We start from the raw sequence: 57671 nt of genomic DNA on the forward strand, positions 1-57671 counted from the left end.
TAACGATTGTCCATGCGATAATTGGCTACCCAAAGGATATCTCCATTTCCATTCACCACGATCGGGATATTTTCCTTTTCAAATAAGCTGATCTTCTTATTGATAAAAAAATCACTCAACTTCTTGCGCCCTTCCATACCTAAAGGATAGAAGCTATCGCCAACTTTCCATGATCGAATCGTGAGCGGGAAAACTAATACATCATAATCCAGCTTTGCAACCTCACTCGCTTTGACAATAGCTAGATCCGCAGAAACATTGGCATGAAAACAATAGTGTTTCCACTCCACAGTTGAAGTTTCGGAAGTGATTAAAGCCTCATCGGGTGAAATAAATTCCTTTTCACGAATAAAAAGTTCATTTCTATCCAGGAGCATATGGTAGGCATCGGATTGAAAAATACGTCCAGACTCTCTTGACCAAGCTTGTTGAAGATCACTTAGTACCGGCTTTGAGAAATTAAAAGCCGAAAACAACTCATAGAGCAAAGGCAGATTATCTATATAGGGTTCCAGATCTTCCTTCCGAACTCCCCATCCTTCGTCAATAGGGTAAAACAGCTTTCTCCGAATGGGCTCCACAAATTGCTGCAACAGCTGGTAAGATTCCTTAAAATGATTGATATTCTGCTCGAAGACCATCTCAAAATCTGGCTGAAGTTTTTTAAAATGTGGGATGATATCAATCCTTATTTTATTACGTGCATATTTTGTTGAAAAGTTGGATTGATCGTCTCGATAAGCAATCCCATACATATTCACGAAATGTTCAATTTCGCTAGCCTTCAGAAAAAGTAGTGGTCGGATGATGCGCTCTCTGATAGGGAAAATACCCTGGAGGCCTTGGAGACCGGTTCCACGTGAAAGGTTCAGGAGTACCGTTTCGATATGATCGTTCAGATGCTGAGCTACTGCAATTCGGTCGAACTGCAGCTCATGTCGCAATTTCTCAAACCAAGCATAACGAAGTTCCCGTGCCGCCATTTGAATCGAAATCTGATGGTCCTTTGCGTAAGCTTGTGTATCAAAGTGCTTCACGTATATTGGCACATTATTTTCCGCTGCAAATTTTCTGACTAGAGCTTCATCCCCTTCAGATTCCGCCCCCCTTAATTGAAAATTGCAATGTGCAATAGCAATTGTATACCCTGCTTTTGCAAATAAATGTGCCATTAACATCGAGTCCTTCCCCCCACTCACCGTAAGCAATATTTTATCATGAGGCATCAACAAATGCTCCTTTTCAATATAGCCCATTAGTCTTTCCAGCACATTCATATAACAAAGTTACGGTATATTTTGTCCGAATGATAAATTCAAGTCTTAAAATTTGTGAAATCCAGTGAAGTAGCAATTAAAATCCATATTTTTGCCCTTGTGAAACAATACATTTATACACTTATTGTATTTATTTTAACTGGCTTGTCGGTCCAAGCACAGAAACAGGATGAACTAAAGCTTCTTTCATCATCCCATATTATTACTGGAAAAGACGGCAATATCCTCTTTTACCGCCCAGTCTATGAACATGTAGGCTCAACGCTATCATCAGATAGTGGCTATTTACACAAAGACAACATTGGTAGACAATTTTTTGAAGCCTTTGGAAATGTAATCATTACTCAACCCGACGGCACGCAGATATTTTCCAATAAATTACACTATGAAGCGGCCATGCAGCTCGCTACACTTACGGGCGCTGTACGAATGGTCAGCACCAGTGGCTCTATACTGACAACCGATCACCTTGTCTATAATATGCGAAGTAAAATCGGTAATTATTACAGTGGTGGGCGTATTCTATCAGGAAGCGATACAATTACAAGCCAGCGAGCTACTTATTTCGAAAATACAGGGGAATCTTATTTCAATCAAAAAGTTGTGGTCCGATCAACCAATGTAAAAGTCTACACGGACTCCATGAAATATAATGGTAATACTCGCATTACTGATTTCTATGGGCCTACCAATATCAAGGGAAATAAAGGGGAAAACCTGTATACTGAAAAAGGCCGATACCATATGGCAACGGGCCAGGCTTATTTCTCTAAAAACAACCTCTACACAGAAGGGACAAAGTTTCTTAAGGGAGACAGCCTATTCTACGATAGACAAGTGGGAATCGGTAAAGCCGTAAAAAATGTGGTCTTTGTTGATACCTTAGACAAATTTTACGCCTATGGTGGATTTGGTTTGTACAACGGGAGAAACGAATCCATTACGATGACAGACAAACCCCTGATCATTTCGGTTGTCAAAAAAGATTCAACACAAAAAGATTCTGTATCTTCTTTGTCTCCTGTCCAACAAAAATCGGAGAAAGAGCTAAAAAATGAAGCGAAAGAATTGAAGAAGATTGAAAAAGAACAACACAAAGATGACCTCAGATCAAATAAAACTACATCGCAAGTTGCTCTAGAAGAAAAGGAACATCCAGGTAAAAATATCAAAAGCGGCAATAATAAACCACTTAAGGCTGATTCACAGGTAGATTCTGTTTTTATGACAGCCGACACGCTCTTCTCACAGATGATATTTCGCCGGGATTATATTGCAAAAGATTTTAAATTGAATCGTGAAGGTGGGGCTATTGAGGATGATAATGAGGTCGATTATGGTGACCAGGATTCCAGCTCAACAACAGTTGATTCCACAGGTACATTAGAAAACATAAAAGATGACCTTCACAAGGGAATCGACAGTTTGCCTAAAAAAGACAGCGGCAAACCGGTTCTTGAAAAGAGCATTAAAAAAGTACAAGATACACTTACAAATAAGAAACCGATTGCAGCAAAGAAAACACCAGCTATTGTCGGTGACCAAAACAAGATAGAAATTGAAAAAAATCTCAAGGCTGATAGTGTATTGCGTAAAAAAGCGATCATCCCGAAAGGCGGTGAATCCGATAAACTGATGGGAGCAGCTTTAAAAAATGCCCAACAGGGTAAACGGGATTCTCTCGCCCAGGATACGGCCAAAACACGGATTATAAAGGCATACTATAATGCCCGATTATTTAAATCGGACTTGCAAGCCGTAGCAGATTCTATGTATTATGGTATGCAAGATTCCATGTTCAGACTGATGGGAAAACCAATGATGTGGGCCGAAAACTCACAAATATCCGGAGATACCATATTCTTACAGGTAAAGAATCAAAAATTGGACAATTCGCTACTCGTCGGTAACGCTTTCATGGTTAACGCAACAAGTGACTCATTGAAATTCAATCAGATTAAAGGTCGGAAGATTACCAGCTTTTTTACCAATAACCGTATGGAACGTCTGTTTGTTGATGGCAACGCTGAAAATATATTCTACAATATTGATGAAAAGACCAATATAACCACTGAGCTTGTCCATGATCGAAGCAGTCGTTTCAAGATCTTGATGGAAGATAATAAGCTGAAGGAATATGTATCTATTCGGAAAGTCGATGGCAAAGTATATCCTATTGCTGAAGTCACGGCCGACAAGGAGTTTCTTCCGAATTTCACCTGGCGCCCCGAAGATCGACCTAAATCAAAAGATGATTTATTAAATCGAAAAAGGGATCTTTCAAAAGCGTCATTTACGGTTCCGGCGGCACCAGAAGGTGAAGAATCTGGAACAATGAAGTCTATTAAAAAAGGCGATAAAACAACTACCCCTCAAAAGGGTGCCGCCAAGAAAGCTGGTGCTAACGAAACGCTCGAGAAAGAAAAAGAGGTGGACGCTACAAACAATAAATCAAGCGCTGTCACCAAAACAGCTAAGCCATCTGAAATAACGGATAAAGCTAACGTTACAAAAACAAGTGTTAAGACCGCAACTGACAAAGTAGCTGCAAAGTCCGACTCAACAACTAGTAAATCGGCGATAATACCTGCACAAGATAGTACACAGACAAAAGTAAAAGCTAAATAACCGGCCAATACTGAGTCGCACAAAAAAGCAGCGCAAAACAAATTGTTTTGCGCTGCTTTTTTGTATTTAAGTTATCTGCTGATCCTATCAGATGTGCTCATTCCCTACCTCAGATAAATGGAAATTTCTATTTTACAACTCAAATGAGTTCCTTAATATAACCTATTTTGTTTTTAGGTATTCAGCAAGTTTACCGACAGCAATCGCGCGATGGCTTATGCTGTTTTTTTCCAGGGCAGTCATCTCCGCAAAAGTTTTATCATAGCCATTCGGAATAAAAATGGGATCATAACCAAAACCATCAATACCCTTGCGTTCTTCAGTAATTTTCCCCTCGATACTTCCTTCAAAAAAGTGCTGCTGCTCATTCAAATATAATGAAATAACTGTTTTGAATCTCGCTGTACGATTGGGGTTATCGCCTAAATTTTTCAGGACAAGATCAATATTCTTTTCCATATCCCTCGATCCGGAATAACGTGCTGAATAAACTCCCGGTTCACCATTTAATGCGTCTATCTCCAATCCCGAATCATCACCAAAGCAATAAAGGCCATATTTATTAACCAAATAGTCTGTTTTCTGCTGTGCATTTTCCTCAAATGTTATACCTGTTTCTGGAATATCATCCTGACAGTCAATATCGTTTAAACTTTTAATGACAAAAGCATCCCCAACGATCGCTTGGACCTCTTCTAGTTTATGGGCATTATTGGTTGCAAACACTAGTTCTAGCATCTTCTTGAAAATAAAGTAAAATCCAAAAGTAAGAAATACTTACGAAACTATGCTATTTATACCTCCCTCCCGAAAAACCCCAATCCTTAATAAAGAATTACAACACGTATTCAGATCCAGCTTCAAATTACTTCGTAATACACATTTGGTAAGAAAAGAATTTTTAATTTATATTTACGCATTATTAACCCACTAACAAAAATGAAAAGTTTAAATGTTGCAATTAAATTAATGCTACTTGTATTGATGGCTATCCCTGCGGTTTCTATCGCACAAAGCTTAAAAGTTCTATCCGGAAATTTTAATTTTTTACAAGATCAGAAAGAGCTAAATGTTCAATTTGATTATACCCCATTAACGTTTTACAATGAGAAAATCTCAGAGGAAGAATATGTCAAAAGAAGGGTAAAGGAGATTTCCGACAGCAAAGGAAAAATGGAAGGAGAAATCTGGAAATCCGATTGGGAACAATCAAAAGCAAATGATTTTCAGAATAAATTCATCTCTTTACTGAACAGAAATGTGAATATCGAAAGCAGCAAAAATCCAAATGCGAAATATACACTTATTGTGCAATCCATATGGATTTACCCAGGATGGTATGCTGGCGTAATGGCACAGGCTGCCAAAGTGAGTACAGTTCTTAAATTTGTTGAAACAGAAAATCCATCGCATGTATTGCTGGAAATAGATAGTGAAAAAGCTCCTGGAAGTGCTTATGGTGGTGTCGCAAACAACAACGATAGAATGGCAGAAGGTTATGCCAAGACAGGTAAATCGCTAGGAAAATTAATCGCAAAGAAGATTAAATAGTACATGTTACATGCGGGCGTGAGCTACGGCTTGCCCCCGTTTGATTTGCTTAGTTTTAAAATAACTTCTGGAGATTAAATATCTTATTTATGAAAAGAGTCTTATTACAATTATTATGTTTATTGCTGTTTGGAATTAGCAAGGCCAACGCCCAATATTATTTGGACGAAACCGGAAATCATACAACAGATATGAACAAAGCCTATTATTCAAGAAAAGTTACTCCCGAATTTAAAGATGGTAAACAGCAATATATTGTTTTGGAAAAATTTGTGAGTAATGATAAAGTCAAAACAAGCGGAATATCGTTGTCCGGTAAGGTACCCTATAATTATATCGGGCATAAAGAGACCTACTACCCAGATGGCATGCCTAAAAGCAAAGAAACATTTAATGCTAAAGGATATTTGATCGATACGGCTTACTATTATTATCCATCTGGAAAAATCCACTTAATAACACTTAATAATGGAACCAATAACATAACTTGGCAATATAATAGTACCACACAATATCTAGCCTATTTTGATTCTTTGGGAATAAGAAAAATTGAAAATGGGAATGGGATTATACATTTTAAAACCGGATTTAAAAATGATTTTGAAGAAGGCCCTTTAGTTAATAACAAGCGTGAAGGTGAATGGCAAGGAAAGAGTACTGATATTATCCCACATACATTCAAAGAATACTATAAAGATGATAATCTGTTATATGGCGAAATGACCAAAAACGATGGAACTATATCACGTTACGATTCTACGAATTATAATATTGACCCGACCTATTCTGAAGGAATAGGGAAGTTAATGCAATTTATCTCAAATAATTATAATTGTCCATCAAAAGCTTTAAAAGCTGGTGCAAGTGGCACAATACTTATTGGCTTTTTTATTGAAAAGGATGGTAGTTTATCTGATTTTAGGATCTTTCAGGACCTCGGATTTGGCACTGGAGATGCAGGAATAGCTGTCATCAAAAAATCGAAGAAATGGATCCCAAGGGTATATAAAGGCGAATCCGTTCGTGTTGCTTACATGTTACCTATTCGGCTTAACCTGCAGAAAGATTGAAGAACCGTCGCAAAAGTTGGAAGTTAATCCCATTTACAAATTATGATACGATAAAAGTTTTAAATTCATTCCAGAACAGCTTCTTTTTATTCACATCAACAAACATCTCTTCAAAACTGAACGTATTAAAAACCGTCGCAATACGGCCTTTCATGTAGGAATTATGTTCAATAAATGGAAGTTTCAAAGACGCGGGTTCCACACCCAACAATATAATCTTAGTCGGTTGGAAAAACTGCATAATACGCTTAAAATCATTCGGGTTATGGGGATTTGCCAAATTGAGTACCGCAACGGTCTCTTTCGTCAATTTCAAAGCACCAATTGTTTTTTCAAAAGCGCCCAATGCGGCTGGAGAAAAATAGGGGTATTGCTCGTAACGCAAAATAAAGAGTATTCCCTGATCCTTATTTCCTTGATATATAAATTCACCACCCAATACCTCCAGATGATTAACAGTATCGCCGTCCCTGCCGGACTCAATAGCTACAGCGGCTTTCTCTGCACCTAAGCCCACCGCCACATACGAGGTATCCTTCATTTCCGATGATGCTTGTACAACAGCTGCTTGCGCATGAGCACTATTCTCCTCCTGTAAAGGATGTGTAGACAGATCGGCTTGAAAATCAAAACCATTACCAAAGATTGTTTCATCCATTAAGGTCTGAAGTGCAACGGGGTTATCTGTTGTAAGATTGCTCATCGGAAAAAGAAATATTAGACAGTAAAGATAAAGAAGAAAAAGGAGCGAAGAATCGCTCCTTTCTGTATGTCAAAAAGATTAATGACCTAAGATATACGAGAAGATTAATGGCGCAACGATCGTCGCATCAGATTCTACGATAAATTTAGGTGTATCAATATCTAATTTCCCCCAAGTGATTTTCTCGTTTGGAACAGCACCAGAGTAAGAACCGTACGAAGTTGTTGAATCTGAAATTTGACAGAAATAAGCCCAGAAAGGTACTTCTTCCCATTCAAGATCTTGATACATCATCGGAACTACACAGATTGGGAAGTCACCAGAAATACCACCTGCGATTTGGAAAAATCCAACACCTTTACCTGCTGAGTTGTTACGGTACCACTCTGTCAAGTAAATCATGTACTCAATACCAGATTTAACAGTACTCGCTTTCAATTTACCTTTGATCACATTGGAAGCGAAGATATTACCTGTCGTTGAATCTTCCCATCCTGGACATACAATTGGTAAATTTTTCTCCGCAGCAGCAACAATCCAAGAATCTTTTGGGTCGATTTCATAATATTGCTCCAACACACCAGAGTTAACAACCTGATAAAGAAACTCATGTGGTAAGTAACGCTCACCTTTAGCCTCAGCAGCATGCCAAACATCTTCAAGATGTTTCTGCAAACGACGGAAAGCTTCCTCTTCCGGAATACAAGTATCTGTAACACGATTATAGTGATTATCCAATAGCTCTCTTTCTTGCTCAGCTGTCAAATCTCTATAATTCGGGATTCTTTTGTAGTGTGAGTGTGCCACAAGGTTCATCACATCCTCTTCCAAATTAGCACCAGTACAAGAAATAAAGTGTACTTTATCTTGACGGATCATTTCTGCCAAAGAAACACCCAATTCAGCGGTAGACATTGCACCTCCCAAAGAGATCAACATTTTTCCACCATCCAATAGATGTTCCTCGTAACCTTTTGCAGCATCTACTAATGCAGCTGCGTTAAAGTGACGGTAATTATGCTCAATAAATTGAGAAATAGGTCCTTTTTGAGTACTCATGATATTTTCTAACTTTTATAAAATAATAAGTATCGCAAAGGTACTGAATATAATCTATTTTCGTCCCAATAGAGATTCAAAACGCGTATAGACCACATTTTTTTAACAAATGTAAAAAAAATGGTATTCCTAGGCTGCGATTATAAACGTGACGCTTCTCCTTCGATCGAAGCTTAGTATTCGAAGCTTTGATCTATCGCATTGGCTAATTTCTGAACAAAATCAGGTTTCACATTTTTATCAATGGCATTGATGTTATCCAGCTCAAGAAGAAGTGCCGGTATTTTAGCACTACGTAAAACAACATGTTTTGTACTGATCTGAGGCCTATTCACCGATAATCCATTTTGGATTAGATTCTGATCTAGGCTAAATGCAAACCTCTGATTATGCTGTTCCAATATATCGTTGGTGACCCCCGATTGGTACAGAATACGAATAGGAAGCTCTTCTCTTGTTTCTACACGATCAAAATGAATGGAAAGCAATAAATCCCCTTCAAAATTGGAACGCTCCTTCAACAATTTAAATTCATCACCTCCACGCGATAATATCACTTTATAGCCTTTATTTTCCAATTCTTGTTTCAAAAGTAAACAGGTTTCCCAGGTCAATGATTTTTCCATCAATCCAGAATATGCCGTTGCACCAGAATCCTTCCCGCCGTGCCCCGGATCCAGGACAATTGTCTTCGTAGTTCTTTCTTTTCCAAAATAAAAGATAGACCAGGAATGCATTGGTGGATTAATAAAAGAGTAAAATAGCAGTAAAAGGCCTAATAAAGGAACGGTCAGCACGTATTGCCATCTTTTCTTTTTAGAGGAAGGTTTTGCCATCATGGCCTGAACCCGTTCAACCAGCTCATGCCTATTGTTAAATAAACTGCTCTGCAATCCAGCAGGACAGGGCTGTTGTGTTAAAGTCAGTAGAAAACGGGCATAGCGGGTGTTACCATATCGATTGGCCAATACCTCGTCAACCTGATATTCATGCACCAAATACAACTGTCTACGCATCCAATAAACAAATGGATTTAGCCAAAAAAGGCAACGAAAAATTTCTATAAACAATTTATCCCGGCGATGTTTAAAAACAATATGCTGGCTCTCATGTTCAAAAATCAATTTTCCATCTGGTGTATCAAGCTGATCTTCTTCCATAACAATTACATGCTGAACTGAACAATTTGCATAATGTCCAAAGGGAGCAACCATCGTAAATCCTTCAAATTTATACTGACTCAGCTGTCCAATACGACGGCCTAAGCGGATATAGCGTAACGCAAATCGGCATAACAAAACAAAAGATACAAGCAGATAACCATAAGCAATGCCATATCCAATCGAAAAGGAATGCCAGAAAGAATCGACCATTTCTGTTTCAGATACGAGATCACCCGAAGCTCCTATCGAATGAGCAACTGTGTTCGATTGTTCAAAAGCGAGCACTGGACTTGTCGGCGAAAGAAATAGTTCGCCCAAACGTACAGTTCCAAATGGCAGAAGCAGACTCAACAAACATAAACCCAGGATAAAATAACGGTTCCATTGAAAAAATGAAAGCTGTCTGAATACCAGAAAATAAAGAACTGCCCCGATTACCAGACTGCAGTTAACTTCAAATAAATAATAAAGTAAGCTATTCATGATCTTCGTGTTTTTTGATGAGTTGTTCTATTTTCTGAATATCCTTCGCCGAAAGCTTCTTTTCTTTTACCATAAAAGACAGTAAGTTTTCAACCGAATCATCAAAATAATGATCGAGCACTCTTGAGAATGATAACTTTCGGTATTGCATCTTCGAAATCAAAGGATAATATTGATAAGTCTTTCCGAAGGCTCTATAACCTACATACTCTTTCTTTTCCAATATTCTTACAATCGAGGAGATTGTATTATAGGGTATGGAACCACTTGGATCCAGATACTCAATAATATCTTTGACAAAGACCTCTTTGAGCTTCCAGATCACCTGCATGACTTCCTCTTCTTTTTTTGTTAATTCTTCCATAATTTGATACGTTGTTTATGCTAACATAAAGCTATAACTTATTTTTCAGTTTTACAACTGAAAAATAAGTTATAAAACTTAAAAATAAGTTTACAGAAGATATTCAATCAAAAAAAAGAAATTAAAACCTACTTTTTCAATAACTTAGAGAAAAACAAATAGGCCGCTACCAAAAAGATAATGATAATAATCAGGACAATAATCTCTTGTGTCCCTATTCCCCAGTTCATACTATTCATAATTTTTTTTCCAATTTAAATGATCCATTTCTCGCATTGATCTAAAAAAGTTTGGTCTATATCTGCCCCGATTCCAATTTGGTCTGAGATATGTATTTTGTATCCGTCATATTGAATACCACCGATAACAGGATCCTCCAGATGGCCAACCATACATGTGTCCAGATCAAAAAACTTGACATTTGGGGCAGCATACGCGAAATGTACCTTAGCAGCCAAAGCCAAGCGAGATTCCAGCATTCCTCCGATCATACAAGTAATGCCGTATTCCGCAGCAATATGATTAATTTTTAAGGCCTCTTGAATACCTCCTGATTTGGAAAATTTAATATTGATATAATCGCAAGCATCAGCTTTACAGAGACGCTCTGCGTCATGGTGAGAATAAACAGATTCATCCGCCATCACGGGAACAATAGTTTCTGTGCGCAATTGCGGTAAATATTCGTCATCCCAGGTACGCATTGGTTGCTCACAAAATTGTATCTTAAAAGGTTCTAGCCCCTGCAAAGCTTCTATTGCCCCCGCATAAGACCAGCCTTGATTTGCATCCACGCGAATAGGCATTTCGAATCCAACAGCCTTACGTATTTCACGAATACGCGCAATATCCGTTTTTGGCTCCTTCCCCAGTTTAACTTTAAACATGACCGCACCTTCGTCCTGTAAACGCTTTGCCTTCAGCGCCATCTCTTCCGGAGACGCAATTCCTAAAGTGATATCTGTCGTAATTTCTCGTTTCGTTCCCTTTAGAAACTGATAAAGCGGTAGACCAGCATGTTTGGCGGCCAAGTCATACAAGGCCATATCAAAAGCCGATTTGATCGTTTTGTTACCGGCAATATACAAATCCAATTCAGCCAAACGCTCTTCTATGGCCAAAGGATCGCGCCCCTTCCAGATCTTTGCAAAATCTCTAGCCAGAACTAAGCAAGTATCTTGTGTTTCTCCAACGATCATCGGAAAGGCAGAACATTCGCCCACACCATATATATTGGCATCGGTATATATACGTATAAAAGTATTTTGCGCATAGTCCATTGTCCCTGTCGCAATGACAAAAGGTTCCATAGGAATGCTTAGTCGATAAATTTCAATTTCAGTTATTTTCATCTCATTCTCTTTAGTTAAGCCATGTCGATACAGCATAAAAGGATATGCAATACTTTGCCTAATTTATATATATTCTCGCAATCTTGGGATGCTTTTTCCATATCGCACAAAAAAATATTGCCAAATGTTGCATTATTCAGCTACGCATCAAACTGTATTAACAGCCACGAATACCAAATACAATATCAGCAACAAAACACTTCAAAAGAAATGATAAAATCAAATTAAACACATTTTCATTAGAATATTTACAATATTTACGTTTTTTATTCCTATATTAGCAATGTATAATATTTGAAAAGGAAAGATGATTCAACAAAGACCGAAAACGGAGGGCCTCTACGACCCTAATTTTGAGCATGACGCCTGTGGGGTAGGCTTTGTCGCCCATATCAAAGGAAATAAATCACACGCACAAGTAAAGGATGCATTGACCATGTTGGAAAACATGGAACACCGCGGTGCTTGTGGCTGTGACCCAGAAAGCGGTGACGGAGCAGGTATCATGATCCAGCTTCCACATGAATTTTTATGGGAAGAATGTATCAACTTGGGTATACAACTGGAAGAGCCAGGTTATTATGGCACAGGTATGGTCTTTCTTCCTAAAGAAGAAGACATGAACAAAATATGTCGGGATTTGATTGAGGAAGCGGCAACAGAAAGGGGTATGAAATTCCTTGGCTACCGTCCAGTACCAGTCAATCGTGAAGGTATTGGACCAACAGCGCTCAGTGCAGAACCTGAAATTGTCCAATTTTTTGTCAGCAGACCGGACGGCGTTTCAAACACTGAAGAATTTGAACGCAAACTTTTTGTACTACGTCGCCTGATCATTCAAAAAGTTAAACAACAACAAGAATATCCTCTCCCGCTTTACTTTGCATCGCTTTCTTGCAAAACAATTATTTACAAAGGTCAATTAACAACATACCAGGTCGGAACTTATTATCTTGATTTACGCGATCCTCGTGTGGTATCTGCTTTTGGCTTAGTTCACTCGCGCTTTTCCACCAACACCTTCCCTTCATGGTCGCTTGCTCAACCATTCCGTATGCTGGCACACAATGGCGAGATCAATACGTTGACAGGTAACCTGAATTGGTTTTATGCAGGTATGCGCGCTTTATCATCGCCCTATTTTACGGAAGAAGAGATGGAAATCTTACTTCCAATCGTTGACCGTGGTCAGTCCGATTCGGCCTGCCTCGACAATGTAGCGGAACTTCTTTTACACAGCGGTCGTAGCCTCACCCACGTCATGTTGATGTTGGTACCTGAAGCTTGGGATGGCAATACACAAATGGATCCTTTAAAACGTGCTTTCTACGAATACCATGCGACGTTGATGGAGCCTTGGGATGGTCCTGCAGCCCTCTGCTTCACCGATGGTAAGCATATTGGTGCTACACTAGACCGCAACGGTTTACGTCCACTACGTTATGCCGTAACCTCAGACGACCGCGTCGTTGTTGCTTCTGAAGCGGGAGCACTTCCGATCGAGGAGTCTACCATCATCAAAAAAGGCCGCCAACAAGCAGGCAAGATTTTTCTTGTCGATATGGAACAGGGCCGTATCCTTACCGATAACGAAGTAAAAGATCAGCTGATCAACCAGCAGCCCTACAGCGATTGGTTGGACAATTACAAAATCAAACTGGAAGAACTGGAAGAGCCTCGTGTAACCTACACCTATCTTTCCAAAGATTCCGTTTTCAAATATCAAAAGACATTTGGTTTCTCCCGCGAGGATCTGGAAACCATCCTGACTCCAATGGCATTGACAGGGTACGAACCGACAGGCTCAATGGGGTCCGATGTTCCGCTGGCCATTCTTTCCGATCAACCACAGCATATTTCAAGTTATTTTAAACAATTTTTTGCCCAAGTAACTAACCCTCCAATCGATCCGATTCGCGAACGCTTGGTCATGAGTTTAGCAACATTCATCGGTAATGCAGGCAATATCCTGATCGAAGACAAGAAATTCTGTCACTGTGTGACTTTACCGCATCCGATCCTGACCTCCAAAGAACTGGAGAAATTGCGTTCGATCGACACAGGATTGTTCCAAGCAAAAACCATTCAGTCTTATTTCCGCTCAGATGGTAAGCCTGGATCATTGGAAGCAGGTCTGGAACGCTTGTGCCGCTATGCGGATGATGCCGTACGTGATGGTTTTGAAGTCTTAATTCTTTCAGATCGTGCGATCGATTCCAAACATGCAGCAATACCATCGTTACTTGCTGTTTCAGCAGTCCATCACCACTTGATCAAAACAGGTAACCGTGGCGCTGTAGGTCTAGTGGTCGAAGCCGGTGATGCTTGGGAAGTGCACCATTTTGCCTGCCTATTAGCTTTCGGTGCCACTGCGATCAACCCGTATATGGCATTGGCGAGCATCCGTACGATGAAGGAACAAAATACCTTAGATACAGAGCTCACTTGGCCAGAATTATCCAAAAACTACGTCAAGGCCGTCAACAATGGTTTGTTGAAAATTTTCTCCAAAATGGGGATCTCCACATTGCAATCCTACCACGGAGCGCAGATTTTCGAGGTACTCGGCATCGACAAATCTGTCGTTGATAAATTTTTCTGCGGAGCAGTCTCACGTATCGGTGGCATGACATTAGATGATCTTGCCAAAGAAGCCCTCTCAAAACACTGGCGTGGATTTGAAAAAAGCCGTACACCGCAAAATTTATTGCCAGAAGGCGGTATTTACCAATGGAAACGCCGCGGTGAAGGCCACCTTTGGAATCCCGACACGATTCACCTATTGCAACAGGCCTGTCGCACCGGAGACTACGCAACCTATAAAAAATACGCACAGAAAATCAACGAGCAGAAGGAACATATGTTTACCCTTCGTGGATTGTTGGACTTTGCAAAACATCGCAATTCTATTCCATTGGAGCAAGTAGAACCTGCTAGTGAAATTCTAAAACGTTTCGCAACCGGAGCGATGTCCTTTGGATCAATTTCCCACGAAGCGCATAGTACCCTTGCCATCGCCATGAACCGCATCGGTGCAAAATCGAACACTGGTGAAGGTGGAGAAGATGAATTGCGTTATCAACCGCTTCCAAATGGAGATTCTATGCGCTCGGCTATTAAACAGGTTGCCTCGGCTCGTTTTGGTGTCACGTCCAATTATCTGACACAAGCGGACGAACTACAGATCAAAATGGCCCAAGGTGCCAAACCGGGAGAAGGAGGTCAATTACCTGGTCCCAAAGTGGATGCCTGGATTGCAAAAACCAGACACTCTACACCGGGTGTCGGTCTGATTTCACCCCCCCCCCACCACGATATTTACTCCATCGAAGATTTAGCGCAGCTGATCTTTGACCTAAAGAATGCTAACCGTCAAGCAAGAATCAACGTAAAATTGGTCTCTAAAGCAGGTGTTGGTACCATTGCTGCCGGAGTTGCAAAAGCCCATGCCGACGTCATTCTTATTGCAGGTTTTGATGGTGGTACAGGTGCATCTCCAATCAGTTCAATCAAGCACGCTGGACTACCTTGGGAATTAGGCCTTGCAGAAGCGCATCAGACACTTGTTAAAAACAAATTGCGCAGTCGTGTCGTGTTACAAGCGGACGGCCAGGTAAAAACAGGTCGCGACATCATCATCGCTACACTATTGGGCGCTGAGGAATGGGGCGTATCTACAGCAGCATTGGTTGCCGGCGGCTGTATCATGATGCGTAAATGCCACCTGAATACGTGTCCTGTAGGTGTTGCAACTCAAGATCCAGAACTGCGTAAATTATTCTCTGGAAAACCAGAAGATATTGTCAACTTATTTACCTTCCTCGCGGAGGAAGTCCGGGAAACTATGGCTTATCTAGGCTTCCGTACCATCAACGAAATGGTGGGAAGAGCTCAATTCTTGAAAAAACGCGAGAATATAAACCATTGGAAAGCTAAGAAAATTGATTTCACAGACATTCTACATGTGGAACGCAACGAGCCTGGACAATCGTTATACAATACCGAAGAGCAGGATCACGGTATGGCCATGATTTTGGATTGGGGCCTCCTAAAACAATCAAAATTGGCTTTAGACAGCAAAACTCCTGTATTTGGCACCTTTAAGGTCAAAAATACAGACCGTACGATCGGAACAATGTTGTCCAATGAAATTTCAAAACTCTACGGTTCTGAAGGCCTGCCTGATAATACCATCAATTTCAAATTTGAAGGTTCCGCCGGACAAAGTTTCGGTGCATTTTCAACAAAGGGTCTTTCATTTGAATTACAAGGTGAAGCCAATGATTATGTTGGAAAAGGGCTATCAGGAGCTCAGCTAGCAATCTATCCAGTTGCAGAAAGTGCTCTCGTACCGGAAGATAATATCATTATCGGCAACGTTGCACTATTTGGAGCAACCTCTGGACATCTATTCGTGAACGGACAGGCCGGCGAACGCTTCGCCGTACGTAACTCAGGTGCAACAGCTGTCGTTGAGGGTGTTGGTGACCATGGCTGTGAGTATATGACTGGGGGCCGTGCGCTGATCTTAGGGGCAACGGGTCGTAACTTTGCTGCCGGAATGAGCGGTGGTATCGCATGGATCTACGACATTAACGAGGATTTCCGCGAAAACTGCAATCAGGAAATGGTCGATCTGGACCCATTGGAAAGTGAAGACGAAACCGCAATTATCGCTTTGCTGAAACGTCATATTTTGCTTACCAATAGCCGCAGAGCAGATTTCATCCTGCAAAACTGGTCAAGAGAAAAAAATAAATTCATTAAGGTATTCCCTAGAGAATACAAAAATGTCATTCGTCAAAAATTAGTTGAAGCATAATATAGGAAGCACAGATCATGGGAAAAATTACAGGTTTTAAAGAATTTGAGCGCGTGCTTCCGACAAAAGAAGCTGTGGAAGGTCGCGTAAAGCACTTTAAGGAATTCAATAAAGGATATTCAGAGAATGAGCTCAATAAGCAAGCTGCTCGCTGCATGGATTGCGGCATTCCATTTTGCCATTCAGGTTGCCCACTGGGCAATGTCATCCCTGAATTTAACGATGCCGTATACGATGGAAAATGGGAAGAGGCCTATCAGATTTTGTCCTCCACCAATAACTTCCCTGAATTTACAGGTAGAATATGTCCGGCACCATGCGAATCAGCCTGTGTACTTGGCATACATAGTACTCCGATCACTATTGAGGAGATCGAAAAACATATTATTGAGATTGCTTTTAAAAAGGGTTATGTCAAAGCACATAAAAGCTATTTAAAAACAGGCAAACGCGTCGCTGTCGTGGGCTCTGGTCCAGCAGGACTAGCGGCTGCCGCTCAGCTCAATAAGGCTGGGCACGATGTTATCGTCTTCGAACGTGATGACCAGGTTGGAGGTTTACTCCGTTACGGTATTCCGGATTTTAAATTAGAAAAATCGGTGATCGATCGCCGTGTCAATCTCATGAAAGAATCGGGAATAGAATTCAAGGTTAACACAGAAGTTGGCAAAGATATCAGCTTTTATGAATTAAAAGCTTATGATGCAGTTATATTGGCCACTGGTTCAACCGTTCCTTGGCACATGCAATTACCGGGGCATGAAGCTAAAGGCATACATTTTGCCATGGACTTTTTGACCCAACAGAATAAAGAAGTAAGCGGAATCGCTATCGAACAAGACCGCATCTTGGCAACAGACAAACATGTTGTTGTCATCGGTGACGGTGATACCGGATCAGACTGTATTGGTACATCCAATCGTCATCGTGCAAAAAGTATTACACAGATTGCCCGCAAACCTACACCATCTAAACATCGCCTAAAGAACAATCCTTGGCCGATGGACAAGCTCACATTCGGAACCTCCTCTTCCCAAGAAGAAGGCTGTGAAAGACTTTGGGCTACAGAAACCCAGGAATTTGTCCAAGACGAAAATGGTCATATTAAGGGAGTAAAAATCAAGGAAGTTCAATACGAAGTTGATGAATTTGGAAAAAGAACCCGCTTAGGAGAATCCGAGATCCGTGAAATACCGGCAGACCTCGTATTACTGGCTATTGGTTATCAACATACTGAACATACGCTCTTAGAACAGTTAGGTGTTCGTGTAGATGAAAAAGGAAATATCCTCGCAAATGACAAAGAATACCAAACGACAATTGATAATATCTTTACAGCCGGAGACTGCCGTAAAGGCCAATCGCTTGTTGTTTGGGCCATCTCCGAAGGACGCGAATGTGCTCGAAAAGTCGATGAATACCTAATGGGTTATTCAGAGCTTGAAAGCAAAGACTTCCTGACCACAATAAATGCTTAAAAGTAGGCCGCGCTCAACAGAGAGTTCATACAAGTGGTACACCAAGCCACCGTATAATCTTTAGCGATAAGAGCAAAAGCGTGAACAGTATAAAATCATAAAAAGGTCCGTTGAGAATTCAACGGACCTTTTTATGATCAGTCATTCGTCCCTATTTCAGTGGGTCCTTAAGTTTAACAAAATAAATGCTGTTTTTATCTACAGTCTTTATGTAAGGCAATATTTTCGACTCATAGAAACCTTTTCCGGTTACCCCAAAATCATCATCATTACATACCGCGATCATGAATGGATTAATGACAGCCAAGCCCTCTGCTTTATCATGCGGATACAATTCCTTGATGTCAGTCATTAAATCAGCAACCAATGTCTTATTGACTGGTTTAATATTATACTTTGCCAATGTAGCTGCGTCTTTGAGTTCCTCGACAGTTTTACCGTCAAATAATTTCCCAGTTGCGGTATTATTCGCATCCGAGATATCTGTTGCGCCAGAAAGATCTATTTTATAAATTTTCTTAAATACAGTAGAGCGAGTTGCTTCTGTCGCGTATTCCCCATCACGTTCCAAGACAATAAATGTTGAATTGCTCACGGCAGCAATTTCACTTACAGCCTGCAAATCGGTACGCTCCATCATATAGACATATTGTTTCGTGGCACCGCTCGCAATATCGAGCGTAACAATACGGATTGCCAACGAATTTTTAATCGCATCTTTAGATGGATTATACAGCGGAAATTGCATGATTCCGACCAGTGTTTTACCGTCAGGCGTAAGCGTCAATCCTTCCATTCCGCGATTAGGACGACGTTTGGCAAATACTAAAGGCAACTTTTTACCCGTAGACCAAGGATTAATCCGTTCGATTTCTTTTCCCGAAGCGTCAAAATGAACGATATGTGGTCCGTATTCGTCACTGACCCACCAAGAACCATCCGCCGCTCTCGCTAGTCCCTCTGAATCGATTCCATCCTCGCTTTTCCCTAGATCTTTACCATCAACCCCCAATGCTTTTTCTCCAGAACCACCCTTCCCTTCAGGATTTGGCAGACCATTCAATTTCACACCATCTTTATTTTTCAATTCGATAACAGATTCCAATGTTAGCGTATTTTCCTTTAATCTGAATTTACCGATCTGCGGTGCAAATGCCGGAGTAGCAAATACTTTACTATCGCTTTCTGTCCCATCAATATTTGGTCCCCTATCAGTTAAAAGATAAAATATAGATTTATCAGTAGGATCTTGGACCATCGAAGACCCATAGCCTCCATTATACACTTTTACATCATTAATATCACTTAATACTTTTGGGTCTGTTGCTATTGCCTTTTGCGGATAGGTCAGTTCTGTCGGGTCAGTAATCTGCGACACATCATCTTTACTACATGAAGCACACAATAGGGCTATCCCCAGTACACTGTATATTTTTTTCATCTGTACAAATTTTTCAAATAATGTTTACTGCTATTCAGGTTCATTCCAATAGCCAAATTCTATTCCTGTTGCCTTGCATATCCGATAAAACAGTAAGGTTAGTCTAAACAATCTATACTTGGCTGGCTGTCCGAATACTGATGCAAACATAATTGCCAGATATTAGCCAATCATTAACATAAGTTTAAATAAACTGCATCTATCGTAAAAAACATCCTATAAAAATTAAATACCCTCGGTTATGGAATTTTGAATTTTCCTGCATCACTAGAAAAATAACAACTAATTGTACCGCGAACCATCGATGTATTCACGGACCTCACCTACTAAACATAGAAAGATGAAAAAGATCATAGTTGCCCTGTTCATAATTTTGGCATTTTCCAATGTGGATACGAAATCTCAGATCAAAACTACACGCGAAATACCCAGCTTAAGAATTAAAAATGACGATAGCCAGCAAAACAAGGTGATGTTGGCAGACCTAAAAGTAGATGTTGCGATCTTCGGAAATATGGCCAAAACGACGATGACAATGGTCTTCGACAATAAGACCAATCGCGATCTCGAGGGCGAACTGACATTCCCTATGCCGGAAGGCGTTTCCGTGAGCGGTTACGCCTTAGATATCAACGGCAAATTACGCCAGGCAGTTCCAGTCGATAAAAATAAAGGTACCGAAGTATTTGAAAGTATAGAAACACGCCGGGTCGATCCGGGTCTATTGGAAAAAGTCGAAGGCAATAATTTCCGAACTCGGATTTACCCATTACCAGCGAATGGGAAACGCACCGTTCAGATTAGCTATTCGGAAAATCTGACAACAGCATCCGATCAGGCTCGTTACTACCATCTACCCTTAAACTATACATCCCCCATTGAAAACTTCACCTTGGATATCCATGTCTTTCAAGACACACATAAGCCAAATTTCACAGAGAAACCAGATGGTTCGTTGGCATTCTCACAACATAACAGCAATTACACAGCTTCTTTACATAAACAACAGTTTAAATCCCAGCGAAATTTAGTCATTCAACTGCCGACAGACAACAGGGAAACATCAGGTCTATTTCAGGCAAATAATGACAATACATTTTATTTTCTTGCCAATGCAAGCGTCAACTCCATAAAACCTGCTCAAAAGAAATGGGGGCACAGCATTGGAATTATATGGGACCGTTCGCTCAGCAGTAAAAATAGAGATATAGAAAAGGAACTCGCGCTATTAGATTTCTTTTTTAAAGAAAACCCCAATATGACTGTTGATCTGGGCTTATTGGACATCCGCTTTGTAAAAGGGCATACGTTTCAGGTAAGTCAAGGTAATTGGAATGATCTCAAAAACTACATCAAAGGAATTAATTACGATGGCGGTACAGATTATAGCCAAATAAAGGCCGGTGTAATAAAGGCCAGCAATTACCTGCTGTTTAGCGACGGCCTTTCTACATTTGGTCAAAGTAAAATGAGCCTTGACAATCCAGTCTATTGCATTACTTCATCCAGCGGGTCCGACTATGGTGTCCTAAAACAAATTGCCCAAAAACATATTGGAAAGATGATCAATTTAGTCAATACCTCAATAACTGAAGCTTATCATAATCTAAATACGATAAACCTTATCTATCTGGGGATAAAAGAAAAAAATGATTTTGAAGAAGTTTATCCTCAAAAAGGTACCCCAATACAAGCCAATTTTTCTATCGCGGGCTTAGGGAAACACCCAGGATTGAAGCAGCTCACCGTACTTGTAGGAGATGGGCAACAAGCACCACAAGAGATTAGTATAGCGCTGCACCCTGACCATGGTGAAATTGACCTACAGCAGATCTGGGCACAAAAGAAAATTGAAGCGCTGGATCTTCAATACGAAGACAATCGTGAAGAAATTGAAACCCTTGGTAAACAGTTCGGTATTGTTACCCGAAATACCAGCTTAATTGTACTGGAAACTGTAGAAGATTACATACGTTATGCAATAACTCCACCTGCCGAATTGCTTTCCGAATTTAATCGGCTCATAAAAGAAGAACGTATCGCAAAGGAAGAACGTGTAGCAGACTTGTTGGATCAGGCTCAAGACATTACCAAACAGCTTCAGTCCTGGTGGAATACCGATTTTCAGCAAAAAAAGAAATATCCAAAGCGTAAAAGATTAATTCGCATTCCAGAACCTGCCGTTGCTGAAGAGATGGCTACCGGTGTTGCTCCTGTTACACCCATTCCGTCGCGTCGCTCAGCTAGTCCTGCAGCTCCCACGCTAGCCTTAGAATCGCGTTCATCTGACCGAACCTCAGCGAAAAGCATCTCGGCAACTGGCAATTCAAGCACTGGCCATACAGCAACCAGCGAACTGGCGAGGGCGGCCGCATCTGAGGACGTTCTTCAGGAATTCGCTGTTGTTCAATCCTTAGAAGGACGTGTAGCTGGCCTACAAACGCCAAGCAGCACTAACAACATACGTGGAAAAATCAGCATCCCCGAAATTAAAGAAGACCAAGCCTATTTACAGGACCTTATTCAATCCAAAGATCCTTACAAAAGCTATCTCCAACTTCGGGATCAGTATATGGGAACGCCAACTTTTTATTTTGATGTCGCAAACTTCTTTTTCAAAAGAGGAGATCGAGACAAAGCGCTACTCATTTTAAGTGCACTCGCAGACTTACAAATTGAAAATGCAGATCTCTACAAAACCATCTCTTATAAGTTACGGGAATGGGGCGATTACGACAATGCACTATTCATTACAGCTAAGGTTTTAAAATGGCGTCCAATGGATCCACAAAGCCACCGCGATTATGCCCTTGTCTTACAAGACAAAGGTATGTTCAAGGAAGCACTAGAACAATTATATGGGATTTTGACCCAGAGCTACTCCCCGGAAGCAGCCGACCGCGATGACGGTATTGAAGAAACATTGGTTATGGAAATCAATAATATCATTAAAGCAAACAAAGCTGCAAGCTCCACAGTTACCGTGAACAAAAAATTGATTGCGGATCTGCCCGTCGACATTCGTGTTGTCATCAATTGGAATTCACAAAACACCGATATAGACCTTTGGGTAACTGATCCAAATCAAGAAAAATGCTTTTATAGTAATCCAGCCACAGCGATTGGGGGTCGACTCAGCAATGACTTTACTGGCGGCTATGGCCCTGAACAATTTTTATTGAAAAAAGCACTAAAAGGAAAATATAAAATTGAAGTTGATTTCTTTAACGATGGTTCCCTGACGCTAGCAGGTCCAGCGGCTGTGATGGCTGAAATTTATACCTACTATAGCAGTGGAAAGCAAGAACGAAAAATCATTACGATCTACCTTGACCGCAATAAGGAGCGCAATATTGGTATTGGCGAATTTTCATTCCAGTAGATTACCAGAGACAGTGAAGTCAATAAATTGACTTCACTGTCTCAATTAATGCAATTTACGAATAACCAGATCCTTTTGTCTATTCTCTAATTTGGTTTTTACATAAGGGTAAGTAAATACTGCTCCTAAAACGATACAGGCTCCAAGATAAAACCCGCCGCTCATGGTCTCCTTTTGCCCAAATATCAACATCGCTAACAGAATACCATATACAGGCTCCAGATTGGTTGTCAGCGCAACAGTAAAAGCAGATAATTCCTTCATAACAGCAACGCCCATAACATAAGCCACCGCCGTACAAACCACACCTAACAACAGCAGATAAATTAAATCTTGCCGCCCCAGTCTCATTTCAGCATTGAAATCTCCTGTAAACAACATCAATATGCTGATCCAAAAGCATGCCCCCATCATCTCATAGAACGTAATCAGGGTTGGGCTCGATTTTTTAACCATACGCGCATTGGCGATAGAAAATATACTCGCGCAAAACGCACAACCAAGCCCCGCCAATAGACCAACGAGGTAATGTGTTTCAAAAGAAAAGATCGTATAAATACCGATGATAATTACCAAACCAACTACAATATCCAACAGTGCAATGCGCTTTTTATTCACAATAGGCTCCAATATTGCCGTAAATAAAGTCACCGAGGATAGCGTAACCAATGTCACCGATACGGTCGATACTTTGATCGAATAAAAAAATAATACCCAATGCAGCCCAACAACGGCCCCCACCATAAAAAACTGGAGAAACTGTTTCCGCGAAACTACAATCGATTGTTTGGTTACCAAGAAATAGATCAACAGCGCGATAGACGCTATTGCAACACGATACCACACTAAATGAAGGGCAGATACGGAAATCAGACTACCCAAAATCCCGGTAAATCCCCAAATAAGTATTGTTAAATGCAGAATTAGAATATTCCGATTTAATTGAATTTTAGCCATATTCTCTAGAATACATTTGTATAGAAATGATGAGCAATACCTATTATTTCCCTTTATAAGGCAGGCTCACTGAAGTTATTGAAAACTGAACAAAAAATTACTTTGGCGCTTTTATCGCCAGGTATAGTGCTACCAAAAAGAAGGTAACATTCGGAATTAATACGGCTATCAACGGTGGCAGTCCCCCTTTCAAAGAAAACATCGTTGCAAACTGTATAAAGACGATATATGTAAAACTTAACGCGATACCAATCCCAAGACTCAATCCTATCCCCCCACGCACTTTCTTAGAGGACAGTGCCACACCCATCAAGGTCAGTACAAAAGCTGAAAATGGATACACATAACGCTTGTATTTCTCAAGCAATAAATCGTTCATGACTCCTGTTCCTCTGATCTCCTCCTTATGGATACGAATATTTAATTCGCGTGTATCCATGGCGGTAAACATATTGTCACGTACCTCAAAATCCGAAGGTTTCATATCCAAAGTCGTGTCTTTAACGGCTCCTTTGTCCATGCGTTCATGCAGTCCATTGATAATACGATTGGTATATCCTTCGATCTTCCATTTTGTTGCCACCGAGTCCCAGGTAATACGGTCAGCCATCATTTTTTCCTTGAGGGTATCCCCTTTGAAAATTTCAAGTACAAAGCCGTATCCTGTTTTGGTTGTATTATCAAAATTGTCTATATAAACATAGCTGTTTTTGTCCAATTGCATGTGAGTAGAAACCCTCGAGTTATCCTTGGGTGGCTTTACGTAGATATTTTCAAAATCAACCTTCATCTTATTGGTATTCGGAATAATAAAAATGTTGAATACCAAAGAAATAGCAAATATCAGGGTTGCAGCCATCATGTAGGGACGAAGCAAACGGTTAAAGCTATACCCGGCGCTTAGAATCGGGACAATTTCAGTTTGGTCCGCCATCTTGGAGGTAAAGAAAATAACCGCAATAAAGTTGATCAGCGGACAAAGAAAATTTAAGTAAAAGGGAATAAACCCCGCATAATACTCAAAAATAATCTTATCGAGGGGTGCATGATATTTTAAAAAATCATCCAATCGTTCGGACACGTCAAAAACCACCATGACAACAGTAAATATCGCCATAGTGAATAAAAAAGTACTTAAATACTTTTTGATAATGTAACGATCGATTAACGACAGCATTTTTTTAACTTGCGCTATTTAGTTCTACAAACGTTGATCCAATATTTTCACCATTTTGTTTTTCCAATCGTAGAAAGTTCCATCAATGATTCGCTCCCTAGCCTGATTAACCAACCAAAGGTAAAAATGTAAATTATGTAAAGAAGCAATTTGTGCTCCAAGAATTTCTTGTGATTTAATCAAATGCCTTAGATAGGCTTTCGAATAAAATTGATCAGCATGCAGATCACTCTCCGCTTCTATTGGTGAAAAATCATCTTTCCACTTTTCATTTTTGATATTGATAATACCATTTTGTGTGAAAAGCATACCATTTCTAGCATTACGGGTTGGCATAACGCAATCGAACATATCCACCCCTAAGGCAATATTTTCAAGAATATTTACCGGTGTTCCTACGCCCATAAGATAACGTGGTTTGTCATGCGGTAAGATATCACAGACAACTTCGGTCATAGCATACATTTCTTCCGCAGGTTCGCCAACCGATAATCCACCGATCGCATTTCCTTCACGGTTAAACGAAGCAATAGTCTCTGCGGATTTAATTCTTAAATCTTTGTAAACAGATCCTTGAACAATTGGAAACAAAGTCTGATCATACCCATAAAGCGGATCAGTGCTATCAAAACGATCCACACAGCGTTTCAGCCAACGATGGGTCATATCCAAAGAACGACGTGCATACCCATAATCACATGGATAAGGCGTACACTCATCAAATGCCATAATGATGTCTGCACCGATAATACGCTGCGTATCCATTACATTTTCTGGTGTAAATAGATGTTTTGATCCATCGATATGGGAACGAAAGGTAACCCCTTCTTCTTTGATCTTACGTACTTCGGTCAACGAATACACTTGATAACCACCAGAATCTGTTAAAATAGGTCGATCCCAACCATTGAATTTATGCAATCCGCCGGCTTTATTCAACACATTCAGCCCCGGACGTAAATAGAGGTGGTACGTATTACCCAGAATAATCTGCGCTTCAATATCGTTCTTCAATTCATGTTGATGAATTGCTTTCACTGTACCTGCCGTACCAACAGGCATAAAAATAGGCGTTTGAATGGGACCGTGTGCAGTTTCGACAACACCTGCACGTGCTTTTGACAACTTATCTTGTGCTTGTAGCGTAAATTTCATTAATATTTTTCCTCTGAGACTATTTCTATTTTAAAGAATGATTTGCCATGGAAATGGCGATATCGGCATTTGGAGTAAAAAATTAAAAACTCATTTTCAACTAGTTGCAACTTAAAAAGTCATTATAGCTTTCCTAATTTCCACCCAAGCTCGGATTCATCCCTAGAATACGTTGCAAAAATACTATAAAAAGATTTGCAAACAGGATGTTTCAAAAATAAATTATCATTTTTCCCCTATAAAAAAGTTGCGGAAAGCACTTATCTTTGTGAGCTATGCTTGACCTTCACGTATTTTTGGCCAATCTTCCATATATTGCTTTTGGAGTATTGGGTCTTTTCTTATTGATACAATTGTACTACATCTTATTTGTATATAGCAAATTGAGTCGTTATCAAATTGAACCTGTACAAGAAGGAACCGAATTCCCACCGCTATCCGTTATTATTTGTGCACACAATGAACAGGATAATATTCCTGAATTCCTTCCGAGTATACTGAATCAAGACTATCCCAATTTTGAAGTAATTGTTGTCAATGATTTCTCAACAGACAATACGCCTTGGATATTGCATGATTTCGAAGCAAAATATCCCAATTTAAAGATTGTGGATATCAAAGAGCATATTCGCTTGAAACATGGTAAAAAGTTTGCCGTCAGTATGGGTATCAAAGCATCAAAGCACCAGACACTGGTGTTTACCGATGCGGATTGTGCGCCACAATCCGATCAATGGCTCAAAGAAATTGCCGCAGCTTTCAGACCGGAAACAGAAATTGTACTAGGCTATTCTCCTTATTTTAAGAAAAAAAGCTTGCTAAATCTATTGATTCGATTTGAAACTAGCCATACTGCCATGAGTTATTTCTCCTATGCACTAAAGGGTGATGCCTATATGGGAGTAGGGCGTAACATGGCTTACAAAAAAGACCTTTTCTTTCGTAACAAAGGATTTGCAGCACATATGCATATTAAATCCGGCGATGATGATCTTTTTGTTAACCAAAATGCAAATCCGACCAATGTTAACATTGCACTGGCAGCCGAATCCATTGTCTATTCGGAACCCAAAGCGACTTGGAGGAGCTATTACAAGCAAAAAGCAAGACACTCAGGCGCCTCTACCATTTACAAAAAGCGACATCAGCGCATGCTGGGCACTCAGCTGGTATCGGCAGTCTTTTTTTACGTAGCACTTATCGCAACAGCGATTGCCTTTCCAATGTACTGGTATGTTCCCGTTACAGCCTACCTTCTAAGGCTGATTGCCCAATGGATAATATTTGCCAACATCTATAAAAAACTAGAAGTAAAGGAACTGATTTGGTGGCTGCCTTTGGTAGACTTCATCTACTATTTCTATATTTGCATCAATGGCATCTTCAGCAGAAAAAAGAAAAAAATAAGCTGGAAATAATTCACTTTTAAAATACGAAGCTTTGAATCCAACAGTTGATATCATCTATAACTATTTTCCAAAATTAACGGATATTCAAAAAGAACAGTTTGCAAAACTTGCCGACCTCTATACATTTTGGAATAGCCAAATCAATGTTATTTCACGTAAAGACATTGATAGCCTCTACCTGCACCATGTGTTACATTCGCTAGGTATCGCTAAATTTGTCCAAGAGCTCACGCCAGGAACACAAATTTTGGATGTGGGAACCGGAGGAGGCTTTCCAGGTATCCCAATGGCCATTATGTTTCCTGAAGTCAAATTCCATTTGGTCGATTCTATCGGCAAAAAAATTAAGGTCGTACGTGAAGTTGCAGCTGGACTCGGTCTCCAGAATGTTGAAGCAGATCATATCCGCGCAGAACAACTCGACGACAAATATGATTTTGTCATATCACGTGCGGTGACAAGACTTGGAGAATTTACGCCTTGGATACAGAATAAATTCGCAAGAAAAGATAAAAACGGGATCCCTAATGGAATTCTTTACTTAAAAGGCGGAGATCTCACCGAAGAGATCAAAGAATCTAAGCTCAAAGCAGAATTACACCCACTTTCAGATTACTTTAAAGAAGATTTCTTTGATACAAAATATCTGGTATACGTACCTATGTAATTAAAGTTTGGCATTACCCATAGGAAACTGAAGTCGCCTATGGATAATGTCTACAGAATCGAGGTAGTTCGTTAAACACTTATGGATATAAGCGATCTTCTCATAGCGATCATTCTCACGAAGCCATTTTAAGGAAGGCTCATAGTATATCCTAAATTTGCGCAACGAATCTCCCGACAACTTGCTGTATTCCTGTGTCAGCGGATACCATTCCTCGCGAATCAGATCCTGTTGGTATTCTTTTTCAAACTGACGTTGAAGTTTTCTCGAATTTCGTCCCTTTCGACTGAATTTATTGTAAAGCTTGTTCAGATTGACAGCAATTCCGCCCTGATGAGGCAAGGTCACCATATTTTTCGTATCACCCCAGAAAAAGATCGACTTATACTCCTCCTTTTTTTCTTCCCATTTATCCCCCGCTGATTTGCGTTTGATCGAAACAGTATCCAAACGTAACGTATCTTTTGGACTTCCTTTTTTCCCAATGGTATCCAGAAGATGAGGTCTCCCGGAATAGGCAAAAACTCCCTGCCGATAAAACGAAAAGTAGACACAGAAAAACAATAAAGATAGAAATCCGATACGTACCATATTTATAATTGATAAACCAAAATAACCAACTATAAATAAAATTAAAAAGTATTTAACTATCTTTAACTTAAGAGACTAAAGACCCAATTCTTTTTTAATTTCTAAGCCAATTAGATTGATTTCTTCATCCATACCGAACATAGGAAGCTCCGTTTCTGGATTAAGTTTCAACCAGTTTGTATCATTGTCTTTAATAATCTTTACGTATTCCACACCATCCTTAAAAATAACATACGTATCTTCTTCCTCAGGGAAAACAGAATAAACTATATCCCCCAATTCGATATCAAAAGGTTCTTTCATTTCCATAGTTAAAATATCATTAATCGCTCAAAGTTACCAATTCCTCTTCTTTCTTTCCAAAATTGACCAATATTTCATCCCACTCGATCTCAAATAAGCTCAGGAAAATTGCATTCATTCTAGAGCAATCCGCAAATTTTCCAGCAGGCACATGATCTCCTCCGATTAAGAACTTCGTCATTCTACTAAAAATACAACAAGCCTGAGCAATTCTAACAAAAAGTACAACAGCTCGTTATATTTTTCATATATTTAGATAAACCCAATTATGAAATTAATTTATCCCATAGCTTTGACGAAAATCAAGGGGATTGGCCCTAGAACAGCGCGTCACATCATTGACCAAGGTCACGATTTAGCGGACATATTTGCATACTCAAAAAAAGATTTGATGCAAATTCTTGGGATACGTGAGTCAATCGCCGAAGCAATATACAATAAAAGCTATATGCCCGCCTGTGAAAAAGAACTCGCTTTTATCGAAAAACATCAGATACAAGCGTTATGGCTGGAAGACCAAAATTACCCCGATAGGCTACGACAATGTGAAGACGCTCCGCTTGTTGTCTATTATAAAGGGAACCAACCACTCAACAGTGCAAAAGTTATTAGTATCGTCGGCACTAGACATGCGACCTATTATGGCCAGAAAATATGCGAAGATTTGCTAGAAGCCATGAATTGTACCAAAGACACCTTAATCGTTAGTGGTCTTGCTTATGGTATTGACGCATTAGCACATCGCAACGCACTAAAAAATAATATTCCAACCGTTGCTGTATTAGGGCATGGTCTCGATCGAATTTACCCCGCATCCCATCGCGAACTTGCCACAAAAATGCTAGACCAAGGCGGTTTATTGACAGAATTTACATCCAACACATTACCTGAGCGCAGTAATTTTCCTATGCGCAATCGCATCATAGCCGGTATGGCAGATGTCACCATTGTCGTAGAAGCTGCAATTAAAGGAGGCGCATTGATTACTGCCGAAATTGCCAACAGCTACAACCGCGATGTATGCGCCTTTCCAGGAGCCGTTTATGAAAAAAGCTCTGAAGGCACCAACTACCTCATCAAAACCAACCGTGCTCATATGATTAGAGGACTTCAGGATCTCGAATATCTCATGAATTGGGAAGTCAGCATAAAAGCTGTTGACCAGCAGCTTAGCCTTCCTTTGACACTGACAAAAGACCAACAACTCCTTTTTACACTCATTCAGCAAAAAGGACAATTAGAGATAGACCAGATGATTGACCTCACAAAATGGCCACAAAGTAAATTGGCCTTAATCCTATTGGAACTTGAAATGCAGTCACTCATTCACGCCTTACCCGGAAAACGGTATAAAACTGCCGGACACACGGAAATTCAAAAAAATTAGCTCATTTCCTATCATGCAGCAGTACTAAAATGCCGCTTGGATCGCAATAAAAATTCAGAATCATACTCAACAAAAAATCAAGAATTAATGAACGAAAACAATACAAAAAGTATTTGGAAAGTCATCGGAGCTTCCTCCATGGGAACACTTATCGAATGGTATGACTTTTTCATTTTTGGCAGCCTATCCATTGTAATTTCCACCAAATTCTTTCCGGCAGAAAATCCAACAGCGGCTTTTCTTTCAACCCTAGCCACATTTGCCGCAGGTTTTGTTGTCCGACCATTTGGCGCCCTATTTTTTGGCCGACTAGGCGATATTATCGGTCGAAAATATACGTTTATGGTTACTTTAATGCTCATGGGTGGAGCAACATTTCTCATAGGTTGTATCCCCAGCTATGAGAGTATTGGGTTTTGGGCACCGCTGCTGGTGTTGATCCTTCGTCTCTTGCAAGGTCTTGCTCTAGGAGGAGAATATGGAGGTGCAGCAACTTACGTCGCCGAACATGCCCCATTGGGCCAGCGGGGTTATTGGACATCATGGATACAAACAACAGCTACCTTTGGCCTTTTCATATCACTCGTTGTCATCCTCCTGACCAAAGGCTTTCTCAGCGAATCACAATTTGATTCTTGGGGATGGCGGGTTCCTTTCCTCCTATCTTTAGTCATGGTATATGTTTCCTATCTTATTCGTAAGAAGATGAAGGAATCACCCGAATTTAGCAAGGCCAAAGCGGAAGGAAAAACAAGTACAAATCCGCTAAAAGAAAGCTTTGGCAACCGATACAACCTCAAATTTGTACTGCTCGCACTTTTTGGTGCAGCCATGGGACAGGGCGTTGTTTGGTACACGGGACAGTTTTACTCGATGAGTTTCATGAAAACGGTCATGCACCTTCAATCTGACCAGGCCGATACAATCCTCGGCATCGCACTACTGTTGGGAACTCCATTTTTTGTCGTATTTGGGTGGCTTAGTGACAAAATTGGACGAAAATGGATCATGCTCGGTGGGATGTTACTTGCCGTATTGACTTACCGCCCGATTTACGAATCCATGTACCAACTTTCTAATGCAGAACAGAAAGTCAAGGTGAACGAAACAACGGAGGTCCCCCTTGGACCGCAATCAACAGAAGTCATTTCGATCATCAAGACTCAATATGAGGACCAGACCGAAGTTACTAGAGCCAGCATGATACATCAGTCAGGAAAACTCAAAGGACAGCCAATGACCAAAACCACAGTCCATCTTGCAGGCAAGAACTATATGCTGCTCGTCCTGCTGATCTTTATACAAGTGATTTATATTACAATGGTGTACGGGCCCATCGCGGCATTTCTTGTTGAACTATTCCCTGTAAAGATCCGGTACACATCCATGTCCTTACCCTATCATGTTGGAAATGGAATATTCGGCGGCCTCCTTCCTGCGGTATCGACATACTTAACAACAAATGCTGAAGCATCCAATACCCCGCAATTCTATCTTGCAGGTTTGTGGTACCCTATTATCATTGCCATTGTATGTTTTATCATTGGTAGTATTTATATCAACAACAAATCAACTCCCGCAACACATGAATAATCTCAAAAAATTCCTCGGCATACTTTGGATCGTTTTAGCATTGTTTACCGCTTATTTCTCCATTTTTGAACTGGCCCTGCCAAAGATTTCAACGGGACATCAGGAAGATCTCGTTTTCGGAATCATTATCCTGTGCATCTTAACTCCCATAATCTCCATTGGACTCGGCTTATTTGGCTATTATTCCCTATTGGGCGAATACAATCAAGAAAAAATGTAGTCCAAAAAATGAGATCGACTTTGAATAAGGGAAATTAGACTATATAAGCCTATTCAAAGTCGATCTCATATACGCCAGATTATACTACTTCCGACGTTTCCAAAAGAACAATTACAGCCAGTGGACTTCGCCAAGCACTTATTTTACGCCATTGTTAGCGGATTTACACAGATACCAGCTATTTTCCACCATAAAATAAAGCTAAGAGCAGCTACTAAATACAATTTATTGCAATGATAATCAGCAGCATAAGATAAAATAGCATTTTTTCTTTCCTAAAACTGTTTTTTTTTCTACTTTTGTGGCGGGTAAGTCTTCTACGACCAGCTCCCATTGACTCCCCCAGGTTGGGAACAAAGCAAGGGTATTTGGTTGAGCGGTGCGATAGGAGTAGCTTACCCTTTTTTTATGCCCATTTTTTTTGACTAATCCTCCGGTCCAAAATTCAATTCTAACCTAATAATCAGCTAAATACCTTATATATCCCAATTGTTACCCGCATTTCCCCTATTTATAGAAGCCCTGTTACACAAGGAGTTTTAATCGCTTGGCATGTACATTCAACACAATTATAATTGTATATAAAAGCAAATTTATATAAGTTTGTAATCGAATAAGAACTATCGTATGAGTTGGTTTAAAAGAGAAAAAGCTGGTATTAGCACAGCTACCGCTAATAAAAAAGAAGCACCTGATGGTATGTGGAACAAATGTCCCACATGTAAAAAACCATTGTTGCATCTTGAACAAGTAGAAAACGACTATGTTTGTCAATATTGTGGGCACCACTTAAGAATTGGCTCCAAAGAATATTTTTCAATTTTATTTGACAATAACGAATTTACAGAACTATTTCCTAATCTAAATTCTGGTGATCCATTAGAATTTTTCGATTCAAAGCCATACCCTGAACGTTTAAAGGAAAGTCAAGCCAAAACAGGCCTGAAAGATGCTTTACGTTCTGGCCATGGAAAAATGAATGGTCAAGACATCGTTATTGCTTGTATGGACTTTAGTTTCATCGGCGGATCAATGGGATCTGTCGTTGGTGAAAAAATCGCGCGTTCGATAGATTACTGTATTGAGCATAAAATTCCATTTATGCTAATCTCCAAATCAGGAGGTGCACGTATGATGGAAGCCGCATTTTCATTGATGCAAATGGCTAAAACTTCGGCTAAATTAGCGTTATTGGCAAAGGCAGGACTTCCTTACGTTTGTTTATTGACTGACCCTACGACAGGAGGAGTTACAGCATCTTACGCGATGTTAGGTGATGTAAATATCGCAGAACCGGGAGCATTAATCGGATTTGCAGGACCACGTGTCATTAAAGAAACAATCAAAAAGGATCTTCCAAAAGGATTCCAGACTTCAGAATTTGTTCTTGAGCATGGATTTTTGGATTTCATTGTCGACCGTAGACAGTTAAAAAACAAAGTAGCTACTTATCTTAAATTAGTGGGATAATCATCCTCAAAATAAAAAAGAAAGCGGTGCCAAGAATATTCTTGGCACCGCTTTCTTTTTTGAAAGTGTCTATTTTATCGGCTAGAAAGCATCTTCAATTCAGCTCATAATTGTTGTGCCTATGACCTTATGAGGCTTTTATGGCAGGGTTGAATAGGCCATCTTTTTAAAGATATCGCCAAAAAGCCCATATTTTTCTTTTGGACAAATAATCTGTTTCGCCCTCCCTGTCATACGCTTCCCGCTCAAAAGAAATACGCCGGTAGGCTTTATCAAAATCTCTAAATTGAATAAAATGAACGACAAATTCTATGAGATACCATACATAGAAAAAGAGAATACCTAATTCAAGCGCCTGTCGCAAATGTATACGCTCATGACGAATCAAGTCGTCCTGCTGTTTAAAAAAGGTATTTTTCAGAAAGATAAAAGGATAAATAGTAATTGCATTGGCTTTTCCAAAAGAGAAGAAATTCGTCCAAAATTTGCTAACTATAATCATATATGATGTTTAGACCGTTTTCAAACTAGTCAAACTTAGAAAAATTTCCCTTTATACACAATTATTATTGGCTTCTCATGAATTGTACGATATCCCTCTCGGTCAGTCCCTAATCAGATAAGAGATCGCAAAAATTTCTTTTTGAATTGGAATTTTTATTAAGTTTGCTATAGATTAATCGTGAAGATATGCCGTACAAAGAGCGTGAAATAAATAAATTGTATTATACAATGGGAGAAGTTACAGAAATGTTTGATGTAAATGCGTCCCAAATACGTTTTTATGAGCGTGAATTTGACATTCTACAACCTAAGAAAAATAAAAAAGGCAATCGCTTATTTACGCAAGAAGATATTGCCAATTTAAAGATCATCTTCAATTTGGTTAAAGATAAAGGTTATACCCTACAGGGTGCACGTGATTACCTGCGTGACAACAAATCTGAGGCAAAAGAAAATCAACGTGTTGTAGATTCATTGGAGCGCTTGAAGAACTTTCTTCTTGAAGTTCGTGATTCACTATAGTACCTGAGAAACGTCTTTTAAAACTCCCGCAATAGGAAACTTTCCATCGTTTTCACCAACTTCTTCCCGTCTATCCGAGAGGGAAATTCTTTCGATTTATAGAAGAAATAAGATAACGAGCTGACACATTTTACAGCTGAAAATCATATATTTATTTTACATCAGTAATAGTGTTATTTTATAATATATAGCCATGAAAATTGTGCTAAAAAGAATATATGATGCAGCTTCCCCTAGTGATGGGTATCGTGTACTCATCGATAGACTTTGGCCTCGCGGAATAACAAAGGAAAAGGCTCATTTGTCTGAATGGAATAAGAATCTTGCCCCTTCAAAAGAACTTCGGATCTGGTATCACCACAATCCAGCTTTGTGGGATGACTTCTCGGAAAAATATCGAACAGAACTAAAGCATAACAACTATTGCAAGGAATTTCTTGACCACAACAAGCAACAAGAAATCATTACGTTATTATATGCCGCCCATGACACCTTGCATACCCACGCCCTGATCTTACAGACCTATTTACAGGACCTTTATCAACAATATATCAGCAACAACAGATAATAGTACAACGACCATGCAGACAGCATCTATTTTTCAAAACGTCACATTTCAGGACAAAAAACCCAAAATGGACCTCCTGCTAGAAACAAATGGCAGCAAAGAATATCGCTTGGCTTTTGCAGAAGGGCAATATCTAAAGGAGCATACAACAGCTGCATCAATTATTGTGGAAATTGTCGAAGGCAATATTGATTTTGGCGTTAACGGAAGCAAAATCAGTCTAACGAAAGGCATGTTAGTGACATTAGAGCCGAATGTACCGCACGATCTCTTTGCCATTACCCAAAGTATCGTCCGGCTGTCTATTCATAAAAAAGACTAAAGAAGAATCTAGGTGACTTAACGGTCTTTGAGTTCAATAACCTCCAGGTTCTCAATTTTATCTTTATTGATCTCAAACCGCATTAATGTCCTTACTTTGTGCCAGCCCTGCTTACCTGCCGCCCCAGGGTTAAGATGGAGACAATGGATCTTGGGGTCGAAGATAACCTTTAAGATATGTGAATGTCCAGTAATAAATAATTTAGGTGGATTTTTCATCAATTCCCCTTTTATGCGTGCAGCATATTTCCCCGGATAACCACCAATATGTGTCATAAATACGTCCACTTCCTCACACCTAAACCTCAAATCTTCTGGAAATTGTAAACGAATTTCCTGACCATCAATGTTTCCGTATACTCCGCGCAGTGGCTTAAAAGCGGCTAACCGATCCGCAACATCAGGATCACCAAAATCGCCCACATGCCATATCTCGTCGCAGGCTGCAAAATGAGTAAATACAGCTTCATCTAAAAAAGAATGTGTATCCGAGAGTAATCCGATCTTTGTCATCACTTAAAAAGCTAAAAAATAAGGTGCCAAGGCATTTCGATAAGCTTCTGAATAAATACCCTTGGCGGCATAAATAACAAACGTACGTTGAGCGAGCAGTTCGACGCGTAAGCGTTCAAATGTAACGATTTTCCGAATGGCCGACTCCCCTTCAAAGGAGCTTATTTGTACTTCACTGGAACAGTATAATCCCCTTTCCGCCGAAATTTTAGTCAACGTTTCCGCTAATGCCGTTGGAACGATCAACACTAATTTTCCCCGATCCGATAAACGTAAAGCGGCGAAATCCAGCAGTTCAGCAAAAAAATCCAGATCGGTATGTCGCGCCAGCTTCTTGCGTTCATCCGGGTTATGTAAGGAATCTGTATAAAAGGGTGGATTTGATACGATCAGATCGTAATGCCCTTGTACATCCATTTGTTGAAAGGAGGAAGCATGCAGCACTAAACGTTCCTGGAAAATGGAATTACGGAAGTTTCTGTCAGCCATCGCAGCAGCCAAAGGGTCAATTTCGACAGCCTCTACCCTACTGTCTACGAGCCGTTGAGCCAACATCAATGCAATGACTCCCGTACCTGTACCTACGTCCAGTATCCGGTCCACAGGTTCTACTTCCAGCAAGGAAGCCAGCAGTACACCATCTGTGTTAATTTTCATTGCACAGTCAGACTGATCAACCTCAAACTGTTTAAACCGAAATATCGACGCCATACATCAAAGATAAAACTTTTAGAACCTTTGGTACAAACAAACCAGTGTATCCTGCAATTTATTTGCTAATTTAGTCAGCAACAAATCTATATAAGCCATGAATATCCGTCAGCTTGCTTTTATGATATTGATCATCATCGGTGTGCTTCCTACAAAACTATTGCATGCACAAGAGAATTGTGACCGGCATACAACTGAAATACTTCCCTTATTGACAAAAACATTGAACAACAATGACTTTGACAAAATTGATCCTTTACTCAATAGTATACAAGCTAGCTGTGGTACCAACGAGTTTGTACAGCGTTTACGTATTCTTATATACATCATTGAAAAAAAGAATACCACAACAGAGATCAAAAATTATATAGACAATCAATTCGATAAAAATTTTCTACAAAGACTGGATGCGGCAGACCAGGACGATTTTACAACACAATACGAACAGCATAAGGAAAAATACAATTTCGTGCCATTAAGACATCCCCTGGAGGGCATGATAAAAGTAAGAGCCAAAGCCCTGCTTGCTTCCGATAGTTATACGTTAACCGATCAGGAAAAAACTATTTTAGAGCTTTTTTCAGATACTGAAGTTGCCAATGCCGTACAAGACCAACAAGCTAACGAACAAGATAATCAACAGCGGTTTCCAGTCCCCAAAGTGTACAGAGATAGACAGAAAGCCAAACTGGGCTATGTTCCTTCAATCGGCGTAGTCACCCCACTTGGCGGAGCCAACAAAATTTTCGGAACCAACATAAACTTTGGATTTATGCTGATGAGCTCGCTGGAAAGAAAATTTATTTTCGAAGGTGGCTTCAAGGTGCGCATCAACTCAAACGACCGCAATATTGATTACAATTACGAGGGCTCCAATGTTTCGGTCAATTCTTCAGCGACCGCATTTATGGGCGGTGCTGTAGGTTACAAAGTTTTTGACAACGACAAATTTATACTGATTCCAAAAGGTATCCTTGGCATAGATATTACAGATACCGGCATCACAGAAAGTGCTTATTCCTCCGGTTATTATGATCCGGATGGTTATTATTATGATGGCGGATACACCGATCGTATGGTAACCATCAATAATGTGCACTTAGGACTTGGTCTCGCATCCCTATTTCGCATGAAAAACCAAAAGTACATTGGTTTCGAACTCGGCTATCATTACACGCCTTATGATGCAAGCAGCAAGGTATTGATCCCGATACAGGCAAATTATGGAAGCTTGGAGCTATTCTTCAGGTTTTAGGCAAATAGCCCTCAAAAACCTGATGACTTCGCAGACACCAACAGCAATGAAAGCGAGCTGAAGGTTCTTTCTGGCCAATAAGACCAGACACTTTCAGAAAAAAATACGCCAGATGATGTCTATCTTAAAAAACATCATCTGGCGTATATAAATCGAAAAAAATTCCGCTTGAGATCAATTTCCCAAGCCAAAAGGAAGATTTAATTCTTTAAAAGGCGTTGTATCTCATCCAATTTCATTAATGCTTCAACCGGAGTAAGCGAATTAACATCCAGATTATTCAGCATATCCCTGATCTTATTCAAGACAGGATCATCAATAGAAAACATCTGCAATTGGTAGGCCTGTTTCTGGATTTTGCGCATGCTATCTTTAATCTGCTCACCACCTGTGCGCTCCTGCTCCAGCCTTTTCAAAATTTGATTGGCCCGACTAAGCAACTTTTGCGGCATTCCAGCGAGCTTTGCCACATGGATTCCGAAACTATGCTCTGAGCCTCCTGGAACAAGTTTACGCAAGAAAATAACTTTGTTATTAACCTCCTTCACCGTTACATTATAGTTTTTTATACGATCCAGCGAAGTAGTCAGCTCGTTTAATTCATGGTAATGCGTGGCAAACAAGGTTTTGGCCTTAGCAGCAGGATGATTATGTAAAAACTCGGCAATAGCCCAGGCAATAGAAATACCGTCATAAGTACTTGTACCACGACCGATTTCATCCAAAAGAATAAGACTGCGGTCCGATAGATTATTCATGATGCTCGCGGTTTCATTCATCTCCACCATAAACGTAGATTCACCCGAAGAAAGATTGTCCGAAGCACCTACACGGGTGAAAATTTTGTCAACCAGGCCAATCTTAGCCTCTTTTGCTGGCACAAAACAACCAATTTGCGCCATTAACACGATCAATCCAGTCTGACGGAGCAATGCAGATTTACCCGCCATGTTAGGGCCCGTAATAATAATAATCTGCTGTGTTTTTGGATCTAAAAAAGTATCATTGGTAATATAATCCTCACCTATCGGCAGGTTTCTTTCAATGACAGGGTGTCTTCCACCTTTAATATCCAAAATCTTGCTCTCGCTGACTTCGGGTTTTACATAATAGTTTTTCTCCGCTACAACAGCAAAGTTAAGCAGTACATCCAACTTGGCTATGAGCTGGGCGTTGAGTTGAATAGGTTTGATGTATTCAGCAATGGCAACCAATAGCTCAGCATATAATCTATTCTCAAGCGCTTGTATCTTCTCCTCAGCACCGAGAATCTGTTCTTCATATTCTTTAAGTTCCTCCGTAATGTAACGTTCAGCATTCACCAGTGTCTGTTTACGGATCCACGTCGTCGGAACCTTATCTTTGTGCGTATTTGTGACCTCCAGATAATAACCGAAAACATTATTGAACGCTATTTTTAAAGAAGGAATCCCTGTGAGTTCCGCTTCCCTTTTTTGGATCTCAAGCAGATAATCCTTGCCACCAAAAGCGATCTTGCGCAATCGATCCAATTCAGGGTCCACCCCTTCCGCGATTACACTCCCCTTATTGATTGCGGCAGGAGGCTCCGCCTGAACCTGTTGCTCGATTTTTTCACGTATAACAGCACAAGCATCTAACTGATCTGAGATTGTCCAAAGAGCATCAGCATCTTTACGATCCGTAAGTTCCTTCAATTTCTCAATAGCATATAATGCGCGCTTCAATTGCACAATTTCCCGCGGATTCGCTTTTTGCAGTCCGATCTTGGAAATTAAACGTTCCAGATCTCCCACCTGCTTGATCTGACCAATCAGCTCATCCCGCAAATCACGGTTAGTGAAAAAGAAATCGACCACATTCAATCGCTCCTGAATACTCTTTTTGTCTTTGAGCGGCATCACGATCCAGCGCTTGAGCAGACGCGCTCCCATTGGACTGGATGTATGATCCAATACATCGGATAGCGTTACCGCATTTTCATTCAACGATCCGATTAATTCCAAATTGCGAATCGTAAAACGATCCAGCCACATAAAACGGTCCTCTTCAATACGGGAAAGCATAGAAATGTGTTGCAGATTACGATGCTCGGTTTCATTGAGGTAATGCAATGCTACACCAGCAGCAACAACTCCTGCAGTCATGCGGTCCACACCAAATCCTTTCATCGAGGAGACTTCAAAATGCTTCAATAGCGTTTCAGTGGCATAATCACCCGTATAAGGCCACTCGTCAAGAAAATAGGTGTAATATTGTGATCCAAACTGCTCTGTAAACTCCTTGCTCTGTTTTTTTGAAAGAATAATTTCTCTCGGTTTAAAACCTTGAAGCAATTTATCTATATAGGCCACACTACCTTGAGCAACCAGAAATTCACCTGTTGAAATATCTAAGAAAGAAATACCGATCCGCTCCTTTTCGATAAAAATTGATGCTAAATAATTATTCGATTTCTGTTGAACAATATTGTCACTGTAGGAGACTCCAGGTGTCACTAGCTCGGTCACACCGCGCTTAACAATTGTTTTTGTCGTCTTCGGATCCTCCAGCTGATCACAGATCGCCACCCGTTGGCCAGCACGCACCAGTTTCGGAAGATAGGTTTCCAATGAATGATGGGGAAAACCAGCCAATGCAGTTTCCGATTCCGAGCCATTGCCACGCTTTGTCAAAACGATGCCCAAAATCTGGGCAGCTTTGATCGCATCCTCACCAAATGTCTCGTAAAAATCGCCAACACGGAACAACAACAACGCTCCAGGATACTTAATCTTGATCGCATTGTACTGTTGCATCAATGGGGTCACTTTCTTTTCTTTTGCCAACTTTTAAAATCAATTTTTATGAAGCGTAAAAATAGGATAATATCGTCGCTTTGGCAAACGATACACTCAACTTCTCGACAAAATCATTTCCATTAAACAAGAATATAAGCTAAGTTTGTATCCGAAAAAAATTAGTCATGGCCATCAAAAGATCTGGTAAACAAAATACGTCCAGCAAACAACAAAATACCTTCAAAAAAAAATCCTTCAACCCATTGAAGTCCATAAAATCTCCTATCCTGCGCATTGTGACACGGGTAGTACTCTATTTTATTGGCATTTCACTCTTTTGGGTCATTAGCCTGCGGTTTATTAATCCTCCCATCACTTGGTTGATGATTCAACGTGGGTTTGAGCTAAAAGAACAGGGCAAGGGATTTAAACTGGAAAAAAACTGGCTGGATTACGATGAACTTTCGGACAACCTAAAGTTAGCGGCCATTGCCGGAGAAGACGCTCACTTTATGACACACTGGGGATTCGACATGCAAGGAATTCAGAATGCCATTAAAAAAAATGCACAGGGAAAGAAATTACGCGGCGGAAGTACAATCAGTCAGCAGGTAGCCAAAAATGTCTTTTTATGGCCAGGGCGCTCCTGGTTAAGAAAAGGCTTCGAGACCTACTTTACCATTCTTATCGAAACATTCTGGAGCAAGAAACGCATCCTCGAAGTTTATCTTAATGTGATTGAAATGGGACAGGGAGTTTATGGTGCGGATGCGGCAGCTTCGTATTACTTTAGCAAAACAGGCAGCAATCTTTCCAAAAAACAAGCCGCATTGATTATAGCCATATTGCCAAACCCAAGAGAATGGGATGCGCGTAACCCTTCTGCTTATGTCAATAGACGTGCAAATGCGATAGCAAAATATATGCATCATTATACTATTCCTGAATAAGCGAAACCATCGCTATTCGGCGGATCGACCAGAAGAAAAGCAATACAGATCTATAGATCAAAAAAAAGGCCATATGTAATTATGGCCTTTCTTATATAACTCGTTTTACAACCTATCTAAAAAGTCGTTTATGCCAGCTCTGATGGAAGGGTATTACCCAAGCGTCTTCCATTTGGTGCTCATGGGTAATGGTATTATCAAATACTAAGGTATTATCGTTGATGGTACCTTCTGCCAGTAACTTCTCAAATCCGTCACGGTTAACCACGCCTATTCCCTGATCCCCTTTATATGCAAATTGCATGCGATCAAATAGTTGAATACCATACTTCGATTCAACTCCTTTTAAAAACCGAACCGAACTATCAATAGAACAACCTGATGCAGCCGCTACTTCCTCGTCCACCTTAAGGATGATAAAAAGATTATCCCGCAATTCTGCGGAAGCAGAAAGTGGTTTCCCATGCACTTTCCATTGTTCAGCAAAAGCTTCCAGGTCAGTAACAATCTCCTGTCCCTCTGTCGCCGTTAACAGGCGATCGGCCTGATAAATCCAGATACGCTTCATATGCAATGATTTTTTTACAGATCCATTTAGCCGATATGAATTGGCTGATTAATCCTATACTGTTTACACTCCCGGACACATGAAATAACTGTTCCATTATATCCGTTTCTATTTCAATTTTAAACCAGATTAAACAACTCGAATCCGGCGTGCCATTGTATTTCATCACAATACCTTGACCCTCAACTCTTACCACTAACCAATATAATACGGAGAGATCATTAAGTAAACGATCACGCCGGTAACAGCTACATAAAGCCACATGGGATAAGTAATACGGGCAAGCTTTTTATGACGCTCATAAGAACCCGATATGCCTCTAACAAATGTAAAGAGTACAAAAGGGATGATGATAATGGAAAGCAAGATATGCGTGATCAGGATAAAGAAATAGATCGGTCTCAAAATTCCCTCGCCACCATATTTTGTTTCGATTGAAGTCATGTGATAAGCGACATACATCGCTAGAAAAGCTAAGGAACAAGCAATACACCATTTGATCAAACGCTCGTGTAAAGCCTTATTACCCTTTTTTATCGCAGCCACAGCCCAAAATAGTAATACAGCCGTAATCCCATTGATAGCCGCGTAGATAGGAGGCAAAAATGTTAGCGGTTTTACATCATAACCCAGCTTTTGTAAATTCACCGTAAAAAGGATAGCAACCACTATCGGTATCACAATCGATAGCAACCAAATCCATTTACTATACTTTTTTTCCTTGTTAAGACTCTCTTCCATGATATAATTACCTCTTTTGTTCTATTGTAGCTGGATGGTTTCGGACTTCCTCGACCAATAATAATTTGATTTCATCCTCAAGGCGGTCAACATCCGTTTTGACATTAATGTCATAAATACCTCTTATCCGTCCTTTTGTATCAAGTAAAAGATAATTAGACCCAATAATAAATGGTTTGCTGCCCTCCTTATTGACAAGTGCATCCTGCAATAAACTTTCCTGGGCAAATTTAAAGATATCAACAGAAGGATCTGTCACAAAAAACCAAGATTTGGTCCAAGGTTTGTAAACTTTTGCGTATTTGGCTAACACTTCTGGTGTATCGTATGCCGTATCAACCGTAATTGAATACAAGCGGACCTTCTTATTCTGAATAAATCGATTAGCGATTTGATCCAAACGCTTAATCATCGTCCGCGATAATGAAGCATCTCTAGAGTACATCAGATGGACGACAGAAAGTGTTGTATCATTATCCAATAGATGCACTTTCTTGCCATCGAAATTCACAAAATCAACCGGGGGTACAGTATGATAGATAGTATCGGGAATATCACGTCCCCATTTACGATGGGTAGTTCCCGGAACCACTTTCTTTCCAAAAATTGGCAAAGAGGCGTAGCTATTAGAACCGCTTTTATTTAGTACAAAATATAAAAATCCTGGCAATAAAAGAATTACTGCCAGGATCAATATAGTTTTAATACCTTTCTTTTGTCCAGTATTATTATCCATTCACTTTATCTATTTATTTGGAAACAATTGATGTTCTTGAAAAGCAGATGCTAAATACCCTCCTTCAACAAGCATCAAAACAATAAAATAAATAATAAAAATAAACACAATTGCAACGGTAACAATGAAACTCGACTTCTCGAATTTCAAGTGCATAAAGAATGCAACGATATAATAAGCTTTAACTAAAGTAAGCACGATATAAATAGTATTTACTAACGCACCTTTAGCTAAAATTTGCCAATGGTGCACGAAGCCCAATGCAATTAAAAACTCTAGACAAGTAAGGGCTAAAAGTACACCAAATACTCTCCAGATGGCCTTCTTATCCATCCCACCTTCGTGAGCGTGCTCGCCATGAGCGATATTATCTTGATATTGTGACATAGCTATCTAAATTTATTATTTCGGAATTAGATTAAGTAGAAGAACGTAAATACGAATACCCACACTAAATCCACAAAGTGCCAATATAAACCTACTTTCTCGATCATAAGATAAGAACCACGGTTTTCGAATGTATTATTTAATGTCATACATAGAATGATGATATTCAAAATAATACCCACAGTAACGTGGAAACCGTGAAAACCAGTAATTGTAAAGAACAAGTTAGCAAATTGCAAGGCCGAAGTGTAAGAAATGTCATGTGTGAAATATGGCATTAATGCTGTTTTGATGGCATCACCTTCCAAACCTGTTGCTGGATTTTTACCAAACCAGAAACCCATGTGGTGTAAGTGAGTCCACTCGATAGCCTGACAACCTACGAAACAGATACCTCCCAAAATAGTCCAAAGCATCCATTTAACAACTTCATTCTTTTGGTTACGGTGACCAGCTTCCACGGCCAAAACCATAGTTACAGATGACATAATCAAAATAAAGGTCATTAAACCGACAAATACCAACGGTTGACCATGTTCTGCAATTCCTGGGATAGATTGGAAGATCTTATCAGGATCAGGCCATGTTGGATGAGAAAAGCGTTGTGCGCCGTAATAAACCAAAAATGCAGAAAATGTGAAGGCATCCCCTACCAAGAAAAACCACATCATGATTTTTCCATACTCTAAGTTCCAAGGTGATTTCCCACCATTCCATGGACCAGTTTTTACCTTATCCAATTGCGATACTGTTGTACTCATTGTTTACTATTATTGATTCAAAAGTAAGAAAACATATATATAAATCCATAAAAGATCGAGAAAATGCCAAAAAATACTGGCAAGATCCATGCGGAAAAGATTGCCGTCTTTAGGAAGTTTGTTAATTCCTATAATCGCGCCAATCAAAACGATCAACCCCGCAATAATATGCGCCAAGTGCATCCAGATAAAAACGTAAATAAAAGATTGCGATGCATTGTTATTCACAAAATAAACACCCCTATCGATCAATACATTCCAAGCATGAACTTGCAAGGCAAAAAATACAACTCCCAAAATAAAAGTTGCTATCAAAAACAACCGCTGTTTGGAAGACTCGCCATTTTTAGCCGCTTTATGTGCTAAAAACATCGTTAGACTACTAACCACAATCACCAAGGTACTATATAAAAGTGCATTTGGCAATAGGGTCTTAATCCCTTTGTCCACGCCGCTCGCTGTATATACAATGAAACCACTGGATAACGCCGCAAACATCATGAACATACCCAACATACCCAACCATAGGTTGAACTTTTGGGCTTTTCTCTGTACTAACTTCTCGTCAGTTTGTGCTTGTATATCTAACATTATTTCAACGGAATAAAGTTAAGCAATAATACGAGTTGTGTCACAGGTAAATAAATAAATGAGGTAAACATCACTTTCTTCGCTGAAGGAATATCACAATTCTTAAACAGCAAATAACCGTAATAACCAAACATTATTCCACCGACCACGGATACAATCGTAAACCAAATTCCACCAAAGCCAAAATGATAAGGTATAAAACCTGCAGGTATCATAAACAAACCTGAAATGAATACCATAAACGCAGATATCTTATCACGTTTTGTCGTCGGCAATAAGCGAAAGCCCGCTAATTTATAGTCATCATCCACAACCCAGGCAATTGCCCAGAAATGCGGAAACTGCCATAAAAACTGAATAGCAAACAACACAAAGGGAATAATAATAATTGCCGCTTCGTTATGTCCACTATAGTAGGCTAAATCGTCTTGCGAAAAGGCTGCATAATATCCAATTAATGGCGGAAATGCACCCGGAAACGCGCCGACAAACACTGCTATTGGTGATTTTCTTTTTAATGGTGTATAGATAAAGGCGTAAAGAAGGATACAGAAAACCGACAGCAGACCAGCGACAAAATTTAAACGAACAAGCACCAAGGTTCCTAAGATGCCCATAAAGACACTCAATACCAAAGCCTGTCCTGTTGTCATGCGGCCTGATGGCAACGGTCTGTCCTCCGTACGTTTCATCAGTTTATCCAAATCCTTTTCAATGATCTCATTAAAACCGTTGGCAGAACCTGTCACCAGAAAACCACCTATAGTCAACAATAACCAATTGAACCAGAATATATCACCCTGTTGTTTTGATCCTATCAGAAAAGCAATTGACGCGGAAAATACGACCGTCAATGTAAGTCTCAACTTAACAAGCTTTTTGAAATCTGAAATAAATTCTTTCATAACTAAAAGAGACCTCCTACTATCAGTGTAATTAAACACGTACTTTTAAACATAAACATCCCGAATTCCAAGATTAGTGCCTTTGCTTGTTTAACAATAACAACAGGTAGAACTGTGCCCCAAATAAGAGCGTAGCTACCACCAAATGCGTTGTCTGTGCAAATGCAGGTATTGCAAATCGAGCTAAGATAATTCCTGATAGCATTTGGATACCCACTAGAATCAATGCGATTAAAGCAAATTTATATTGCTTAGAACCCGTATTAAAACTCGTGCGGACCAAAAAGAATAATACAATAACTAAAATCAAAGAACAATATGCCAACCAGCGATGTAACTCAAACTGTTGGCCAATAGTTGTTATAAAATCAGTCCGGGCTATCGTTGAACCGGTTAATAAATCAACCTCCTCTCGAACTCCCGTTCCGACAATTACCTGTGTTAGCATCAATAAAATTGAAGCAATAGCAAGCCCTTTTAATATACCCAAAGAACGATTGACCAGTAAGGTCTTGTTTCGCAAAGTAACTGCTTTGAAATATGTATAAATACTAATACAAACAATTACAATGGCTAAGAGCATATGTACCGTAATAATCCAGGGCATCAGATTTGTCGATACAACGATCGATCCCAGCCAAGCCTGAAGTACGACAACAAAAAGATTAATCACTGACCAAACAACGATCGAGCTTTTTGATTTTAAATAGGTGAAAGAATAAATAGCTGTAAATAACAAACAGAATCCGGAAACAACGCCTACCAACCGATTGATATATTCCGTCCAAGTTTTCGCAACATTAAACTCTTCATGCTGCAAAATACTCTTATCGGTACGGAGCTTGTAAGCCATTTCCTTATCGCCGAAAAATTCTACAATTTTCGCGAAACGTTCGTTCTTCTTTGCTCTTCCTTCAATATAATGCTGTTCATATCCTTGAGGTAATTGGGAGATATCTGTTGGAGGAATAATACGGTTAAAACATCTTGGCCAATCTGGGCATCCCATTCCTGACCCTGTACTCCGAACAACTCCTCCAGCAATAATGACCAAAAACAACACAATGATCGTTATAAAATTGGTCTTTATAAATCGCTTCTCAGCTGCTGGAAACATAATACTACCCCTACCTCTTAAAATACAAACTTCCATAAAATAGAGTAGGAATTCCTACTCTATTTTATAAGATTTTATTAGTCTTTTCTACCATTTTGAGCATTCCATTCTGCCTGGATACGCTCAGCTTCCTCGTCTCCTTCGAAATCATGAGGCAAATTAGAGCTCATTGTTTCAGAGAAAGGAACACTTTGAGGAATAAAATCCTCACCATGACCTGGCTTACTGTAATCGTAAGGCCAACGGTGTACAGTTGGAATTTCTCCTGGCCAGTTACCATGGATATGCTCTACTGGAGTAGTCCATTCCAATGTGTTTGACTGCCAAGGGTTTTGTGGGGCTTTTTTACCGAAGAAAATCGATGTAAAGAAGTTCCACAAGAAAGCTACCTGACCTAAAGCAGCGATGATTGCAGCCCATGTTACCAATTTGTTGACAGAAACCCATTTCGCCATGAAAGCAAACTCTGTAAATGCATAGTAACGGCGAGGCACACCATCGATACCCATAAAGTGCATTGGGAAGAATACCATGTAAGCACCAATGAAAGTCAACCAGAAGTGTAAATAACCCAATTTTGTGTTCATCATACGACCGAACATCTTAGGATACCAGTGGTAAACACCACAAAGCATACCGAAGATTGACGCCGATCCCATTACCAAGTGGAAGTGGGCAACAACAAAATACGTATCGTGTAAGTTGATATCTAACGCTGCATTACCTAGGAACAATCCTGTCAAACCACCAGAGATAAAGAACGATACCAAACCGATAGCAAACATCATCGCTGGAGTGAAACGGATATTACCTTTCCACAACGTTGCAAGATAGTTAAACGCTTTTACAGCAGAAGGAACCGCGATAATCAATGTTGTAATCATAAATACACCACCCAAGAACGGGTTCATACCTGTTACAAACATGTGGTGACCCCATACGATAAACGATAATACGGTGATACCGATCAATGAATAAACCATTGCATGGTAACCAAAGATTGGTTTACGTGAGTTGGTCGCAATAACCTCAGAAGTTAAACCTAAAGCAGGCATAACAACGATATATACCTCAGGGTGACCTAAGAACCAGAACAAGTGTTGGAACAAAATTGGTGAACCACCTTCGTTCGGTAAAATTTGTCCTTGAACAACAAGATCCGACAAATAGAATGACGTACCAGCAGCACGGTCAAAAATCAGAAGAACAACCGCCGAAACCAATACTGGGAATGACAACATACCCACGATAGCAGTTAAGAAGAACGCCCAGATTGTCAAAGGCATTTTCCATAAGTCCATTCCTTTTGTACGCATGTTCAAAATTGTACTTACATAGTTAATACCACCGATCAACTGTGAAGCTACAAATAGAACCATACTCACCAACCACAAAGTCATACCAGTTGCAGATCCTGCGATTGCAGTAGGAACAGCCGATAGTGGGGGATAGATTGTCCAACCAGCAGAAGCAGGTCCACTTTCTACGAAGAACGATGCAACCATAATCACTGATGCTACAAAGAACAACCAGTAAGATAACATGTTCATAAAAGGAGATGCCATATCGCGTGCTCCGATTTGATATGGAATCAATAAGTTACTAAAAGTACCTGATAGACCAGCCGTTAACACGAAGAATACCATAACGGTACCGTGAATGGTTACCAAGGAAAGGAAAAACTCCGGTTTTATACGACCGCCTTCAGCCCATTTACCCAAGAATACTTCTAATATAGGGAACTCTTTATCCGGCCATGCTAATTGGATACGGAATAATACTGATAAAAGCATCGCAAAAACTGCCATGATGATACCAGTGATCAAGAATTGCTTAGCAATCATCTTGTGGTCACCCGAGAAGATATACTTTCTGATGAACGACTCCTCGTGATGATGGCCGTGCGAATCGTGATGTTCAGCGCTATGCGATATTACTGTACTTGACATATTCGATTTTATATTCAAAAATTCTTAATTAGTTCAAAGATGCTGTAACTTGTACGCTATCCTTTTTCACGTTAGCTGTTTTACCGCTGAACTCTTTTTGCAAATCCTCAGTAAAATATTTGTTTTGTTTAGCTAACCACTCTTTATATTTCTCTTCAGTTACGACAACCACTTTCTTTTGCATGTTGTAGTGACCAGATCCACAGATCTTGTTACACAACATCACGAAGTCATAGTTATAATCACCCAAACGATCACGCATCTCTTCTGTTGTAACAGTAGGTGTGAACTGGAAGTAATTGGTCATTCCCGGTACCGCATTGATCTGAACACGGAAATCAGGAATATAGAAAGAGTGAATAATATCTTTTGAAACGATATGGAAACGAACTGGTTTATTTACAGGCAACCAAATTTCAGATCCTTGAATATCATCCCAAGAATTTTTATCATTAAAGTCAATACCGTACGGGTTGGTTGGTGTCGTCATTTTATAATTACGTTTACCAATAATCCCATCTGAACCAGCATAACGGACATTCCATTGGAATTGCTCGCCTAATACCTCAACTTGTAATGCTGACTTTTGTAGATCCTCAGGAATATTTGTGATTGATCTCCATGTAAAGAAACCGAACAATACCAAAACTGTCAAAACAACAGCGGGAACAATTGTCCACAATTTCTCAATTGCATTGTTATGAGGATAATAATAAGCCTGACGTTTTGCACGCATGCGATACAAAAATGTAAAAGTCATCAACAAGATGTGTGTGATAACCAATACAAATGTTGTAATTGCAGTCGTAATGATAAACATTGTATCAATACGCTCACCGTGCTCAGTTACTGCAGATCTCCAATAAGCGGCTCCCCAGTGTACATATGACCAATATACACCGTAAAGGAATACAACCAAGAAAATGAATAACAATGCCGATTGAAACGTGTTATTCGCAAACGGATTGTATTTACCGTTCATCTTTCTTGTCAATTCATAGATCGAAAGTACTTTACCGATAACGGCAACAACTGTACATATAACCAAGAATAACAAGACATAATATGTGAAGTTTTTATAAACCTGAGGGTCTATTTGCTTCACTTCTTCAACAGCAGGAGCAGCAGCACTAGCTTCTGTAGAAGAACTAGCAGATGCAACAGCAGCAGTACCTGCTGCCGCTGTTGTATCTTTTGCAACCGAATCCGTTGCTGCAGGGGCAGCCACTGCTGTAGTCGCCGCTTTAGCAGAATCAGATGCTACTGTATCTTGTTGACTTGCTAGGATAGGAGTCGCAAAAAGCAATCCTAGTGCAAGCACAAAACCCGAGATGGATTTGAATCTATTATTTAATTTAAAGCTCATTTCTTTTATAACGTTTTTACGTAACCTTCCTTTAAAAGTGAAACTATATCTGATGATGCAAACTCTCATCCAAGAAAGGATGATTTTTAGGCACCAATGCTTGTTTACTCAATTTACTCATCACTAAGAAGATGAACAAACCTAAGAAACCAAGTGCAGTTCCGATTTCAATGATACCAAATCCTCTATGTTCAGCAACAGTACCAGGCATGATCATGATATAATAATCTAGCCAGTGACCAGCCAATAATAGAATCGCTACGAACAACATCACGTTTTGTTTCCGTTTCGCATCGCGATCCACTAATAGTAACAATGGTGCCACAAAGTTAATGATAATACTCAACCAAAACCAAGGTTTGTATTCAGGTTCCCAACGTTTGTAGAAATAAACTGTTTCCTCTGGGATGTTTGAATACCAAATCAACATGAATTGTGCAAACCAAACATAAGTCCAGAAGATAGAGAAACCGAACATCAATTTACCCAAATCGTGTAAATGATTTTCGTTTACCCAGTTCATATAACCAGCTTTCTTCAATACAACAACGATGATCGTGATACATGAAATACCACTTACCCACATTGCTGCAAAGTTATACCAACCGAACATTGTCGAAAACCAGTGTGCCTCTAAAGACATTACTGTATCGAAAGACCAGATAGGTGTAGTAAAACCGAAGATAACTAAGAAGATTGCCGACAATTTGAATGACTTTTTATAAGAAGTCAATCCACCTTCTAAATCTTCTTTATAAGAAAGTTTCGCAAAAATAACGGCAAAAATGCTATATGTACCCATAAACACGACCTGACGGATCAAGAAGAATGGAACATTTAAATAAGCAGATTTACCTGCGATAATAGGGTCAAAATTTGTACTATGCGGATCAGTGATACCATCTGCATTCCAGTGGTGATATAAGTTATGTGTGGTTAAACCTAAACCTACAATAACTAATAAAACTAATGATGCAATTGGTAAAACACTCGCCATAGCCTGAGGTATACGTACCAAACCTGCAGACCATGCAGATTGTGTTACATATTGCAAGGCAACAAAGAATGTTCCAGCTGCGCATACACATGTAAAGTAATAACCCATCAATAACAAGTTGGCATAAGTACGCTCTACAGTAACGTGATCGCCCGAAAGCAACCCGAAAGCTACAGCAGCTACGCCTAGTACAACAGCGATAATACTGTACAATTTAGCCTTGCCAGCAAACTCGTATCGCTCGTTGAAATTATAATCGTGATGATGACTGTGAGTTCCCATTTATATATCTGATGTTAGATTATTTCTTTTGTAATTCGTGAACATACATAACAACTTTCCATCTCTCCTCTGGAGACAATTGAGATGCATGTGATCCCATGGAGTTGTGTCCGTAATAAATTGTATGGTAAATTTTACCATCAGTCAAGTCAGCCATCAAACCACCCCGTGAAGAGCTCGCTGCATCTGTTCTTTGATAAGATGGTGGCGGAGGAAAGTTCTCTAATTGACGAGTACCTCTTGAATCAGTCACGCTACGGTCTTTCGTGATAGGACCATCACCTTTACCTTCTACTCCATGACATATCGAGCAGTAAGTGGTGAACAAAGCTTTACCTTTTTCAAGATTTTCGGCATTTACGACCAAAGGACTTTTTACTTCTCTTCCTGCACGTTCATAATCCTCTAATGTATTGGCGTATTCAAAACGAGTGAAACCAATTGGATCTGTACCTTTAGGAGGTGTTTGTGCTGTTTTTCCATCAGCAAAATTCGCATTAGGTTGATCCGGATTGAAAGCAAGCGGATCGTACATGTTACGAGAAAACTCTAAACCTGTACTACGAGTTGTTTTGTCACCACAAGAAGAAACAAGTGCTGTCAATGCCACAGCTGCGCATAGCGTTCCAAGTAAATTCTTCTTATTCATAGCTAACATATTTTCTATCATTGTACTTAACTTCAACAGCTCCAGCTTCTTTCAATAAGCTATCGATCAAAGCGTGATCTGTATTTTCTTTGGCATCTACTGCAAGGATGAAACGATCATCTGTTGCTCTCAAGTCCATTACACGAGGTGCACGTCCCGGAAATAAGTGGTTACGGAAGAAAAACGTGGCAACCATACCCAATGCACACAATAAGATCGTAACCTCAAATGTAACTGGAACAAAGTTTGGCATACCAAAAGATGGTTTACCACCGATATTCATCGGCCAATCATAAGCCATTGTATAATACAACAAACTAAAACCTAATGTCGTTCCTAATGCTCCAAAGCAAAATGCTGCGATAGGCAAGCGAGAAGGTTTCACACCCAGCTTTGCTTCGATGCCGTGAATAGGCATCGGAGTAAAGCAGTCGTAAATACTTATATTGTTTGCTTGCAATTTGTCGATCCCATGCATCATTTCATCGGGATCCGCAAAACTACCTAATATATATTTTGTATTGCTCATTGCTGATTATTTTCTAACTGATAATTCTTTAATCTCTTCTTCTGTCACTGAATCATATTTCTCTAATGACTCTTGGAAGTACTTCACTTGTTCCTCAGGGAATGCGCCTTCTTGAGCCAATTTAGTTTTATGTTGTAATGAAGATGATTTCAACAACAATTTCACTTCGGCGATAGCGATACCTGGTAAGAAACGTAAGAACAACAAGAATAATGTAAAGAATAATCCGATTGAACCTACAAAGATACCTACGTCTGTCCAAGTTGGGTAGAACATTGCCCAAGATGAAGGCAAGTAATCACGGTGCAATGAAGTCACGATAATTACAAAACGCTCAAACCACATACCGATGTTTACCACAATCGATAAGATCCATGAGATAGGAATACTTGTACGGATTTTTTTGAACCAGAATAACTGTGGAGAAATTACGTTACAAGTCATCATTGACCAGTAAGCCCACGCGTATGGACCCAACATACGGTTCTCGAAAGCATACATTTCGTATTCTGAACGAGAGTACATTGCGATAAACAACTCAGTTAAATAAGCCACCCCCACAATAGAACCAGTTGTCATGATGATGATATTCATCGATTCAATGTGGAACATCGTGATATAGTTCTCAAAGTTCATTACTTTACGTAAGATCAACAATAAAGTCTGTACCATCGCGAAACCAGAGAAGATCGCACCCGCCACGAAATATGGAGGGAAGATCGTTGTATGCCATCCAGGGATAACCGAAGTTGCAAAGTCCATGGATACGATCGTGTGTACAGAAAGTACCAGCGGAGTAGAAATACCTGCCAAGATCAATGACACGATTTCAAAACGTTGCCAAGTCTTCACTGAACCATTCCATCCGAATGATAATACAGAATAGATTTTTTGTTTTAATCCAGTAGCACGGTCACGAATTGTCGCGATATCCGGCAACAAACCACAGTACCAGAATACCAAGGATACTGTAAAGTAAGTCGAGATCGCAAACGCATCCCATACCAAAGGAGAGTTGAAGTTTACCCAAAGTGATCCAAATTGATTTGGAAGTGGGAAAATCCAATAAGCCAACCAAGGACGACCCATGTGAGCTACAACGTATGTAGCCGCACAGATTACCGCAAAGATCGTCATCGCCTCTGCAGAACGGTTGATTGAATTACGCCAGTTCTGGCGGAAGATTAATAATACAGCTGAAATCAACGTACCCGCGTGACCGATACCTACCCACCATACGAAGTCGGTGATATCCCAAGCCCAGCCTACAGTTTTATTCAGACCCCAAGCGCCGATACCTGTCCAAAAGGTATAACTAACGCTAACTACCCATAATAAAGCACCTAATACAGCAACGGTAAAACCAATCCACCATGCTTTATTCGGTTTATTTTCAACCGGTAGTAAGATATCATCCGTAATTTTTGCATACGTAATGTCCTTACCGGTCATTAATGGTTCTCTTAATATTGATTCGTTATGCGATGACATAGTATTTTTATTTCAAATATTGTACAAGATTACGCCTCAAAAGTGTTTCTAACTTTTGTCATATAACCGATACCCGGTTGAACATTGATTTCCTCAAGTACGTAATAAACACGCTCGTTGCGTAATGCTTTAGACACTTCTGATTCTGGATCATTTGCATCACCAAAGATAATTGCATTTGCAGAACATGCTTGTTGACAAGCCATTTGGATATCGCCATCTTTAACTTTGCGATTTTCAATCTTAGCTTGCAATTTACCTGATTGGATACGTTGGATACACATTGAACATTTCTCCATTACCCCACGTGAACGAGTAACAACATCTGGATTCAATACCAATTGTGTGAACTCATTGTTCAGGTAGTTGTCAAAACGTGAATCATTCCAGTATGCAAACCAGTTGAAACGACGAACTTTGAAAGGACAGTTGTTCGCACAGTAACGTGTACCAAAACAACGGTTATATGCCATATGGTTCAAACCTTCTGAAGAGTGTACTGTTGCCAATACTGGACAAACCGTTTCACAAGGTGCGTGACCACAGTGTTGACACAACATCGGTTGGTGAACAACAGTGATATCTTCGAAATCTAAATCAGCCGAAGCTCTTGCAATTTCTTTCTCTTTTGTAAGATCTTGATCTTTTCCTTCGATTGTATAGTAACGGTCAATGCGTAACCAGTGCATTTCACGACGACGGCGAACCTCATCACGACCTACAACAGGAATATTATTTTCAACGTTACAAGCAACGATACAAGCACCACAACCAGTACATGCGTTCAAGTCGATCGCCATCACCCATTTGTGACCAGGTTGCTCATATTTGTTCCACAAATCGTATGTTTTGTGATTATCTGTAAAGCGTCCTGCCTCAGAGTTAGGATCTTTCAGATATTTCGCAAATGTCGTTTCACGAATAACGTTACGACCTTCGATCGTGTGGTGTGTTTGTGTTTGTGCCAATTGGTAAGTACCAGACGCTTTCGCTACAGTTGCTTTAGCAACACCTTGTACTGTACCATTGATGATAGAAGCAAAAGGGAATGCGTTTTTACCAACTTCATTACCTGCTTTACCAACTTTTGTACGGCCATAACCTACAGCAACTGAAACTGTTCCTTGTGCTTGACCTGGTTGTTGTACAACTGGCAATTCCAATTCAACACCATTTGCTTTTACAGTTACTTTACCATCTTCACCCAAACCTAATTTCTCAGCATCTTTCGGGTTGAGAGCAGCGTAGTTGTCCCACGTTACTTTAGAAACCGGGTCAGGCAACTCTTGTAAATAAGCGTTGTTCGCGTAGCGACCGTCACGAAGTGCCGAAGGCTCATAAAGTTTCAACTCAAACTCACCGGTAATTGCTTTGCTTGATGCTTCAATTGCAGAAGCCGCTGCTGCTGCATTTCCTGTAAATGCAGGAGCTGTTGCCGCTTTAGCACCTTTATATTCAAAACCAGTTTGCAATACAGCATCCCAGTTTTTCGTAGAACCCGCTAAGATTTGTGTAGACCACAAGTTCTTAACGAAGTTGTACATATCGGTATCATTTCCTGCCCAAGTCAACAAGCTTTGTTCAACTTGACGTGTTTTGAAAACCGGATTGATTGTTGGTTGAATGATAGAGAACAAACCTTCTTTTGGATTCGCATCACCCCAAGATTCCAAGAACGTACTTGCTGGAGCAATCGCGGTCAATTCAGAAGCTGTTTCATCCGCACGTTGCGAAAATGATAAGGTGAAAGGAATTTGTTTCAACGCTGCTTTTACATCATCTGCTTTGAAGTAGTCATACACCGGGTTGCTATTCAAGAAGAACGCAACACCAACTTGACCTGATTTCGCTGCTGCTAAGAAAGCTTGGAACGAAGAATCCGAACCTTGGTATTGTTTAGAATAGTTATCCAAATCGATGATTGTACCGTAAGCACCTAATGCAACGTTGATTGCATTAACCAATACCTGTACATTGACATCGTTAGATCCAGCAACAACAACTGCTGCGCCTTTGCTGTTCACCAATTCTTTCGCTGCTAGAGCGACACCTTTTTGAGCTTTTTTGTTTGCAGTAGCACCAGCCAAAGACTGACCAGTGATTGCATTATATAAAGCAACCAATGTAGCACCTTCTTCTGAAGGTTTGATTGCGATACGTGCATCCGCATTTGTACCCGTCATGGAAAGACCAGACTCAAATTGCACGTGACGTGACATTTTGCCGTTTTTCAACGATTTATAATCACGGTTTTTAGCATATTGTTGTGTCTGCTCCTCACCTGCTAACCAAGTTCCTAAGAAATCAGCTGCAACGGAAACAATCACATTTGCCTTTTCAAAATTGTATGAAGGGACAACAGCTTTACCAAATGAAGCTTTATTCGCCTCGATAATACCGCTGTAAGAAACAGCATCGTATTGTACATGGTTAACTGTTGGGAATTTCGTTGCGAAAGCAGCGATGGCCGCCAACGTTGAAGGGCTGTTTACGGTGTTAGAAACGATCGTAATTTGTTTACCAGAAGATGCTGCTGCATTTAAAGCTTTAACAACTTCCCCATCCAATTTAGACCACTCAACATCTTGACCTTTCAATTGCGCCTGTTTCAATTTGGACTCATCATATAAATCCAATACAGAAGCAGCAGTCGTTGAATCCAAACCTTGGTTCAAACCAATTGCATTCGGGTTAGGCTCAACATTGATCGGACGACCTTCACGAGTTTTAACCAAGATGCTTTGACCGTTGAACGTCGAAGCATAATAGTTAGGGATACCTGGAGTTACCTCTTCAG

The 57671-nt window shown here is 40.0% G+C and carries 50 protein-coding genes and 1 other RNA gene (2 of these 51 cut by a window edge); 18 read left to right on the top strand and 33 right to left on the bottom strand.

Translation table 11 applies throughout. From position 1 onward, the window contains the following. Window positions 1-1277: the 5' portion of a tRNA lysidine(34) synthetase TilS gene (tilS, locus tag IQ31_RS09360; protein ID WP_088160259.1), read on the bottom strand. Its footprint begins 55 nt before the window's first position; 1277 of the gene's 1332 nt are visible here — the first part of the coding sequence; it begins with the start codon at window positions 1275-1277; its stop codon lies off the left edge, out of view. A gap of 54 nt (window positions 1278-1331) precedes the next feature. Here tilS and IQ31_RS09365 point away from each other — a divergent pair, with 54 nt between their 5' ends. Next, window positions 1332-3905 (top strand): OstA-like protein, encoded by a 2574-nt coding sequence (locus IQ31_RS09365; protein WP_244294440.1) that lies wholly within the window; start codon window positions 1332-1334, stop codon window positions 3903-3905. Window positions 3906-4067: 162 nt separating this feature from the next. Here the strand turns inward: IQ31_RS09365 and IQ31_RS09370 are convergent, their stop codons facing one another. Next, entirely contained in the window at window positions 4068-4643 is a 576-nt protein-coding gene (locus tag IQ31_RS09370) for a non-canonical purine NTP diphosphatase (protein ID WP_088160258.1), read from the bottom strand. Between the two features lie 201 nt (window positions 4644-4844). Here IQ31_RS09370 and IQ31_RS09375 point away from each other — a divergent pair, with 201 nt between their 5' ends. After that, on the top strand, window positions 4845-5456 hold the full coding sequence (locus IQ31_RS09375) for a hypothetical protein (RefSeq protein ID WP_198386031.1): 612 nt from the start codon (window positions 4845-4847) through the stop codon (window positions 5454-5456). A gap of 89 nt (window positions 5457-5545) precedes the next feature. Further along, window positions 5546-6526 (top strand): energy transducer TonB, encoded by a 981-nt coding sequence (locus IQ31_RS09380; RefSeq protein WP_088160257.1) that lies wholly within the window; start codon window positions 5546-5548, stop codon window positions 6524-6526. A 40-nt stretch (window positions 6527-6566) separates the two neighbouring features. Here IQ31_RS09380 and IQ31_RS27855 read toward each other — a convergent pair whose 3' ends face one another. From IQ31_RS27855 to IQ31_RS09405, 5 genes are all read right to left on the bottom strand, one after another. Further along, complete coding sequence (locus tag IQ31_RS27855) at window positions 6567-7229, bottom strand: hypothetical protein (RefSeq protein WP_232475679.1); 663 nt, start codon at window positions 7227-7229, stop codon at window positions 6567-6569. Window positions 7230-7307: 78 nt separating this feature from the next. After that, window positions 7308-8288: a deoxyhypusine synthase family protein gene (locus IQ31_RS09390; RefSeq protein ID WP_046674101.1), complete on the bottom strand. Its 981-nt coding sequence runs from the start codon at window positions 8286-8288 to the stop codon at window positions 7308-7310. 173 nt (window positions 8289-8461) lie between these two features. Beyond that, window positions 8462-9934 carry a M56/M15 family metallopeptidase gene (locus tag IQ31_RS09395; protein WP_088160256.1) on the bottom strand — a complete coding sequence of 491 codons (1473 nt, stop codon included), beginning with the start codon at window positions 9932-9934 and terminating at the stop codon, window positions 8462-8464. Continuing rightward, a complete protein-coding gene (locus IQ31_RS09400; RefSeq protein WP_145327829.1) occupies window positions 9927-10298 on the bottom strand; it encodes a BlaI/MecI/CopY family transcriptional regulator in 372 nt (123 codons plus the stop codon). Before IQ31_RS09400 ends, IQ31_RS09395 begins: the two co-directional genes overlap by 8 nt. A 254-nt stretch (window positions 10299-10552) precedes the next feature. Further along, window positions 10553-11650: a mandelate racemase/muconate lactonizing enzyme family protein gene (locus IQ31_RS09405; protein WP_075991068.1), complete on the bottom strand. Its 1098-nt coding sequence runs from the start codon at window positions 11648-11650 to the stop codon at window positions 10553-10555. A gap of 307 nt (window positions 11651-11957) precedes the next feature. Here IQ31_RS09405 and gltB point away from each other — a divergent pair, with 307 nt between their 5' ends. Next, a complete protein-coding gene (gene gltB / locus IQ31_RS09410; RefSeq protein ID WP_088160254.1) occupies window positions 11958-16472 on the top strand; it encodes a glutamate synthase large subunit in 4515 nt (1504 codons plus the stop codon). Between the two features lie 17 nt (window positions 16473-16489). Next, window positions 16490-17950, top strand: a complete 1461-nt coding sequence (locus IQ31_RS09415) for a glutamate synthase subunit beta (RefSeq protein WP_145327830.1) — start codon at window positions 16490-16492, stop codon at window positions 17948-17950. 151 nt (window positions 17951-18101) lie between these two features. Here the strand turns inward: IQ31_RS09415 and IQ31_RS09420 are convergent, their stop codons facing one another. Continuing rightward, window positions 18102-19391: an esterase-like activity of phytase family protein gene (locus tag IQ31_RS09420; protein ID WP_088160252.1), complete on the bottom strand. Its 1290-nt coding sequence runs from the start codon at window positions 19389-19391 to the stop codon at window positions 18102-18104. 340 nt (window positions 19392-19731) lie between these two features. Here IQ31_RS09420 and IQ31_RS09425 point away from each other — a divergent pair, with 340 nt between their 5' ends. Next, entirely contained in the window at window positions 19732-22773 is a 3042-nt protein-coding gene (locus tag IQ31_RS09425) for a VIT domain-containing protein (RefSeq protein ID WP_158638837.1), read from the top strand. A 45-nt stretch (window positions 22774-22818) separates the two neighbouring features. On the opposite strand, the gene IQ31_RS09430 is transcribed toward IQ31_RS09425, so the two are convergent. From IQ31_RS09430 to tgt, 3 genes are all read right to left on the bottom strand, one after another. Continuing rightward, window positions 22819-23730 (bottom strand): DMT family transporter, encoded by a 912-nt coding sequence (locus IQ31_RS09430; RefSeq protein ID WP_145327832.1) that lies wholly within the window; start codon window positions 23728-23730, stop codon window positions 22819-22821. 97 nt (window positions 23731-23827) lie between these two features. Next, complete coding sequence (locus IQ31_RS09435) at window positions 23828-24904, bottom strand: LptF/LptG family permease (RefSeq protein ID WP_145327864.1); 1077 nt, start codon at window positions 24902-24904, stop codon at window positions 23828-23830. A gap of 27 nt (window positions 24905-24931) precedes the next feature. Continuing rightward, window positions 24932-26062, bottom strand: coding sequence for a tRNA guanosine(34) transglycosylase Tgt (gene tgt / locus IQ31_RS09440; protein WP_075991063.1), 1131 nt, complete (start codon window positions 26060-26062; stop codon window positions 24932-24934). Window positions 26063-26337: 275 nt separating this feature from the next. Here tgt and IQ31_RS09445 point away from each other — a divergent pair, with 275 nt between their 5' ends. Continuing rightward, a complete protein-coding gene (locus IQ31_RS09445) occupies window positions 26338-27480 on the top strand; it encodes a glycosyltransferase (protein WP_145327833.1) in 1143 nt (380 codons plus the stop codon). A 22-nt stretch (window positions 27481-27502) separates the two neighbouring features. Next, window positions 27503-28138, top strand: coding sequence for a 16S rRNA (guanine(527)-N(7))-methyltransferase RsmG (gene rsmG, locus IQ31_RS09450; RefSeq protein ID WP_088160248.1), 636 nt, complete (start codon window positions 27503-27505; stop codon window positions 28136-28138). Here rsmG and IQ31_RS09455 read toward each other — a convergent pair whose 3' ends face one another. From IQ31_RS09455 to IQ31_RS27310, 3 genes are all read right to left on the bottom strand, one after another. Next, a complete protein-coding gene (locus IQ31_RS09455; RefSeq protein WP_145327834.1) occupies window positions 28139-28729 on the bottom strand; it encodes a hypothetical protein in 591 nt (196 codons plus the stop codon). It lies immediately after the preceding gene. Window positions 28730-28804: 75 nt separating this feature from the next. Continuing rightward, window positions 28805-29038: a hypothetical protein gene (locus IQ31_RS09460; protein WP_070560687.1), complete on the bottom strand. Its 234-nt coding sequence runs from the start codon at window positions 29036-29038 to the stop codon at window positions 28805-28807. Window positions 29039-29051: 13 nt separating this feature from the next. Continuing rightward, window positions 29052-29213, bottom strand: a complete 162-nt coding sequence (locus IQ31_RS27310) for a hypothetical protein (protein WP_157698362.1) — start codon at window positions 29211-29213, stop codon at window positions 29052-29054. Between the two features lie 87 nt (window positions 29214-29300). Here IQ31_RS27310 and dprA point away from each other — a divergent pair, with 87 nt between their 5' ends. The 5 genes from dprA to accD all read left to right on the top strand — a co-directional run bounded on the left by dprA (window position 29301) and on the right by accD (window position 33702). Next, window positions 29301-30419 carry a DNA-processing protein DprA gene (dprA, locus tag IQ31_RS09465; protein WP_088160246.1) on the top strand — a complete coding sequence of 373 codons (1119 nt, stop codon included), beginning with the start codon at window positions 29301-29303 and terminating at the stop codon, window positions 30417-30419. 87 nt (window positions 30420-30506) lie between these two features. Next, window positions 30507-32012 carry an MFS transporter gene (locus tag IQ31_RS09470; protein ID WP_088163444.1) on the top strand — a complete coding sequence of 502 codons (1506 nt, stop codon included), beginning with the start codon at window positions 30507-30509 and terminating at the stop codon, window positions 32010-32012. Further along, window positions 32005-32232 (top strand): DUF6814 family protein, encoded by a 228-nt coding sequence (locus tag IQ31_RS09475; RefSeq protein ID WP_075991056.1) that lies wholly within the window; start codon window positions 32005-32007, stop codon window positions 32230-32232. The genes IQ31_RS09470 and IQ31_RS09475 overlap by 8 nt, the downstream gene beginning before the upstream one ends. Before the next feature lie 306 nt (window positions 32233-32538). Next, window positions 32539-32636: signal recognition particle sRNA small type (ffs, locus tag IQ31_RS09480), an RNA gene on the top strand. Window positions 32637-32859: 223 nt separating this feature from the next. Continuing rightward, window positions 32860-33702 carry an acetyl-CoA carboxylase, carboxyltransferase subunit beta gene (gene accD / locus IQ31_RS09485; protein ID WP_088160245.1) on the top strand — a complete coding sequence of 281 codons (843 nt, stop codon included), beginning with the start codon at window positions 32860-32862 and terminating at the stop codon, window positions 33700-33702. Between the two features lie 166 nt (window positions 33703-33868). Here accD and IQ31_RS09490 read toward each other — a convergent pair whose 3' ends face one another. Next, complete coding sequence (locus tag IQ31_RS09490) at window positions 33869-34204, bottom strand: hypothetical protein (protein WP_088160244.1); 336 nt, start codon at window positions 34202-34204, stop codon at window positions 33869-33871. Window positions 34205-34392: 188 nt separating this feature from the next. Here IQ31_RS09490 and IQ31_RS09495 point away from each other — a divergent pair, with 188 nt between their 5' ends. The 3 genes from IQ31_RS09495 to IQ31_RS09505 all read left to right on the top strand — a co-directional run bounded on the left by IQ31_RS09495 (window position 34393) and on the right by IQ31_RS09505 (window position 35618). Further along, window positions 34393-34728: a MerR family transcriptional regulator gene (locus IQ31_RS09495; RefSeq protein WP_046674120.1), complete on the top strand. Its 336-nt coding sequence runs from the start codon at window positions 34393-34395 to the stop codon at window positions 34726-34728. A 193-nt stretch (window positions 34729-34921) separates the two neighbouring features. Then, a complete protein-coding gene (locus IQ31_RS09500) occupies window positions 34922-35296 on the top strand; it encodes a DUF488 domain-containing protein (protein WP_088160243.1) in 375 nt (124 codons plus the stop codon). Window positions 35297-35309: 13 nt separating this feature from the next. Then, window positions 35310-35618, top strand: a complete 309-nt coding sequence (locus tag IQ31_RS09505; RefSeq protein WP_088160242.1) for an AraC family ligand binding domain-containing protein — start codon at window positions 35310-35312, stop codon at window positions 35616-35618. A 17-nt stretch (window positions 35619-35635) separates the two neighbouring features. Here the strand turns inward: IQ31_RS09505 and IQ31_RS09510 are convergent, their stop codons facing one another. Next, entirely contained in the window at window positions 35636-36130 is a 495-nt protein-coding gene (locus tag IQ31_RS09510; protein ID WP_088160241.1) for a metallophosphoesterase family protein, read from the bottom strand. A 3-nt stretch (window positions 36131-36133) separates the two neighbouring features. Next, window positions 36134-36841 carry a tRNA1(Val) (adenine(37)-N6)-methyltransferase gene (locus tag IQ31_RS09515; protein ID WP_088160240.1) on the bottom strand — a complete coding sequence of 236 codons (708 nt, stop codon included), beginning with the start codon at window positions 36839-36841 and terminating at the stop codon, window positions 36134-36136. A gap of 97 nt (window positions 36842-36938) precedes the next feature. Between IQ31_RS09515 and IQ31_RS09520 the strand changes: the two genes are divergently transcribed. Continuing rightward, window positions 36939-38096 carry a hypothetical protein gene (locus IQ31_RS09520; protein ID WP_145327835.1) on the top strand — a complete coding sequence of 386 codons (1158 nt, stop codon included), beginning with the start codon at window positions 36939-36941 and terminating at the stop codon, window positions 38094-38096. A 200-nt stretch (window positions 38097-38296) separates the two neighbouring features. Here IQ31_RS09520 and mutS read toward each other — a convergent pair whose 3' ends face one another. Further along, window positions 38297-40903, bottom strand: a complete 2607-nt coding sequence (mutS, locus tag IQ31_RS09525; protein WP_145327836.1) for a DNA mismatch repair protein MutS — start codon at window positions 40901-40903, stop codon at window positions 38297-38299. A gap of 137 nt (window positions 40904-41040) precedes the next feature. On the opposite strand from mutS, the gene mtgA reads away from it, so the two are divergent. Beyond that, entirely contained in the window at window positions 41041-41805 is a 765-nt protein-coding gene (gene mtgA, locus IQ31_RS09530; protein ID WP_070560704.1) for a monofunctional biosynthetic peptidoglycan transglycosylase, read from the top strand. 112 nt (window positions 41806-41917) lie between these two features. Here the strand turns inward: mtgA and IQ31_RS09535 are convergent, their stop codons facing one another. The 15 genes from IQ31_RS09535 to IQ31_RS09605 form a co-directional block, all read right to left on the bottom strand. Then, the gene (locus IQ31_RS09535) at window positions 41918-42373 is read right to left on the bottom strand and encodes an ABC transporter ATPase (protein ID WP_145327837.1); all 456 of its coding nucleotides are present in this window, start codon (window positions 42371-42373) and stop codon (window positions 41918-41920) included. A gap of 195 nt (window positions 42374-42568) precedes the next feature. After that, window positions 42569-43114: a DUF420 domain-containing protein gene (locus tag IQ31_RS09540; RefSeq protein ID WP_145327838.1), complete on the bottom strand. Its 546-nt coding sequence runs from the start codon at window positions 43112-43114 to the stop codon at window positions 42569-42571. Window positions 43115-43121: 7 nt separating this feature from the next. After that, window positions 43122-43850: an SCO family protein gene (locus tag IQ31_RS09545; protein WP_145327839.1), complete on the bottom strand. Its 729-nt coding sequence runs from the start codon at window positions 43848-43850 to the stop codon at window positions 43122-43124. A 9-nt stretch (window positions 43851-43859) separates the two neighbouring features. Beyond that, window positions 43860-44237, bottom strand: a complete 378-nt coding sequence (locus IQ31_RS09550; RefSeq protein WP_088160234.1) for a cytochrome C oxidase subunit IV family protein — start codon at window positions 44235-44237, stop codon at window positions 43860-43862. Window positions 44238-44263: 26 nt separating this feature from the next. Next, window positions 44264-44998 carry a cytochrome c oxidase subunit 3 gene (locus tag IQ31_RS09555; protein ID WP_046674128.1) on the bottom strand — a complete coding sequence of 245 codons (735 nt, stop codon included), beginning with the start codon at window positions 44996-44998 and terminating at the stop codon, window positions 44264-44266. Between the two features lie 9 nt (window positions 44999-45007). Continuing rightward, the gene (locus tag IQ31_RS09560) at window positions 45008-45589 is read right to left on the bottom strand and encodes a cytochrome c oxidase subunit 3 (RefSeq protein ID WP_075991043.1); all 582 of its coding nucleotides are present in this window, start codon (window positions 45587-45589) and stop codon (window positions 45008-45010) included. Then, window positions 45589-46494, bottom strand: coding sequence for a heme o synthase (gene cyoE / locus IQ31_RS09565; protein ID WP_070563553.1), 906 nt, complete (start codon window positions 46492-46494; stop codon window positions 45589-45591). Before cyoE ends, IQ31_RS09560 begins: the two co-directional genes overlap by 1 nt. Window positions 46495-46567: 73 nt before the next feature. Further along, a complete protein-coding gene (locus tag IQ31_RS09570; RefSeq protein ID WP_070563550.1) occupies window positions 46568-47611 on the bottom strand; it encodes a COX15/CtaA family protein in 1044 nt (347 codons plus the stop codon). Window positions 47612-47688: 77 nt separating this feature from the next. Continuing rightward, entirely contained in the window at window positions 47689-49560 is a 1872-nt protein-coding gene (locus IQ31_RS09575) for a cytochrome c oxidase subunit I (RefSeq protein ID WP_172462307.1), read from the bottom strand. A 28-nt stretch (window positions 49561-49588) separates the two neighbouring features. Beyond that, window positions 49589-50926, bottom strand: coding sequence for a cytochrome c oxidase subunit II (locus IQ31_RS09580; protein WP_075991042.1), 1338 nt, complete (start codon window positions 50924-50926; stop codon window positions 49589-49591). A gap of 43 nt (window positions 50927-50969) precedes the next feature. Beyond that, the gene (locus IQ31_RS09585) at window positions 50970-52205 is read right to left on the bottom strand and encodes a quinol:cytochrome C oxidoreductase (protein WP_145327840.1); all 1236 of its coding nucleotides are present in this window, start codon (window positions 52203-52205) and stop codon (window positions 50970-50972) included. A 19-nt stretch (window positions 52206-52224) separates the two neighbouring features. Continuing rightward, window positions 52225-52863: a c-type cytochrome gene (locus IQ31_RS09590; RefSeq protein WP_376745387.1), complete on the bottom strand. Its 639-nt coding sequence runs from the start codon at window positions 52861-52863 to the stop codon at window positions 52225-52227. Then, entirely contained in the window at window positions 52847-53383 is a 537-nt protein-coding gene (locus IQ31_RS09595) for a DUF3341 domain-containing protein (RefSeq protein ID WP_075991040.1), read from the bottom strand. The genes IQ31_RS09590 and IQ31_RS09595 overlap by 17 nt, the downstream gene beginning before the upstream one ends. A 6-nt stretch (window positions 53384-53389) precedes the next feature. After that, window positions 53390-54874: an NrfD/PsrC family molybdoenzyme membrane anchor subunit gene (gene nrfD, locus IQ31_RS09600; RefSeq protein WP_046674137.1), complete on the bottom strand. Its 1485-nt coding sequence runs from the start codon at window positions 54872-54874 to the stop codon at window positions 53390-53392. Window positions 54875-54903: 29 nt separating this feature from the next. Then, a protein-coding gene (locus IQ31_RS09605) for a TAT-variant-translocated molybdopterin oxidoreductase (protein ID WP_145327842.1) crosses the window boundary here: on the bottom strand, window positions 54904-57671 show its 3' portion. Its footprint extends 247 nt past the window's final position; only the last 2768 of its 3015 coding nucleotides appear in the window; its start codon lies off the right edge, out of view; its stop codon occupies window positions 54904-54906.

Origin of the sequence: Sphingobacterium siyangense, assembly GCF_007830445.1 — a bacterium.
Lineage (GTDB): Bacteria > Bacteroidota > Bacteroidia > Sphingobacteriales > Sphingobacteriaceae > Sphingobacterium > Sphingobacterium siyangense.

What these genes read in the sequence shown, in the direction of transcription:
- IQ31_RS09415 (WP_145327830.1), top strand. Translation starts at nt 16,490, where the DNA reads ATGGGAAAAATTACAGGTTTTAAAGAATTTGAGCGCGTGCTTCCGACA.
- IQ31_RS09420 (WP_088160252.1), bottom strand. Translation starts at nt 19,391, where the DNA reads ATGAAAAAAATATACAGTGTACTGGGGATAGCCCTATTGTGTGCTTCA.
- IQ31_RS09470 (WP_088163444.1), top strand. Translation starts at nt 30,507, where the DNA reads ATGAACGAAAACAATACAAAAAGTATTTGGAAAGTCATCGGAGCTTCC.
- IQ31_RS09535 (WP_145327837.1), bottom strand. Translation starts at nt 42,373, where the DNA reads ATGAAGCGTATCTGGATTTATCAGGCCGATCGCCTGTTAACGGCGACA.
- IQ31_RS09540 (WP_145327838.1), bottom strand. Translation starts at nt 43,114, where the DNA reads ATGGAAGAGAGTCTTAACAAGGAAAAAAAGTATAGTAAATGGATTTGG.
- IQ31_RS09390 (WP_046674101.1), bottom strand. Translation starts at nt 8,288, where the DNA reads ATGAGTACTCAAAAAGGACCTATTTCTCAATTTATTGAGCATAATTAC.
- dprA (WP_088160246.1), top strand. Translation starts at nt 29,301, where the DNA reads ATGAAATTAATTTATCCCATAGCTTTGACGAAAATCAAGGGGATTGGC.
- IQ31_RS09460 (WP_070560687.1), bottom strand. Translation starts at nt 29,038, where the DNA reads ATGGAAATGAAAGAACCTTTTGATATCGAATTGGGGGATATAGTTTAT.
- tgt (WP_075991063.1), bottom strand. Translation starts at nt 26,062, where the DNA reads ATGAAATTTACGCTACAAGCACAAGATAAGTTGTCAAAAGCACGTGCA.
- IQ31_RS09595 (WP_075991040.1), bottom strand. Translation starts at nt 53,383, where the DNA reads ATGAGCAATACAAAATATATATTAGGTAGTTTTGCGGATCCCGATGAA.
- IQ31_RS09580 (WP_075991042.1), bottom strand. Translation starts at nt 50,926, where the DNA reads ATGAGCTTTAAATTAAATAATAGATTCAAATCCATCTCGGGTTTTGTG.
- IQ31_RS09475 (WP_075991056.1), top strand. Translation starts at nt 32,005, where the DNA reads ATGAATAATCTCAAAAAATTCCTCGGCATACTTTGGATCGTTTTAGCA.
- mtgA (WP_070560704.1), top strand. Translation starts at nt 41,041, where the DNA reads ATGGCCATCAAAAGATCTGGTAAACAAAATACGTCCAGCAAACAACAA.
- IQ31_RS09400 (WP_145327829.1), bottom strand. Translation starts at nt 10,298, where the DNA reads ATGGAAGAATTAACAAAAAAAGAAGAGGAAGTCATGCAGGTGATCTGG.
- IQ31_RS09405 (WP_075991068.1), bottom strand. Translation starts at nt 11,650, where the DNA reads ATGAAAATAACTGAAATTGAAATTTATCGACTAAGCATTCCTATGGAA.
- IQ31_RS09570 (WP_070563550.1), bottom strand. Translation starts at nt 47,611, where the DNA reads ATGTTTCCAGCAGCTGAGAAGCGATTTATAAAGACCAATTTTATAACG.
- accD (WP_088160245.1), top strand. Translation starts at nt 32,860, where the DNA reads ATGAGTTGGTTTAAAAGAGAAAAAGCTGGTATTAGCACAGCTACCGCT.
- IQ31_RS09545 (WP_145327839.1), bottom strand. Translation starts at nt 43,850, where the DNA reads ATGGATAATAATACTGGACAAAAGAAAGGTATTAAAACTATATTGATC.
- IQ31_RS09395 (WP_088160256.1), bottom strand. Translation starts at nt 9,934, where the DNA reads ATGAATAGCTTACTTTATTATTTATTTGAAGTTAACTGCAGTCTGGTA.
- IQ31_RS09495 (WP_046674120.1), top strand. Translation starts at nt 34,393, where the DNA reads ATGCCGTACAAAGAGCGTGAAATAAATAAATTGTATTATACAATGGGA.
- IQ31_RS09455 (WP_145327834.1), bottom strand. Translation starts at nt 28,729, where the DNA reads ATGGTACGTATCGGATTTCTATCTTTATTGTTTTTCTGTGTCTACTTT.
- IQ31_RS09585 (WP_145327840.1), bottom strand. Translation starts at nt 52,205, where the DNA reads ATGGGAACTCACAGTCATCATCACGATTATAATTTCAACGAGCGATAC.
- IQ31_RS09445 (WP_145327833.1), top strand. Translation starts at nt 26,338, where the DNA reads ATGCTTGACCTTCACGTATTTTTGGCCAATCTTCCATATATTGCTTTT.
- IQ31_RS09380 (WP_088160257.1), top strand. Translation starts at nt 5,546, where the DNA reads ATGAAAAGAGTCTTATTACAATTATTATGTTTATTGCTGTTTGGAATT.
- IQ31_RS09490 (WP_088160244.1), bottom strand. Translation starts at nt 34,204, where the DNA reads ATGATTATAGTTAGCAAATTTTGGACGAATTTCTTCTCTTTTGGAAAA.
- IQ31_RS09590 (WP_376745387.1), bottom strand. Translation starts at nt 52,863, where the DNA reads ATGTTAGCTATGAATAAGAAGAATTTACTTGGAACGCTATGCGCAGCT.
- IQ31_RS09550 (WP_088160234.1), bottom strand. Translation starts at nt 44,237, where the DNA reads ATGTCACAATATCAAGATAATATCGCTCATGGCGAGCACGCTCACGAA.
- IQ31_RS09510 (WP_088160241.1), bottom strand. Translation starts at nt 36,130, where the DNA reads ATGACAAAGATCGGATTACTCTCGGATACACATTCTTTTTTAGATGAA.
- cyoE (WP_070563553.1), bottom strand. Translation starts at nt 46,494, where the DNA reads ATGAAAGAATTTATTTCAGATTTCAAAAAGCTTGTTAAGTTGAGACTT.
- IQ31_RS09500 (WP_088160243.1), top strand. Translation starts at nt 34,922, where the DNA reads ATGAAAATTGTGCTAAAAAGAATATATGATGCAGCTTCCCCTAGTGAT.
- IQ31_RS27310 (WP_157698362.1), bottom strand. Translation starts at nt 29,213, where the DNA reads ATGACGAAGTTCTTAATCGGAGGAGATCATGTGCCTGCTGGAAAATTT.
- IQ31_RS09375 (WP_198386031.1), top strand. Translation starts at nt 4,845, where the DNA reads ATGAAAAGTTTAAATGTTGCAATTAAATTAATGCTACTTGTATTGATG.
- IQ31_RS09425 (WP_158638837.1), top strand. Translation starts at nt 19,732, where the DNA reads ATGAAAAAGATCATAGTTGCCCTGTTCATAATTTTGGCATTTTCCAAT.
- IQ31_RS09515 (WP_088160240.1), bottom strand. Translation starts at nt 36,841, where the DNA reads ATGGCGTCGATATTTCGGTTTAAACAGTTTGAGGTTGATCAGTCTGAC.
- IQ31_RS09560 (WP_075991043.1), bottom strand. Translation starts at nt 45,589, where the DNA reads ATGTTAGATATACAAGCACAAACTGACGAGAAGTTAGTACAGAGAAAA.
- IQ31_RS09370 (WP_088160258.1), bottom strand. Translation starts at nt 4,643, where the DNA reads ATGCTAGAACTAGTGTTTGCAACCAATAATGCCCATAAACTAGAAGAG.
- nrfD (WP_046674137.1), bottom strand. Translation starts at nt 54,874, where the DNA reads ATGTCATCGCATAACGAATCAATATTAAGAGAACCATTAATGACCGGT.
- IQ31_RS09555 (WP_046674128.1), bottom strand. Translation starts at nt 44,998, where the DNA reads ATGAGTACAACAGTATCGCAATTGGATAAGGTAAAAACTGGTCCATGG.
- IQ31_RS09505 (WP_088160242.1), top strand. Translation starts at nt 35,310, where the DNA reads ATGCAGACAGCATCTATTTTTCAAAACGTCACATTTCAGGACAAAAAA.
- IQ31_RS09575 (WP_172462307.1), bottom strand. Translation starts at nt 49,560, where the DNA reads ATGTCAAGTACAGTAATATCGCATAGCGCTGAACATCACGATTCGCAC.
- IQ31_RS09430 (WP_145327832.1), bottom strand. Translation starts at nt 23,730, where the DNA reads ATGGCTAAAATTCAATTAAATCGGAATATTCTAATTCTGCATTTAACA.
- IQ31_RS27855 (WP_232475679.1), bottom strand. Translation starts at nt 7,229, where the DNA reads ATGAGCAATCTTACAACAGATAACCCCGTTGCACTTCAGACCTTAATG.
- IQ31_RS09520 (WP_145327835.1), top strand. Translation starts at nt 36,939, where the DNA reads ATGAATATCCGTCAGCTTGCTTTTATGATATTGATCATCATCGGTGTG.
- gltB (WP_088160254.1), top strand. Translation starts at nt 11,958, where the DNA reads ATGATTCAACAAAGACCGAAAACGGAGGGCCTCTACGACCCTAATTTT.